The sequence below is a fragment of the Fructobacillus tropaeoli genome, assembly GCF_016860625.1.
In the GTDB taxonomy this organism is placed as follows: domain Bacteria; phylum Bacillota; class Bacilli; order Lactobacillales; family Lactobacillaceae; genus Fructobacillus; species Fructobacillus tropaeoli.
This window is the reverse complement of record NZ_BOJU01000006.1, coordinates 57,672-115,342: the sequence shown is the minus strand read 5'-3', so window position 1 is coordinate 115,342 and position 57,671 is coordinate 57,672. Positions and strand designations below refer to the sequence as shown.

Below are 57,671 nucleotides of genomic sequence, written 5' to 3'. Positions count from 1 at the left end.
GGTGCCGTTGCTTTGTTGGCAGCCTCCCAGCAAGCGCCACTGATGGCCATGTTTATGGTCTTTGAAATCAGTCATTTGGACTATTCAGCTTTGATTATCTTTGCCCTTGCGGTGGCCTTGTCATCGTCAACGGCTAAGATTTATTTGAACTGGTGTGACCGTCGTGCTGCAGCAAAATCTAAATTAAGTTAATTTCACTAGAAATGTCAGAATGTTTTTCAACATTCTGGCATTTTTTTATTACAGATAATACATAGGAAAAATGCGGGTTTCTGCCCATTGTTCGCCTTTAGTCTAGAAAACCCTTTTTATATGAGAAAATTATTATTAAAGAGCGAACACAAGTCGCGTCAGTTTTGTTATCATGTGTTTAAAGCGAACTGCACTTTTTGAAAGTGGCTCTATATCGATAAAACACGAACAATACAGGAGGCGTACCGCATGACAGCGCGCGTAGCAGTGGTGATGGGTTCTAAAAGTGATTGGCCAACAATGAAGCTGGCCTTTGATTTGTTGCAAGACTTAGGAATTGCAGCAGAGAAGCACGTAATTTCAGCTCACCGAATGCCAGTTCAACTACAGGAGTTTGGTTCACAAGCCAGAGAGAATGGCTTGGAGATTATTATTGCCGGAGCAGGTGGGGCAGCTCATTTGCCTGGCATGTTAGCCGCCAGCACAACAATCCCCGTTATCGGGGTGCCAGTTAAGTCCAGCAACTTAAACGGTCTTGATTCACTTTTGAGTATTGTTCAAATGCCCGGAGGGGTGCCAGTCGGCACGATGGCTATCGGTAATTCCGGCGCTAAGAATGCGGCCCTCTATGCCGCTTCGATTTTGTCATTACAAGATGAAAAGATTGCCGCTAATTTGGCTGATTTCCGCGCTAAGCAAACTGCTAGCTCAATTGAAAGCGAGGGGGAGTTGCAATGACAGAGGCTAATCGTTACCTTGAACCAGGGAAGACCATCGGGATTATCGGTGGTGGTCAGCTAGGGCAAATGATGGCCCTTTCGGCTAAGGAAATGGGTTATAAGGTGATTGTCTTAGATCCAACGCCAGCTTGCCCAACTGCTCAGGTTTGTGATGATCAAATCGTGGCCGAATATGACGACCAAAAGGCCCTCCAGGAGCTGGCGGACCGGTCAGATGTTTTGACTTATGAATTTGAAAACGTCAGCCAAGAGGCTCTAAAGGACTTGAAGGATGCCTATGTACCACAGGGTGTCCGTCTCTTAGAAATTACCAGTAACCGCTTGGCGGAAAAAGCCTTTATCCGCGATGAAGCGCAGGTGCCGGTTGCTAAGTTTGCCCGGGTTGAAAGCCCAGCGGACTTAGATCAGGCGGTCACTGAGGTTGGCTTGCCAGGCATTTTGAAAACGGTCAGTGGTGGTTACGATGGCCATGGCCAATTTGATTTAAACACTGCCGCTGATGTTGAAAAGCTCAAGGCCAACTGGCCGGGTGGCGTGCTGATTTTAGAGCAAAAGATTGCCTTTACCAAGGAAGTCAGCGTGATGGTAACCCGGACGAAGCAGGGACAACTGGTAACGTGGCCAATTTCTGAAAACGTTCACCAAAATCATATTTTGAAGACCTGCATGATTCCAGCAGCGATTACCAAAGACCTGGATAGCCAAGTCCACGAAATTGCCAAGACAATTGCCGACAAGCTTGATTTACGCGGTGTCTTGGGTATCGAACTTTTTGTCGACCAGGACAGCAACCAGGTCTGGGTCAACGAATTAGCACCACGGCCACATAATTCTGGTCATTACACGATTGAAGCCTGCAATATTTCTCAGTTTGAGGGACATATTCGCAGTATCGTCGGCCTACCAATTCCAGAAATTAAGCTCCATGACCGCGCGATGATGGTCAATTTGTTGGGGGATGAATTGTTAAAGGCGCGTCAGGCCTTCCCTGACCATGCCGACTGGCATTTCCATGATTATGGAAAGGCAGCCGTCAAGCCCGGTCGGAAGATGGGCCACCTTACGGTGGTTGGTCAACCGGCGATCGAAGATTTAAGCACATATTTCCAAACCATTTAATCAGGAGAGTAAGGAAAAATGACAGAAAATACAGTTGAATTTGGCGGACAGCAACTTACCCGTGGTGACTTGCTTTATGAAGGAAAGGCCAAGCAGGTTTTTGCAACCAACGACCCTTCCATTATCTGGATGCACTACATGGACCAGGTAACTGCTTTGAATGGGAAGGTGAAGGAAGAATACAGTGGTAAGGGTGAGTTGAATTCAAGCATCTCAAACCTCCTCTTTACTTACTTATCTAATCAAGGCTTGCAACATCACTGGTTGGGATCAATTTCTGCCACCGATGAGTTGGTGAAGAAGGTTGACATCATTCCTTTGGAAGTTGTTACTCGTAACTATACGGCGGGTCACTTTGTTTCTCGCTTTGGGGTAGAGCCAATGCAACAGTTGTCACCCCGTGTGCAAGAACTGTATTACAAGTCCGATGAGCTCGATGATCCCTTTATGAACGATTCACAGGCGGTGTCTTTGCACTTTGCCAGCGAAGCTGATTTAAAGACGGTCTACGGCTTGGCTGACCAAGTCAACGAGCTCTTGGTTGCTTTGTTTAACAAGATTGACATTACTTTGATTGATTACAAATTAGAATTTGGTCGGTTAGCTGATGGACAAATCATCTTAGCCGATGAACTTTCACCAGACAACATGCGTTTGGTTGATCAAAAGACGGGCAAGTCCCTCGATAAAGACGTTTTCCGCCAGAAGCAAGGTGACTTGCGTGTTGGCTACCAGGATGTATTGCAACGCCTGCAAGACGCGTTGAAGTAAAAGGAGTACAGAAAAAATGTATTTGGCAAAAATTTACGTAACCTACAAGCCCTCAATTTTGGACCCGCAGGGGGTCGTTATTAAGTCAGCCTTGAAGCGCTTGGAATACCAAGGCATCGAGGACGTTAGCCAAGGAAAGTACTTCCAAGTGAAGTTAACTGGTGCCGATAAGGCTGCCGTTGCCAAGGAAGTTGAATCCTTGGTTGAAGAATTATTAATTAACCACAATACCGAAACGTATACTTACGATTTGGAAGAAATTTAAAAAGGAGACCACCCATGAAAGCTGCTGTCATTACTTTTCCAGGTTCTAACTGTGATATGGATATGTATCACGCTTTGGAATCGTTCGATGTTGATGTCGATTTATTAGACGACCAGGTCAGTGACCTTTCAGCATACGATGCCATCTTTATTCCAGGCGGCTTTTCTTACGGTGATTACCTCCGCTCAGGTGCCGTTGCTAAGTTTTCACCAGCGATGGACGCCGTTAAGGTTGCTGCTGACAACGGTCAGTTGGTTGTTGGTATCTGCAATGGCTTCCAGATTTTGACGGAAGCCGGTTTGTTGCCCGGCCAACTTCTGGTCAACGAACAACCTGGTTTTATCTGCGATGAAGTCAACTTAGTTGTTGAAAATGCTGATAGTAACTTTACCAACACTATGAGCAAGGGTGATGTCTTGAAGGTCCCAATCGCTCACGGTGAAGGGAATTATGTTACTGATGAAGCCACTCTCAAGGAATTGGAAGACAACCATCAAGTTATTTTCCGCTACCAAGAAAATGTTAACGGATCGATGAATAAAATTGCCGGTATCACCAACAAGGCCGGTAACGTTTATGGGATGATGCCTCACCCCGAACGAGCAGTTGACGCCTTAACTGGTAACGACAGCGGTCGTGCTTTCTTCGAAAGCCTGTTACACGCAGTCGATCAAAAAGCCCGCGCCTAATCAACACATCCGTTTTAAAGGAGAATTTGGATGAGTACCCAACAAACTAACCCAATGGCAAATGAGCCAAGCCCAGATATGATCGCTGAAAAGCGGATTTATGCCGATTGGGGTCTAACAGACCATGAATACGATTTGATTGTTGACCACCTTGGTCGCCGCCCAAATTATACCGAAGCCGGAATTTTTTCCGGAATGTGGTCAGAACACTGTTCTTACAAGAAATCAAAGCCTGCTTTGCGCAAGTTTTGGTCGAAAAACGAACGTGTCTTACAAGGACCTGGTGAAGGTGCCGGTATCTTAGATATTGGTGATGGCCAGGCCGTGGTCTTTAAGGCCGAGAGTCACAACCACCCTTCTTTTGTTGAACCTTATGAAGGGGCTGCGACTGGTGTTGGTGGTATTTTGCGCGATATCTTCTCGATGGGTGCCCAACCAATCGCCGTTTTGGATTCTTTGCGCTTTGGTCAATTGGACAATGCCAAGACACGTCAAATCGTTGATGGTGTCATCGCCGGCATTGCCGGTTATGGCAATGCCATTGGGATTCCAAACTTGGGTGGGGAAATTGCCTTTGATGAATCTTACGCAGGAAACCCACTGGTAAACGTGATGTCCGTTGGTTTGGTTAACCAAAATGAAATGCAAGTTGGTCAGGCTAAGGGATCAGGAAACACGATTATCTATGTCGGTGCTAAGACTGGTCGAGACGGCATCAACGGTGCCAGCTTTGCCTCAGCAGAATTTTCATCAACAGAAGAATCCGACCGTTCAGCTGTTCAGGTTGGGGATCCCTTCTTGGAAAAGTTGGTCATGGATGCCACGATTGATGCCATTAAGAAGTATGGTAAGAGCATCATTGGTATCCAAGACATGGGTGCTGCTGGCTTATTGTCATCAAGTTCTGAAATGGCCTCAAAGGCTGGCACTGGAATCGAATTGAACCTTGATTTGGTCCCACAACGTGAAGCCGCGTTGACGCCATACGAATTGATGTTGTCCGAATCACAAGAACGGATGTTGCTTGTTGTCCAAAAGGGCGAGGAACAACCAGTAATCGACCTCTTTGAAAAGGCCGGTTTGGATGCCGTTGCAGTTGGTACGGTGACAGACGACGGTCGTTACCGTTTGAACTTCCACGGTGAAACAGTGGCTGACGTGGACATTGACTTTTTGACGAATGCACCTGAACCTAAGTTGGCCCAGGAAGAACCTGCTCGTTTGAAGGAAGCCAGTGCTAGTCAATACCAGCCAAACGTCGCAGATGCCAACCAGGTCTTGCTTGACCTTTTGGCACAGCCAACAATTGCTTCAAAGGCAAGCCTGTTCCGGCACTTTGATTCCCAAGTCCGCGCCGACACGGTTGTCAAGCCAGGTGGGGATGCCGGTGTGACACGAATTCGCGGCACGAAGAAGGCCTTGGCCATGACGACCGATGTGAACAGTCGCTACGCTTACTTGAACCCATTTGTTGGTGGTCAAATGGCCGTGACCGAAGCTGCCTCAAACTTGGTCGCAACCGGTGCCTTGCCAATCGGGATGACGGATTGCTTGAACTTTGGTTCACCCGATAATCCAGAAGTTTATTACGAATTACATCAATCAGTTGAAGGAATCACGGATATGGCCAAGCGCTTGAATACCCCCGTGATTTCTGGAAACGTTAGTCTTTATAACGAAACGGACAACAAGGCAATCTTGCCAACCGCCATGGTTGGAATGGTTGGTTTGATTGCTGACAACCAACACATTACCCGTGCCGAATTCCAAAACGATGGCGACCAGGTTTACCTAGTTGGTACTATCGGGGATACCTTTAACGGTAGCGAAATTCAAAAGATGCAGACTGGTGAAATCGCCGGTCAATTGGCTGATTTTGACGTTGACGCTGCTCAGGCAAATCAAGACTTTGTTTTGCAGGCAATCGAAGCCGGTCTAGTTACCAGTGCACACGACTTGAGCGAAGGTGGTTTGGGCGTTGCTTTGGCTGAAGCAACCTTCCCAAATGACTTTGGTTTGCAAGCTGATTTTGCAGGAACGACTGCACAATTGTTCGCAGAAGTGCCAGGACGCTTTGTTTTGTCCGTACCAAGCGAACAAGCAGCTGCATTTGAACAAAAGATGACCGAAACAAAGGCAGTAGTTGCCAAGTTGGGTCAAGTAACAAAGGACGCAGTCATTGCTATCCAAACAAAGGATGGCCAAGTAACGGTTGACCAAAAGGCCGCCAAGGCAAGTTATCAAAATGCGATTCCGCAATTGATGGCTGAATAAGGAGCACACCAATGAATCAATATGTGAATGAAGTGACCGAACAAGCGGCTTACTCATCATTAAATGAAGAATGTGGCATCTTTGGTGTCTGGGGTCGTGATGATGCGGCCAATTTGACTTACTATGGTCTGCATGCGTTGCAGCACCGTGGTCAAGAAGGAGCCGGGATTGTTGCGAACAATCAGGGTCACCTGTGGCAGGAACGTGGAATCGGTCTTGTTGCCGAAGTTTTTGGTGACCCACGTCGTTTGGAAGCCCTAAAGGGGCAGGCAGCGATTGGCCACTTGCGTTATGCAACGGCTGGAGCGCATGGGATTGAAAACATCCAACCCTTGATGGCTAATTTCCATGATATGCAATTGGCCTTGGCCCACAACGGGAACTTGACCAATGCGCAAACTTTGCGCAACCAGTTGGAAGAAGATGGGGCGATTTTCCAGTCCTCATCTGACTCTGAAATTATTTTGCACTTGATTCGTCGGTCACAGGCCGAAACCTTTGATGAAAAAATCAAGGATGCCTTGAATCAATTGCGTGGTGGCTTCGCTTTCTTGTTGCTGACACCACACGCCCTGTATGCCATGTTGGACCCACACGGCTTCCGACCTTTTGTTATCGGTCAAATGCCTGATAACGGTTCTTACGTGGTTACTTCCGAAACGGCTGCTCTCCATGTTGTTGGGGCTAAGTACGTGCGCGATGTGCAACCAGGTGAATTGATTCGAATCGACAAGGATGGCATGAACATCACCCACTACACAGACAAGACGACATTGAACGTCGATGTGATGGAATATGTTTACTTCGCTCGTCCCGATTCTGATATTCACGGAATCAATGTCCACCAAGCGCGGAAGCGAATGGGGGTTGCATTGGCTAAGGAACAACCAGTTCCTGGTGCCGATATCGTTGTTGGGGTACCAAATTCAAGTTTGTCTGCCGCTAGCGGTTATGCCGAAGGCGCCGGACTACCAAACGAAATGGGCTTGGTCAAAAATCAGTACATTGCTCGGACATTTATCGAGGCCACCCAAGATAAGCGTGAACGCGCCGTACGGATGAAGTTATCAGCAGTTGAAGCCGTCGTTCGGGACAAGAATGTTGTCCTCGTCGATGATTCCTTGGTTCGCGGCACAACTTGTCGTTATATTGTCCGCATGCTCAAAGAAGCTGGGGCAAAATCAGTCCACGTTCGAATTGCGAGCCCAATCTTTAAGTACCCAGCCTTTTACGGGATTGACGTTCAAACCCGGGCCGAATTGATGGGAAACAACCATACTTTGGCCGAAATGACCGAATTAATTGAAGCGGATTCACTGGAATTTTTGAGTAACGAGGCTTTGGTGGCATCAATTGGTTTGCAGATGCCAGATGGTGAAACCGGCTTAACGACTGCCTACTTTAGCGGTCACTACCCAAGTCCGATTTATGACTACAGCCCAGAAATGGCTGAAGCCAAGGCAAGTGGTGAGGTAACCTTTGATGAAGAGCCAACCAGCTTGTATGTTCCGCAAAATCCAGCAGAAGATCAGCGAGTAGAAGGAGCAAATTAAATGGCAAAAGAGCACAACGCTTACGAGGCAGCTGGGGTTGATATTGAAGCGGGGAACAAGGCCGTTGAATTAATGGCTGACGCCGTTTCGGCTACCTACACACCAAACGTTGTCTCCGGACTAGGTGGTTTTGGTTCTGTTTACGCCCTTGATGCGGGCATGAAGGAACCGGTCCTGATTTCCGGAACTGATGGCGTTGGGACCAAGCTTCTCTTAGCAATTGCCGCTAACCGGCATAACACGATTGGTCAGGACTTGGTGGGGATGGTCGTCAATGACATCCTAGCTCAGGGTGCCAAGCCAGCCTTTATGCTGGACTATCTGGCCGTCGACAAGATGCGACCAGCAGTTGCCGCCGAAATCGTGACGGGCATTGCCAAGGCAGCCAAGGAAGCACAGATTGCCCTTGTTGGGGGTGAAAGCGCCGAGTTGCCTGGCTTGTACCAACCACACCACTACGACCTCGCTGCCTTTGCGGTTGGTGTGGCCGAAAAAAGTCGGTTGCTACAAAACGAGAACGTCCAGGTTGGTGATGTTTTGATTGGTTTGCCATCTTCTGGTGTTCATTCCAACGGTTATTCTTTGGTTCGCCAGGTCTTGGGTATCCATGATGATGCCAATGCCTTCAACAACTTGTCAGATTACTTGCAAGAAGAAATTTTGGCACCAACAAAGCTGTATACCAACGCTTTGTGGCCATTGGTTGAACAGGGATTGGTGCACTCAGCCGCCCACATTACGGGTGGTGGCCTTGTTGAAAACTTGCCACGAGCCTTGCCAAAGAACGTCCAAGCAAAAATCAGTTGGGGCACATGGCCAATTTTGCCAATCTTTAAGAAGTTGCAAGAGGCTGGTAACCTATCCCTCGATGATATGTTGTTGACCTTTAACAACGGTTTGGGCATGGTCTTGACGGTCCCTGCTGACAAGGCGGACGCTATTTTAGACCAGTTAGCAGAACGCGATGAACCAGCCTATCGGATTGGTGAAATTGTGCCAGCTGAAGCAGATCGTGAAGCGGTCTTCTTTGAGGGGGATGCGCCATGGCCAGCCAAGTAAAGCAACGAAAGGCCCGGTTGGCCGTCTTTGCTTCTGGGACAGGAACGAACTTTTCTGCCCTGCAAGAGGCAATTGTTGACAAAGACTTACCGGCAGAAATCGTTTTGGTTGTTGTTGATCACCAAGACGCGCCAGTTATCGAGCGCGCGACAAAGTGGAATATTCCGGTTTTCAAAGTGCGGTACCCAAGCTATGAAAGTAAGGCGGCAGCCGAACAAGCCATTGTAGAAGAATTACAGGCACACCAAGTTGATGGGATTTTGCTTGCCGGCTATATGCGCATCTTGACGGAAACACTGCTTTCCGCCTTTCCACAAAAGATTGTTAACCTGCACCCGGCCTTGTTGCCCAAGTTCCCTGGTCGCCATAGTATCCTAGATGCTTATGAGGCCGGTGTCCGGCAAACGGGTGTGACTGTTCACTTCATCGACAACGGTATTGATACTGGACCAGCAATTGCCCAGCAGGCAGTGCCACGATTGCCAGAAGATTCACTGGAAGATTTGACTGAACGAATTCACGCAGTTGAACATGAACTTTATCCAGCAGTATTAGCTGATTTACTAGAAAAAGGGGTATTTTTACAATGAAACGGGCCTTGTTAAGCGTTTCCGATAAGACAGGTTTGGTAGACTTTGCCAAGCAATTAGTAGCATTAGACTTTGAATTGGTGTCAACGGGTGGTACACACAAGGCTTTGGCCGATGCCGGTTTGGATGTCATTGGCATTGAAGACGTCACGAACTTCCCAGAAATGTTGGATGGTCGTGTGAAGACTTTGCACCCCCGCGTGCACGGTGCTTTGTTGGCCCGTCGCGACTTGCCTGAACACATGGCAACTTTGAAGGAACATGACATTACACCAATCGACATGGTGGTTGTGAACTTGTACCCATTCAAGGAAACGATTTTGAAGCCTGACGTCACCGATGCGGATGCCATTGAAAACATTGATATTGGTGGCCCATCAATGTTGCGTTCAGCAGCCAAGAACTTTGCTGCTGTTTTGCCAGTCGTTGATCCAACGGATTACGAAGCAGTGATTGCCCACTTGAAGAGTGGCGAAGATGACCAAAAGTTCCGCCGTCAATTGGCAACGAAGGTCTTCCAACACACTGCCGCTTATGATGCCTTGATTGCCTCATATTTGACTGACAAGGAATTCCCAGAACAATTGACAATTTCTGGTGAAAAGTTTGATGACATGCGTTACGGTGAAAACCCAGACCAAAACGCTGCCGTTTATACAAGTGCATTGCCTGAAAAGTATTCAATCTTGAATGCTGATATCTTGCACGGTAAGCAATTGTCTTACAACAATATTCGCGATGCTGATGCAGCCTTGCGCATCATTGCTGAATACGATGAAACAACAGTCGTAACGGTTAAGCACATGAACCCAGCTGGTATTGGTCAGGGCGCAACGATTGAAGAAGCTTGGGACCAAGCCTTTGCTGCCGATGATATTTCAATCTTTGGTGGTATCGTGGCCTTGAATCGCGAAGTTGATTTGGCAACTGCTGAAAAGATGCACGCGATTTTCTTGGAAATCATTATTGCCCCAAGCTTTACCAAGGAAGCTTATGAAGTTTTGGCCAAGAAGAAGAACTTGCGTCTTTTGACTTTGCCATTCACAACGGATGTGCCAAATCACACTGAAGTAACTTCTGTCTTGGGTGGCTTTGTTGCCCAGGACCGTGACTTGTTGTCCGAAACGGAAGCTGATTTTAAGGTCGTATCAAAGGCACAACCAACTGCCGAACAGTTGAAGGCAATGGTCTTTGCACAAAAGGCTGTTAAGCACACGAAGTCCAACGCCATTGTGGTAGCCCGCGATGGTCAGACATTGGGTGTTGGAGCCGGTCAACCAAACCGAATTGACTCAGTAAAGATGTCAATCGAAAAGGCCAAGGCAAAGCCTGGCTTTGAAGATGCTGTTTTGGCATCTGATGCCTTCTTCCCAATGGATGATTCAGTGGCTTACGCCGCTGAAAACGGCATCAAGGCAGTGGTTGAACCTGGTGGATCCATCAAGGACCAAGATTCAATTGATAAGGCCGATGAATTGGGCTTGGTTTTGGTCTTCTCAGGTCGTCGTCACTTCAAGCATTAAGCAAGAGGAACAATCGTTATGGCAAAGGTATTAGTAATTGGTTCAGGTGCGCGTGAACATGCGCTTGCCCAAACATTTTTGAGAAGTCCCCAGGTTGATGAAGTCTTCGTGGCTCCTGGGAACGATGGCATGCAGGAAGAAAACTTGACTCGCTTACCCATTGGGGCAAACGACTTAGATGCCTTAGTTCAGGCTGCTCAAGATCAACAGGTCGATTTGACCTTTGTCGGCAACGAAGATCCTTTGATTTTAGGGATTGTCGACCGCTTTGAAGCCGCAGGCTTGAAGATTTTTGGTCCAAATGCCGTTGCCGCACAGTTGGAAGGGTCAAAGACCTTTGCCAAGGAAATTTTAACTGCTAACCAAATTCCAACGGCCAAGGCTGTGACGGTGACAAGCCAAGACGAAGCAAGGTCAGCGATTGCTAGCTTTGATTGGCCAATGGTCTTTAAGCTGGATGGTTTGGCGCTCGGTAAGGGTGTCACGATTATCGAAGACCAGTCGAGTGCCGATGAATACCTGCAGAGCCTGTACAAGAAGGACCCAACCGCTAAATTAGTGATTGAGGAATTCTTGAACGGGGTTGAATTTTCCATCTTCTCTTTGGTGGGTCAAGATGGCCAGGTTGTCCATGCGCCAATGGCACAAGACCATAAGCGCCGTTACGATCATGACCGCGGACCGAATACCGGTGGAATGGGGGCGTATAGCCCACTTTCTTGGTTGCGCCCAGCGGATGCCAAGCAGGCAGTTGATGAATTAGTAACACCAATGTTAGCTGCTATGGCTGACCGGGGGACACCCTTTACCGGTGTCTTATATACCGGGGTGATGTTAACTGCAGCAGGACCAAAGGTGATTGAGTTCAACGTGCGCTTTGGTGATCCAGAGGCCCAGGTGGTTTTGCCTCAGCTCCAATCTGATTTTTATCAATTAATTTTGGACTTGTTGGCAGGAAAAGAGCCAGAAGTACAGTGGCAAGAAGACGATGTCTACTTAGGGGTTGTATTGGCAGCGCCGGGCTATCCACAGGCACCCGAGAAGGGGGGCGTGGTGCCAACGGCAGCTGATTTGTCACCATTGACGGTTAATTACGCTGGTGCTAAACTTGCTGAAAATGGCTTGGTCGCTAGCGGTGGTCGCGTGGCAACGGTTGTTGGCCATGCCAAGGACACGGTGAGTGCGCAGGCCTTAGTATATGATGTTTTGGATAAGACCCATGGTGACTTAGTTTATCGTCATGACATCGGTCATTGGGCGGTTGACTTAGCGAAAGAATGAGGATGTGCCAGTGAAAACAGATATCGAAATTGCACAAGAAGCAGTTGTTCAACCAATCAGCGAGATTGCTGAAAAAGCAGGCTTGCAGGCGCATGAAATTGAGCCTTACGGCTATGATAAGGCCAAGATTAACCTGGATAAAAGTGTTGATCGTAAATCAGACTTAGGTAAGCTGATTTTGGTGACGTCGATTAATCCGACACCGGCTGGTGAAGGAAAGTCAACTGTAACGGTTGGCCTGGCGGATGCCTTGAGTTTGGCTGGACAAAAGACTATGATCGCCTTGCGGGAACCTTCCCTTGGCCCAGTGATGGGCCTCAAGGGTGGGGCGACCGGTGGTGGTTACTCGCAAGTGATTCCAATGGCTGATATTAACCTGCATTTCACTGGTGATTTCCACGCTTTGACGAGTGCTCACAACACACTGGCGGCAGCGCTGGATAACAGTATTTACCAAGGCAACCCATTAAAGATTGATCCTCGTCGCGTCTTGTGGAAGCGGGTTTTGGATATTAATGACCGTGCTTTGCGTCACACGACGATTGGTCTTGGTGGACCAACTTCAGGTGTGCCACGCGAGGATGGCTTTGATATTACGGTTGCTTCCGAGTTAATGGCCGTTTTGACCCTCTCAACTGATTTACAAGATTTGAAGCAGCGGATTAAAAAGATTGTCGTGGCTTACAACTATGATAAGGAGCCGGTGACGGTTGCTGACTTGGGTGTTGCTGGCGCCTTGACCGTTCTCTTGAAGGACGCGATTAAGCCCAACTTGGTTCAGACGTTGGCCCACACACCAGCTATTATTCACGGCGGTCCATTTGCCAATATCGCGCAGGGAACAAACTCCGTTTTGGCAACGAAGACGGCGTTGAAATTAGCGGACTACGTTGTCACGGAAGCTGGTTTCGGTGCGGACCTTGGTGGCGAGAAGTTTATGGACATCAAGGTGCCAAAGCTGGGCAAGGCACCCGATGCGGTTGTGGTTGTTGCGACCGTTCGTGCTTTGAAACACCACGGTGGTGCCGCGCTAGCTGATTTGAACCAAGAAGACCTGACAGCCTTAAAGGCTGGGGTGGAAAACCTTGGCCAAAACATCAAGGCCATGCAACGCTATGGTCGCCCAGTTTTGGTAGCGGTGAACCGGTTCACGGCTGATACCGACGCTGAAATTAAGATGATTGAAGACTTTGTGGCGACACTGGATGCCCAGGTCTTCTTGGCTGATGTTTGGGCCCAGGGTGGTGCTGGTGCCAAGGACCTTGCCCAGGCGGTGATTGAAACTATCGACCAGGCGAATGCTGATTTTACCCCACTGTACCAAGAAGATGCGCCTGCATTGGAGAAGTTGCAGACCATTGTTGAAAACATTTATGGCGGCGCAGCTGTCGAACTATCTGCTAAAGCGGAAAAGCAATTGAAGGACTTTGCGCAATACGGTTGGGACAAGTTGCCAATCGTGATGGCGAAGACGCAATACTCGCTTTCTGATGATCCGAAGAAATTAGGTGCACCGAAGGACTTTACGGTTCATATCCGTGAGTTCGTGCCCAAGTTAGGTGCAGGGTTCTTAGTTGCTCTGACCGGGTCAATTTTGACCATGCCCGGCTTGCCAAAGCATCCAGCCGCCTTGGACATCGATATTGATGAAAACGGGCAGATTACTGGTTTGTTCTAATAATATGAATAATTAAAGGTTCTTGTTTTTGGTTGTCATTGTCGTGCCTTGAAGAGGGCGACGGCTGAAAAAGCAGGGATGTTATCAATAAAAAAGATTTCTGAATTTATTCAGAAATCTTTTTTTATGTCTGGCGCTAGTGTTTATGCGGGAGATTGAATGAGAGGTTCGCAGCGTTTCCCATCAGATTAATAAAAAAATAAAATTAGTGTTGACTCATCAAATTCTCATGTTATAATAAAATCATCATTAAACAAGACGAAGAAAGAAAGGCGGTTTCACTTATGAAGAATACTATGAATCAAAGTCAAATCGCTCAATCTCAATTCGCGTTGTTGCTCAGCTTGCTAATGTACTCCTAGTAAGTTGATTTTTGAGTTTGTCAGCTACTGGGAGGAAACTTCCAGTAGCTGCTTGGGCAAAAGGCTCCGGCAGTGAAAACACTGCCGGAGCCTTTTTTATTTAGTAAAGGAGAGAAGCGATGGACATTAGTCGTCAAGCAAAAATTGAGGAAGACGTAGCTGATTTTGAGAAAGCCGAAGCAACAGTGGTTAATCAAAATGAAGGTAAGCAGGACAAAGAGTCCGTGAAGGAGATGGTTTATAACGTTAGTGCAGCAGTTTCCAACGCCATTTTGGTGACTTTGGGGATGGGCTTGTTGTTGCAAACAATTGCCGGCTTCATTCACTGGGCACCAATGATTCAGTTGGGATCCATCACAAAAATCATTTTGCCAGCCGCCTTTGGTGCTGCGATTGCTTCACAATTGAAGACGAATACGATGGTGATGTTTTCAGCCATGGCTGCCTCAACAGTTGGCGCAAACGCCGTTTTCTTCACCACTTCAAGCATGAAGTTGGCGACGGTCACAGGTTTCTCGAGTGCACAAGCAGTTGGCTCAACGGTGATCACGACTGGTCAACCAATCTCAGCCGTTTTGGCCGGTTTGATTGCTGTTCTCTTTGGCAAGTGGTTGTCTGGTAAAACGCCATTGGATATGGTAATTGTGCCAGCCTTGACGACGATTGTTGGAACGGTATCCGGTTACTACTTAGCCATTGTGACCACACCAATCCTGGTTAAGATGGGTGAAATGATTACAGCAAGTATTGCAGTTAACCCCGTTATTGGAACAGCCTGCGTGGCCATGGTCTTCGGGGCTTTGACGATGACGCCTGCTTCTGCCGCTGCTTTAGCGGTAGCGATTGGTGCGACCGGTGTTAGTTCACCTGAAGCTGCTGGTGCCATTTTGATTGGTACGACCGCTGTCTTCGTTTCTTATCCAGCAATGTCTTTCCATGAAAATAAGATTGGAGCAACGATTGCTCAAGGAATCGTTACGCCGAAGATTCAGTTCCCAAATATTATTAAGAACCCAATGTTGCTGATTCCCCCAATGGTAGGCGCAGCGATTGCGGCACCAATTGCAACAATCGGTTTCCATATTAGCGTACCATTTGCAATGGCAGGAATTGGCTTTAACTCCTTCATCGTTCCTTTGGCACTTTTCGGTAAGGGGATGACAGTCTTTGCTGCATACATGGCCTTCGGGGTGGCGGTACCAGTTGTGGTTTCCTTCATCTTGTATCGCATCATGCGTAAGATTGGTTGGATCAAGTCAGGTCAGACCCATCTGGAGATGGTTTAATGAAATGATAAAAATTAGTGTTGACTAATCAAATTCTAATGTTATAATTAATTTATCATATAAAGAAGAGCAGAAAGAAAAGAGGGTGATGATCATGTACAAGTTAATGCAAACAAATCAGGCCCAATCACAAGTCATTATTATTGTCAGCTTACTAAACAATTAAACTAGTAGGTTGGTTTTAAGTGCACCAGTTACTAGTTCTTAGTAACTGAGTGTTGAAGGTCCTAACGCTTAGCGTTAGGACCTTTTTTATTTGTGATTGGTCAAGAGAAGAAAAGGGGAGTGATGCATATGGATGCAAGAGTAACGGGAGACAAAGTTCAAGAAGACGTTTTGGACTTTGAGAAATCAGAAACAGCTGTTGAAACAGATCCAAAGGATCAAGAAACATTAAAAGAGAAGGTTTATAACGTCAGTGCGGCGATTTCAAATGCCATCCTGGTCACGCTGGGAATGGGATTCTTGATGCAGTCGATTGGTGGGTTGACTCATTGGCCAGTGTTAGTGCAATTGGGGTTGACTGCTAAGGTCATGTTGCCGGCAGCCTTTGGTGTGGCAATCGCCTCACAGTTAAAGACCAATACCATGGTCATGTTTTCGGCGATGGCCGCTTCAACAGTTGGGGCTAACGCAGCCTTTTTCACGACTTCAACGATGAAGTTGTCAACGGTCACTGGCTTTGCGAGTGTTCAAGCACCAGGTTCAATCGTTTTGACGACAGGACAACCAATTTCAGCTGTTATGGCCGGTGTGGTGGCCGTTCTCTTTGGAAAATGGCTGACCGGTAAGACACCGTTGGATATGATTATCGTGCCGGCATTAACAACATTAGTTGGAACTGTTTCAGGTTACTACCTGGCTCGTGTGACAACACCACTTTTGGTTGGCATGGGAAAGGGCATCGCTGCTACTGTTAGCTGGAGCCCAGTTGTTGGAACGGCCTTGGTTGCCATGTTGTTCGCGGTCTTCTTGATGACACCGGCTTCATCTGCTGCCTTAGCGGTGGCCATCGGTGCAACCGGTGTTAGTTCACCAATGGGTGCTGGTGCTATGCTAGTTGGAACGGCTGCTATGTTTGCGGCTTATCCTGCAATGTCTTTCCACGAAAACAAGCCAGGAACCTTTATCGCACAAGCCTTTGTGACGCCTAAAATCCAATTCCCAAACTTGGTCCGCAATCCATGGCTCTTTGTGCCACCAGTTGTTTCAGCAGCTGTCTGTGCACCAATCGCCGCGGTTGCCTTCCATTTGACAGTACCATTCTCTTTGGCAGGAATGGGCTTGACTTCATTGATCGTGCCACTTGATTTGGCAACGAAGAATCCCGAAATGTTGGGAACCTTCTTGGTCTTCGGAGTTGCTTTGCCTGCTTTGATGTCCTTCTTGATGTACCGCGTCTTCTTGAAGATGGGCTTTGTTAAGAGTGGTCAAACGCACTTGGATGTTATCTAATTTCATTATCAAAAAATCCCTTTGGGGATTTTTTTATTGTCTATATGTTGACATGGTGTCATAAATGAGTAAACTGGGGAGTGAAGAAATGACACAGTGTCATTACAAGGAGATACAAAAATGCCAAAAGCAACATTTTTAAACTTAAATGCAGCTAAAAAGGAAAAAATCAGTCAGGTTCTTTTAGAAGAATTTTCGACCTATTCGCTCTTGGATGCTAATGTGAACCATATTGTGAAAGCGGCCGGAATTGCTCGCGGGTCCTTTTATACTTACTTTACTGACTTGGACGATGCCTACCGATACACCCTGAGCCAGGTGATGGCAACGATTCACGAGGGCTTTGTTGGGGATAACCCGTTTCAAGCGACTAGGTCCTTTATTGACCAAGTCGAGCAAAATCCGTATTACGCCTTTTTGAGCAACTATTACGTTGTTGATGAAGCCATTTTGGCTGCTCATCATCAGGAAACCAGCAGCACAAACTGGGATAAGGCGACTGCTGATTTGCCACAGTGGCTGGCCGACGTTGCCGTCCATCACTTGATTCGGGAATACTTTTTAGCGCCGACCGATAAGGAACAGATTCTATCATTATTGGATGCCCTGGCCGGTTGGCACAAGCAGGAGGCTTAAGATGTTCTTAGCATGGCATGAAATTAAAAAAGAAAAGTTGCGTTATGGGTTGGTGGTAGCGGTTATCGCGATGATTGCCTACTTAATCTTTATTTTGAGTGCTTTGGCGCTCGGGTTGGCCAACGAAAATACGGCGGCGGTGAATAGTTGGCAGACGAAATCAGTGGTGCTGAGCAAAGATGCCAACGGCGACCTGAGTCAGTCCCTGCTAACCCAAGCCGATGCAAATCAGGTTGGGGAAAAGCAGGCTGATTTACTCGCCTTAACCCCAGGTATCTTAAAGCAGGGAAGCCAGCGTGAATCGGCAATGTTTGTTGGCCTTAGTAAAAATAGTCAGGTGGCCCAAACCATCTCACTGACAAAAGGCCGTTTGTGGCAATCGAAAAATGAAGTGGTCGTTTCTAGCAAATTGGCCGATCAGGGGATAAAGTTGGGGCAAAAAATAACCTTAGGCTTGCAAAGTCAGCCCCTAACGGTGGTCGGCTTTGCCAAAAATGCGGAATATAATATGGCGCCAATTGTTTATGGTGACCGGTCGCAGTGGGCAGCCATTAAGGGGACCACGAATCAATTTGTTGGATCCGGTTTCGTTAGCCGCCAAAAGCTGACCGTGAGTGGGGGCAATTTGCAGGTGGCAACGAAGGCAGCCTTGTTTGAGAAGATGCCGGGTTACAGTGCGCAAAATAAGACTTTTGTGCTGATGATTGCCTTTTTGATTCTGATTTCCGTTGTGATTGTGGCCATTTTCCTCTACATTTTGACGGTGCAGAAGATGGAAAACTTTGCCGTTTTGCGGGCGCAGGGAATTCCGGTTAGCTATTTAGTCCTGAATACTTTGTCGCAAACGGTTTTGATGATGGCCGTGGCGGTCGTTATCAGTATGGGCTTGGCTCTCGGTACGAGCGCCATTATGCCGGCAGCGGTGCCAATGTTCTTCAACTTCAATTTGATTGGTTTGACAGGCTTGGCCCTAGTCGTTATGGGCCTTTTGGGCGCCGTGATTCCGATGCGGCTGATTGCCAAAATTGACCCAGTAACAGTGATTGGAGGGTAAGCGCATGGAAAGTTTAGTATTAAAACAAGTGAATAAGACCTTCGGTCATGGGTTAAATCAGGTTCAGGCACTGCAGGACGTCGACTTTGTCGCCAACCGTGGTGAGCTCACATTAATTTTGGGACCATCAGGTTCTGGGAAAAGTACCCTGCTGACGATTTTGGGTGGCTTACAGCGTCCAACTAATGGGTCAGTTTTGATTAATGATCAAGATCTTAGTCGATTGACCGGTAAAGAAGCCGACCGTTTCCGTCTTGATCATATTGGATTTGTGCTCCAGTCCTATAATTTGGTACCTTACCTGACGGTGCAGGAGCAATTTAGTCTGGTGGATAAGGTTAAAAAGACACAGAATCTGACGCCAGCGGTCATGGATGATTATTTAAAGCGGCTTGGAATTACGCAGCTATTGGACAAGTATCCGGGTGAGCTGTCTGGTGGGCAAACCCAGCGGGTGGCGATTGCTCGGGCTTTGTACACGGATCCTGATTTTATCTTGGCTGATGAACCAACAGCCGCTTTGGATAGCGAGCGAGTGGCGGAAGTTGGGCAACTTTTTCAAGAAATTGCCCAGCGTGAAAATAAGGCCGTGGTCGTTGTGACACACGATTTACGGTTAAAAGAAGATGCTGATCGGATTTATGAATTAGTCGATGGTCATATAAAGACGTCAAATTAGAAAAATTCTCGTTAAAAATAGTGTGATTTAGACAATAAATTCTTTGTTCTAATTTGAGATGGAAACAAAAGGGAAAATAGAAAAAGTCGAACGGCTCTTAACGGCGTTCGACTTTTTTATTTCTATATAAGAGGAACAGTGCCATTTTTCGTTTTAATTTAGTAAAAAATAAGTCCGTTTTTTAAAGAAAACGGTTTTAATAATTTTTAAAGATTAGTTTACTTCAAAAAAATGTCATAAAAATAATTATTAGAAAGTAATTAGAATTATTTGATATAAAAGAAACGCTTGTGCTAATATAAGGGCACAAAAACAATATAAATACGCTGTACTGTTTGTTTTGTTTTCTGTGAATTTCAACACTTATCGTATATTGCAGGCGAAAGTTAAATTAGAAAGGAAGCGGAAAGTGACCAATCAAATTTCAATCCATTTTGAGGGCTGCCTTAGCTTAATTTAAGACGCTTTTAGAAGCTTTAAAATTTGTTTTAGCATGAATAGCCAACAATAAGAACGGTGCTGATACTTACTAATTTCTAAGTCCGGTGTTTTCCACCACATTAAGGGTAGGAAGAAAGGTCAGTGTTTATGTTATATAACAAGAGAACTCTTCGAAAAGTAGAAGATAAAAAATCATGCGAAAGGTGAAGAGCCAATGGGTTGTCGTCTCATTGGCTAGTTTTGGTTTGTTAGCAGGTGTCACGGCCGTCCAACGAGTTTCGGCTGATACCACGACACAACCTGCTGCTACAACAACCTCGCAAACCCCAAGCAGTTCGTCTAGTGGCAGTTCGGTGACTTCAACAAGCACATCTGTCAGTGCATCGACGAGTGCTTCAACAAGTGCATCGACGAGTGCTTCAACAAGTGCGTCTGTTAGCGCATCGACAAGTACATCTCTGAGTGCTTCAACAAGCGTGTCTGCAAGCGCATCAGCTACTGCAACGACCAGTAATTCTGGCTCAGTGGCAAGCAACTCTACCACAGCCACCAGTAATTCAGGCTCAGCGGCAAGTAATTCAGCTGCAACCACGGGCGACTCGGGTTCAACAACAAACAATTCTGGTTCAACGAACGTGGCAACTGCTAGTCTAGGAAGTACACCTGTAGTTAATCTTGGGGCAAGCGATGTGGTGGCATCGTCAACCTCAGAATCTGAGACACCTGCTGAACAAGCCGCAGCCCAACAGGGGATGGAAGACGCCTTTCAAGGGAAAGCTAATGCTTCTTCTTCTGAATTGGGTCAGGCGGTAAATTACTACAACGCCGCCTACAGTGGTGCTCAGGCTGCATTGGCAGCTTACAATGCTGCCACTCAAGGACAGGGAGCGAGAACACAAGATTATACCTACTATGGCAATACCGCCTCCAAGAAGAATGATGATGGAACCACGCACACCACAACAAATGATACCAGTGGAAAACCACAACAAGATGGTAGCACCGATGATGTCAACCAAGGTGGAGCGGATAACCCGAAAGAAGCCTCTGCTAGTGCTAGCACGTATGAAACTACTTTAAATAATAATCTGGCTTCTCAAACAAACGTTTCTGTTAAAACATCCTCTTCTATTAGTATTCCAACAAGCCAAACGACATCAATCGTCAATGCACGGACTAGTTACCAAAGTGATACTAATTTGGCTGCCAGTTTTGATGCTGGTGTGGCCTACGCCTTTGGTCAGTTAGGTCAGGAAGATGCCGAAAGTGGAAAATGGCAAGGAATTTATTCTGGATCTAATGGCGCAACCAAGGACCAGTACCTCGCTAGTGCAGCGAATGATACAAGTAATCCCTATGACCAGGCTTATCGTGGTGCTGTTGCTGCGATGAATGCATACTTTGATGGCAGCAATAACTACAAGGGCAATACTGCCGTTGCTGCCTCTTCGACTGGCAATACTTACTACGACCAAGGATACAACGATGTCGTCAACCAGGCTAAAAATGGGATTGCTTATGTTCAAAATGGGAATCAGTTCTCGGCTGTTTTGACAGGGAATGCTAGTATCGGTGGTTGCGGAAATGTTGCCAGTGGAATCAATACAATCCGCTTAGCAAATGATGTTGACTTCAAGAATGTCAGCAACGGTGAAAATGATCAATCAACGAATGCTAACGTCGGTACTTTCACGATTGATGGTCAAAACCACATGATGGATTACCACGGCATGGATTACACCATCAATAATGTGAAAGACCTTTGTGAAAGACCTTTATGTACAAAACTTCCAAACGCTGTACGGGGCTAACTATTATGGTCCATACCGCGCGGTTGGTGGAGCAGCTATTCACTACGGTAATTTGAATTATGTTGGTTCAGAGTTGTTAAGCTCTGGTGGTAATGATGCCTACTTCTTTGGTAATGTTAACGTTATTACGCCCAATAATAACTCGGCCATTTACAACTCGCCTTTCCAGTCAAATGTACCCCTTGAAGGTGGTGGAAATCAGGAAAACTTGGAAGTTAACAACTTCATCTTGCAAGCTGGTGCCCATTACTTTGGGACGACTTCACCTGTTGTCGGTGGTAACAGTATTATTGTTCAAGGTAACTTTACAGTTGATACTGGAGCCAAAATGACAATAGTGCCACGAGGTCAAGGCCCTGAAAATAGCCAAGATGGTTCTGCTTTCGGAATTATGTTGATGGGTAATAACGCTTCCTTGAACATCAAGAAGGATGCGACCGTTAACATTATTCCCGGTCATTACAATGGTAATTCAACCGTCCTTGCAGGTGGTGTTTTTGCTAATGGAAATACCACGATTAACATTGATGGTGGTTCTTTAAACTATGAAGGAGAAAATGGAGTCTCTGGTTCCTACAACGAACCAATTGACCTGTACCACTCAAACAACGTCATCAACGTCTTTAATGGCGGGTTGCTACAGGCCATTGTGGACAGTATTCCCTCTTCAAATAATTTAACTTCTTATTACGGTATTGTTGCCAACCCTAATAACGGTAGTTTTAACGTCGGTTCAAAGGGTAGTTTGAAGATTGGTATTACGAATTCCGATTCAAATGCCGGCGTTCCTTACTATGGCCCAATCAACATTAACTCTGTTGGTGGGACACACGTGATCATGATTAAGCCGACCGCGGCCAAGTCTTTCCAAACAACAGCTGGAACGAATGATACAGCGACCGGTGGTGCTATTACTGCCTATACAGTGGCCATTACACAAAGTGATGGAACTAAGCAGTATTTGTATTACTTTAACTTGCCATCAGGGTCTACGACCTATACCGGAACTGATTTGAATGGAAAATCAGTCACTGGACAAATATCTGGTAATACCTTGGATATTGCGGATGTGCCTGCTGTTCAGGTTGTTGGTCCGTTGACTAAGACATCAAATTCTGATGGCTCGACTACCGTTACAGGATTTGTTAAATTAACCAATTATGCAGAATTAAACAATAGTCCTCTTTATGTTGGCGTGGCCACTGGAACAAGTGGATCGAAATATGATGATTTGACTAATAAAGTTACTGGGGAAAATTTGACGGATGCTTATTCATCCGCTGACCCTTATACCTACACGACCTCGGTCTCAACGCAAGGCTATACTGGTGGCCTTTTGAAGGTTAGTTATAATATTCCAGCTGGGACATCGACCGATTATGTCGGTATGCGTTTCCATTATGGGATTAACTCTGTCAGCACGATTCTGACTCCTTCTGCTTACAGTACTACTGAGGAAGGATTTAAGGCAGATCCAAGCAATCCTGGCAAAGTGACACAGGATACAACTAATGGCGACATGGTGGTTGCTACTGGCTCAACAACTATGGGTCAGAGTGGTATCCAAGACGGTATTACGGATGCCGAAAACAATAACAGCGCCCAAAAGAGTAGTGAGCCATTTAATACGCAGACAAACGATGATTATGTGGCCGGCTATACTAGTGCTCAAGCTGGTTATAAGGCTTATTCAAATCAGACTGCTAATCAAGATTACACCCAGACGGATGCCTACAAAAATTCAAGTAACCCAACCGCCTTTACCCAAGGTTATAATGCTGCCGCGTATGACACAGGTTTGCACGATGCAAAGTTGAGCCAAAATAATTCAACGAACTCAGATTATACACGGGCTCAAACCGAATATAATACGGCTTACACCAACGCATTAAGCAACCCAACTGCTTCGTTATCTACTAGCGCAACCAAAGCACAGACTCAAGGATACGAAGATGCCCAAGGGGTGGCAGCCTTTATTAAAGATGAACAGGCTGGTAATATTTCTAGTACCACTTCTAGTCCGAACTACAAAGCCTTGAGTGCAGACCAGCAAGTTTCTTACAATGCTGCATTAACCGGCTATAACCAGGCTATGACGGTTAGTCCGACATCCGATGATCCGGATGGCAATGCTACCAAGGCTGAAGTTGCTGGTTTTGAATATGGCCAGTCATTAATTAATGGTGGTTTGTCACAGTCATTACCAAATGCTACTGCCAGCCACATGAATAACTTGACTGCAGCTCAGATTGGGTACAATACTGCTAAGCAGGCGGTTGCAGCGGCTACGGCTAACGGTTCGTCTAGCACTGAAGCACAGACTACAAATGCACAATCTTTGCCAGCCGATAGTGGAACAACAGATGCTACCTTCGATCGCTACGTTAAGTACGGTGCTTATGCTGCATTGAAGAGTGAATCGGACAGTGGCTTAAACCAATATGAAGAGGTTGGTTATTCAAAGGTCGTGAGCGTTTCGGCTTACCAAGATGGTTTGAACGCCTATAAGAATAACAAGGGTGCGACACCAACGGGGATTGATGCTGAATCAACTGCCGGCCAAACTTCCTTTGCACAGGGTTATAGCGATGGTCAGAAGGCCGCAGCAGCGGGTATTCAAAACTTTAAGAATGGTACTGCCCAACCTACTGGTACTGATACGATTTCTTACATCACAAGCCAAGCACAAGCTAGTGCCCAACAAGGATTTGCTGATGGGGATGCTGGTAAATCAGCTACATCACCTGATACATCTTATGATTCAGCCTATACGTCCGGCTATAATGCTGGTCAGTCAACTAAGTTAGCAACAGACGATGCTAAGAACGGTACAAATCAAGAGAGTTCTGCCAATGATTCAGCAGCTTACACCGATGCGAAGAATGCTTATGCAGACGGAGCATCGGCTGCAAAATCAAACAATACTCAATCATCAAAATCAGCTGACCCGGTATACCAAGCAGCCTATAATCAGGCGTTGGCAGATGCTGCTAGTGCGCGAACTCAAGCTATCCAGGATGCGGAAAATGACCATGGTCAAACCAAGGGTTCGAGTCATAGTTATTCAGCGAATAGCAATGTACAGGCATTAGCTGAACAGGCTTATACGGATGCACAAAGTGCTTATGCTGCCGAAATTTCTGGTAGTGGTGCACCAACGAGTCCAAATGATGCTCAGCAAGGTGGTATTACAACAGCTGACAATGATAAAAAGTATGTTGACGAAACAGTAGCTAACCAGACACCGAATGTGACGGTTACATCTGATAAACCAACGGTGGTTTCAAGTGAAATCACAGCAGCACAAGCCGCCTTTAAGCAAAACCCAGATGCCAGTGACAGCTTGAATGGCACTGATCCACTGGCCAACTACGCTTATAAGGCCGAAATGGATGCCTTGCAGAAGCAATACCAAGCCGGAATTGCCGATGGTAAGGCTGGAACGAGCCCAGCAACCACTGCCAGCGATGCTGAAAAGAAGGGGGCTAGTGACTACACGGCTGGATTGAATGCGGCGGTCAATGGTCAGACCATTACCAATCCAACCAGTGGTAATACAGCTGGAGAAGATGCCCTTGATTCATTCAAGAAGGGTTATGCAGATGCCCAAAGTGGTACGGATGATAGTAATTCGAGTGATCCAGTGCAAAAGGCCGCTCAAGCGGCTGCCAGTGCAGGTTTTGCTGACGTAATAAACAAGTCAGTTAAAACCACTGATGAAATTAATGCGATGAATCCAGTGGCCCAAGTTGCCTACCAGAAGGCAGTTAAAGAAGCACAGGCGGATGCCGTGCAAGGTGCTCAAGACTTTGTCAATGGTAAGGATAGTCCGGATACAAGTACAGTAACCGGCAAGGCACAGGCAGCCGGCTATAATGATGCTAAGACAGGATATAGTGACGGTGAGAGTGGCAAGACTGCAGCATCGACTGATAATCCAAACTATATGGCGGGTTATAACGCCGGTAAGAGTGAGACGAGCGGTTATAATGACCAGACTGCGCCCACAACGAATGCATCGCAAGCAGAACAGGATGCTTATAACGGTGCAAAAGCCGGAGCAGCTGATGGTATTGCAGGCAAGAAGCCAGCCGATAATTCAGCTCAGTCAAAAGCTTATCAAGATGCTTATACCAAGGCCTATCAGGATGCCCAAACTGGCTATCCAGCTGGTTATGCGGCCGGTCAAGGCGGCGGCACGCCAAGTGAACCTAATAACCCATCTTATATGAAGGGTTACAATGCCGGTACAGCAGCAAAGCAAGCTTTGACCGATGCTCAAAATGGTGTAAGCAATCCAAGTGGTGTGACGGATCAAACAACCTATAATGATGTCCAAAGTGGCTATCACGATGGGGTTATGGCCGTGGAAAAGAATGGTGCAAGCACTTCAACTACTGCACCAAGTGGAGATGCGCCATACCAGGTAAGCTATGGCCAAGGGGTCAAAGATGCGCTTGCAGCTCGAGTAAAGGCCATCCAGGATGCTGACGATAATCATGGCCAAGCTAAGAGTTCAAGTACAACTTACTCTGCAAATAAGGATGTGGAATCAGTCGCTGAACAGGCTTATACTGATGCCCAAACTGCTTATGCTGAAGCCGTTTCAGGTGCTACAACACCAACGAGCCCAAATGATGCTCAGGCAAGTGGTGTAGCAGCAGGTACCAATGATAAAAATTACGTTTATGCCACAGTGGCGAACCAAACGCCAAGCGCAACCGTTTCATCTGCTAAGTCAACGGTTGTTTCAACGCAAATCACAGCAGCGCAAGCCGCCTTTAAGCAAAACCCAGATGCCAGTGACAGCTTGAATGGTACCGACCCACTGGCCAACTATGCTTACAAGACTGAAATGGATGCCTTGCAGGCTCAGTACAAGAACGGAATCGCCGATGCCAAGGCAGGTACAAGCCCAGCAACTACTGCCAGCGATGCCGAAAAGCAAGGTGCTAGCGACTATACAGCCGGATTGAACGCTGCGGTCAATGGTCAAACGATTGCTAACCCAACAAGTGGTCAGAAGGCTGGAGAAGCCGCTATTGATTCCTTCAATAAGGGTTATCAAGATGCCAAGAATGGTACGGATGACAGTACTTCAACTGATCCAGTTCAAAAAGCAGCCCAAGCAGCCGCAACGGCAGCCTTCAACGATGTGAAGAACAACAGCGTCCAGACATCTGATGAAATCAAGACGATGAACCCAGTGGCTCAGGTTGCTTACCAAAAGGCCTTGACTGAGGCCCAAGCAGATGCTGCCAAGGGAGCTCAAGCTTATGTCAACGGTGGTGCTCGTCCAGATGACAGCACGGTAGATGGCAAGGCCGCCGCCGCCGGATATGATGCTGCTAAGGCAGGTTACACGGATGGCAAGAGCGGCACTGCTGCAACATCAACTGACCCAAGTTACACGACTGGTTATAACGCTGGTAAGAGTGAGGCAAGCGGTTATGATGACCAGAAGGCCCCAGCAGCAGATGCGTCACAAGCTGAAAAGGATGCCTACAATGCAGCTAAAGCTGGAGCAGCTGATGGTATTGCCGGTAAGCAGCCAGCAGATAACTCAACCCAGTCGCAAGCCTATAAGGATGCCTATACCAAGGCTTATCAGGATGCAACAAATGGTTACAATACTGGTTACGCCGCGGGCCAAAATGGTACGAAACCAAGTGCTAGCCAAGCAGCCGACCCATCTTATATGAAGGGTTACAACGCTGGTCAAGCAGCAAAGCAAGCCATTACTGATGACCAAAATGGTCAAAATAATGCAAGCAGTTCAGCTGATTCGACAACCTATAGTGATGCTCAGCAAGGCTACCATGATGGCGTTATCGCCACAGGCAAGACCGGTGTGAATACGCCAAACGCTACGGCAGCCAACGGTGATGCTCCATACCAGGTAGCTTATGACCAAGCTATTAAGGACACGAACGCAGCCCGTGAAGTCGCTTACCAGGATGCTGATAATGACCATGGTCAAACCAATGGTTCAAGTTATAAGTATTCTGCTAATAGTGATGTACAAACGGTAGCGCAACAAGCTTATACCGATGCTCAAACTGCTTATGCTGAAGCCATCTCTGGTGTTACAACACCAACGAGTCCAAATGATGCTCAGGCAAGTGGTATTACGACCGCCAAAAATGATCAGACCTATGTTGATGATACAGTTGCCAACCAATCACCAAGCGCAACGGTTTCATCTGCTAAGTCAACAGTGGTTTCAGCTCAAATCACAGCAGCTCAAAAAGCCTTTACGGCTAACCCAGATGCTTCTGACAGTTTGAACAGCACTGATCCACTCGCTAACTACGCTTATAAGACTGAAATGGATGCTTTGCAGAAGCAGTATCAGTCCGGAATTACAGATGCCAAGGCAGGAACAAGCCCAGCAACTACGGCCAGTGATGCCGAAAAGCAAGGTGCTAGCGACTATACAGCCGGATTGAACGCTGCGGTCAATGGTCAGACTATTGACAACCCAACCAGTGGTAATAAAGCTGGAGAAGATGCTATCAACTCCTTCAATAAGGGTTATCAAGATGCCGTGGATGGCAAAGATGATAGTAGCTCCGCTGACCCAGTTCAAAAGGCCGCCCAAGCAGCTGCCACTGAAGCCTTCAACGATGTGAAGAACAACACCGTCAAGACTTCTGATGAAATCAAGACGATGAACCCAGTGGCTCAGGTCGCCTATCAAAAGGCAGAACAAGAGGCCCAGGCTGATGCTGCCAAGGGAGCTCAAGCTTATGTCAATGGTGGTAGTCGTCCAGATGATAGTACCGTAGATGGTAAGGCAGCTGCCGCCGGATACGATGCTGCTAAATCAGGCTACACTGATGGCCAGAGCGGTAAGGCTGCAACATCAACTGACCCAAGTTACACGACTGGTTATAACGCTGGTAAGAGTGAGGCAAGCGGTTATGATGACCAGAAGGCTCCAGCAGCAGATGCGTCACAAGCTGAAAAGGATGCTTACAATGCGGCCAAGGCCGGCGCAGCCGATGGCATTGCCGGCAAGCAGCCAGCTGATAACTCAACTCAGTCGCAAGCCTATAAGGATGCCTATACTAAGGCTTATCAGGATGCAACAAATGGTTACAATGCCGGCTATGCTGCAGGTCAAAATGGTACGAAACCAAGTGCTAGCCAAGCAGCGGACCCATCTTATATGAAGGGTTACAACGCTGGTCAAGCAGCAAAGCAAGCCATTGCTGATGACCAAAATGGTCAAAATAATGCAAGCAGCTCAGCTGATTCGACAACCTATAGTGATGCTCAGCAAGGTTACCATGATGGTGTTATCGCCACCGGCAAGACGTTCAACAACACGCCAAATGCTACGGCAGCCAACGGCGATGCACCATATCAAGTAGCCTATGACCAAGCAATCAAGGATACGAACGCAGCTCGTGCAGTTGCTTGCCAGGATGCCGATAATGATCATGGTCAAGCTAATGGTTCAGGTTACAAGTATTCAGCTAACAGCGATGTGCAAACAGTTGCTCAACAGGCTTATACTGATGCTCAAACCGCTTATGCTACAGCTATCTCCGGTGCTACGACACCAACGAGTCCAAATGATGCGCAAGCAAGTGGTATTGCCACGGCTAAAAATGATCAAAGTTACGTTGACGCAACGGTGGCTAACCAGGCACCAAGTGCAACAGTTTCAACTGCTAAGTCAACCGTTGTTTCAACTCAAATCGCGGCAGCACAAAAGGCCTTCACGGCTAACCCAGATGCTTCTGACAGTTTGAATGGTGCTGACCCATTAGCCAACTACGCTTACAAGGCAGAAATGGATTCTTTGCAGGCCAAGTACAAGGCAGGAATCCAAGATGCAGCTGCGGGCACAAGCCCAGCGGCAACTGCCAGTGATGCCGAAAAGCAAGGTGCTAGTGACTACACGAACGGATTGAACGCAGCCGTCAATGGCAAGACCATTACCAATCCAACGAGTGGTAATAAGGCTGGTGAAGCGGCAGCTGATTCCTTCAACAAGGGTTATCAAGATGCCGTGGATGGCAAAGATGACAGTACTTCTACGGATCCAGTCCAAAAAGCAGCCCAGGCAGCAGCTAGTCAAGCTTTCAAGGATGTCACAAATGGTACGATTAAGACTCCTGATGAAATCAATACGATGAATCCGGTAGCCAAGGTTGCGTACCAGAAGGCAGAGCAAGAGGCTGAAGCCGACGCTGCGAAGGGAGCTCAAGCTTATGTCAACGGTGGTAATCGCCCAGATGACAGTACAGTTGCCGGTAAGGCAGCCGCTGCCGGATACGATGCCGCCAAGGCCGGTTACGAAGATGGACAAAACGGTAAGGCCACTGCATCAACGGACCCAAGCTACACGACTGGTTATAATGCCGGTAAGAGTGAGGCAAGTGGTTATAGTGACCAAACCGCACCAGCAGCCAATGCACCACAAGCCGAGCAAGATGCTTATAACGGTGCGAAGGCCGGAGCAGCCGATGGTACCACAAGTGCAACGAAGCCAAGTGACCTTGCAACGAAGTCACAGGCTTACCAGGATGCCTATAACAAGGCCTACGCCGATGCGCAAGCGGGTGCAAAGGCCGGTTATCAAGATGGTTCACAGAGTGGTACACCAACGGATTTCTCTGGCAAAGATGACATTTACAAGAATGCCTACAACACCGGTAAGGCAACAGCTACCGACGAAGCCGAATCTGGTGCCAGGGATTATGTAGCTGGTAAGAGTGCACCAACAGCGGATACGCCAGCTGGTCACTATGGCTACAACCAGGCAAAGACAGCGTTTGCCGATGCGAATGCCGGTAAGGCATCGCAGTCAACGGATCCTTCATACAACATTGGTTACAATGCTTCAAAATCAGAACAACAAGCTGCAAGCGGTTCTGAGAAGGGCAACACCAACCAAGGTCAAACAGCAAGCGATCCAGCTGCTTACACTGATGCTGCCAAAGCCTATGCCGATGCCGTTACAGCGGCTCAGGCAGGGAACACGGCAACAACGACAGTGACGGACCCTGTTTACAAGCAAGCCTATGACCAAGGTTTGAACGATGCAGAGGCAGCACGACAAGCAGCAATCCGGGATGCCAATGCTAACCACGGTTTGAATGTTGATCCAGCAAAGGTTTATTCAGGAAATTCAGCTATCCAGCTCTTTGCCCGTAAGGTTTATGCAGAGGTTCAAAGGGCTTATGCGGACACACTGACTGGTAAAACGCCAAGCAGTCCAGATAGCACCCAGCAACAAGGTGTGGCCACTGCTAATAACGACAAGGTCTACGTCGATGCGACTGTTGCTGGTACGACGCCAAGTGCCACAGTTTCAGATACTAAGGCTACGGATGTCTCAGATGCCGTTACAGCAGCACAAAAAGCCTTTGCGGCTGACCCAGATGCTAGTGACGATTTGAATGGTACTGATCCATTGGCTAACTACGCTTATAAGGCAGCCATGGATGACTTGCAGGCAAAGTATAAGGCCGGTGTTGCAGCTGCAGGTAATGTCAACGAACCAGGCAGTTCAGCTGATGCAGCTACGCAACGTGGTGCAAACGACTTTAACACTGGTTTGAATGCTGCACTGAGTGGTCAAACCATCACGAACCCAACGTCTGGTGAAAAAGCTGGAGAAGCGGAAGCCAATGCCTTTAACCAAGGTTATGCCGATGCGCAAAACGGAGTCGACGACAGCAATGCCAAAGACCCTGTCCAAAAGGCCGCCCAAAAGGCTGCAACTCAAGCCTTTAGCGACAGTCCTGATTTCAAGACGGATGCCGAAGTGAACCAAATGGACCCAGTTTCAAAGGCCGCTTACCTCAAGGCAGAAGCCGAGGCGAAGAACGAGGCTGCCAATGGTGCCAAGAACTTCGTCAATGGCCAAACGACGCCGAATAATGGAACGGTTGCTGGTAAGGCGGCTGCAGCCGGCTATGCTGATGCCCAAAAGGGTTATAACGACGCGAAGGCAAACGTTCAGCCAACTGCTGCCGAGCAGGCCGATGCCAACTATATGAAGGGTTACCAGGCCTATAAGGACAGTCAGACTGGCTATAACAATGCCGGAACGCAAACGAAGCCTGCCGACGATGCGCCACAGCCAGAAAAGGATGCCTATAACGGTGCCATTGCTGGTGTAGCCGATGCGGTTGCTGGCAAGGCCAAGGAAAGCGACTTGGCTACTAAGTCACAGGCCTACCAGGATGCCTATAACAAGGCCTATGCAGCTGCTCAAGCCGGTTTGAATGATGCCGATAGTGAGAAATCAGCTCAGTCAACCGACCCTGATTACATGACGGGTTATAATGCAGGTAAGAAGCACATCACAACTGTGGATAACACAGCTCAAAGTGATGCGTTATCCGGACTTGCTCCTCAGGATGCTAACTTGAATGCACAGGACAAGGCAGCCTATGATCAGGCTTACAGTCGCACAATTGCTGGTTTGAATGACGGTGCCAATGGCGTTCCAGAAGCCATGCCAGATGATTCAAACTATCAGAAGGGCTATGCTGCCGGTGAAGCCGCCCGCGCATTGTTGGCTGATAAGCAGAACAATACGCACACGACCGTGGCTGATCAGGCAAGTTATGACTTGGCTGCCCAAGCATATGAGCAAGCTGAGGACGATGTTGCCAATGGCCGTCCAAAGAGTCCTAAGAATCAAAGCCCTGTTTATGTTTTGGTTTATGACCGTGCCTACGACTTCTTGTTGAATGAAAAGAACCAGAAGAAGACACCACAGCCAGAACCAGTAGCACCTGTTGAGAGTGCACCAACTCCAGCACCTGTACTACCACAAACAGGCGAACAGCAAAATGTTACAGAAAATAGTGGCCTCGTTGCTTTGTTGCTTTCATCAATCCTTGGATTGGTTGCAACGGCAAAGCGCAAGCGCAACGATAAGTAAGTTTCATTGGTAAATTAGTTTAGGGACTATTGCTTAGGCATTAGTGTTTAAACTCAAAAGGAAGTCCAAGAAATAATTTTCTTGGGCTTTTTTTGATGTCCGACGTTTCAATTTAAAATTTATCATGATAAATGACTAAAACGATAATGGCGTTTAGAGTGATAGTGCTTTGTTAATTTAGAAAGAGATAAAAATCAGTGCTGATATAGTCTGTTTATCTTTTCTAATGTTTTTTAAATTTTTTTATAAAAATGCTTCGTCACCTTGATGAAGATTGAAAATAAAGTTGAAATATTTTGAAATATTTTCTAATGGATGAAAGCTCTTTTTTAGGCTGTTGATTTTACGATACTTTTGTTATGGATTCGGATAGCAAAATTAGGGGTGAAAATGCATGTTATCAGTCAGTTATGCTCAATAAAAAACATAAACATTAGCAAATAATCATGAAAATTTTCTAAAAAAGAATGAATATAAATATTTGATATTTTTATATATATTGTGTTACGATAATGGCACAATACTATTGATAGTGTGTTGTGAATGTCGATTGTGTTTTTTGTGAACATGAGTGCTTGTTAGGTTTAGGGAGAAAAGCCTAATTTAGAACTGAGTTGGTCAATAGATTCGATAACAAGAGAGTATTTTCTAAAGTGTTAAAACGATAATTTGACATTTTTTAAAAATAATTGATTGTTTGAATTGCTTAAACCAAAGCTTCGGTTACCAAAACAGTGCTAATGCTTGCTAGTGTCGAGTCCGTCAATTTAGGCTATCAACTATGGCTGAAGGAAAGGTGAGTATTTATGATATACAAGTAAGAGGAATCTTCGGAAAGTTGAAGATAAGAAAGTATTACGGAAGGTAAAAAGCCAATGGGTTGTTGTTTCATTGGCTAGTTTCGGTTTAATTGCTGGAATTGGCGCTGTTCAACAAACTACTTCAGATAATCAAAGTGGTAGCCAGGCCCCATCAGGTGATAGTGCATCGACTAGTGCTTCACTTAGTACATCGGTGAGCGCATCTGCTAGTGCATCAGCAAGCACTTCAACTAGTGCTTCGAACGCATCTAATGGTTCATCTACTAGCAGCACAACGCCGACAGTGGCTGATACCCCTGCAAACTACCAAGCACAGATTACCCAAGGGCAGCAGGATGCCTATGCCGGTAAAGCAAGTGCAGCTTCTTCATTGTCTGGCCGTGCAGCCGATTATTATACTGCTGCTTATAACGGTGCTAAGGCAGCCATGGCAGCCTATGCAACGGCTACTCAAAGCAAGGGTGCTGGAACACAGGATTATACTTATTATGGTAATACTGCCTCAAAGTTGAACGATGATGGATCAACGCACACATCAACTAATACAACGGATGGAACGCCACAACAAGCTGGAAGTACAGATGATGTCAACCAGGGTGGTGCGAATAATCCAACTGATGCATCAAATAGTTCAAGTAAATATGAAAGTACTTTAAATGGTAATTTGAATACTGCTTCGAACACCTCTGTTAAGGGAAATTCAACCAGCAATCAAATTAGCATTCCAACAAGCAAAACAGACACAATTGTCGCTGCTCGCTCTTCATATCAAAATGATACGAACTTGGGAACGACCTTTGATAACGCTGTTAACTACGTCTTGGGCCAGTACGGTCAACAAGATGCTGAAACTGGTAAGTGGCAGGGTGTCTACAATGCTTCAAACAAGTCAGCAACTCAAGACTGGTATTTAACGACAAATCCAAATTCTGATACGACTAATGCCTATGACCAAGCATATCGTGGTGCTCGTGCTGCCATGGGCCAGTATTTTGATAAGAACAACAACTATCTTGGAAATGGCTCTGTCAAGACATCTTCAACTAATAACACTTACTACGATCAAGGATTCAACGACGTTGTGAGTCAAGCTGCTCAGGGTATTGCCTATGTTCAAAATGGTTACCAATATGTTTCTGTTTTGACAGGCAATACGAATACCACTACTGGTGGTAACGTTGCTTCAAATATTAACACCATTCGCTTGGCAAATGATATTGATTTGACGGGTGCTGGCAACGGTGAAAACAACCTGAATGTTAGCTCAAATACGGCTACCTTCACGGTTGACGGTCAAAACCACTTGATGGATGCCCACGGAAACGGTTATATCATTGGTGGCTCATTAAGCAATTTGTTTGTGCAAAACTTCCAGACCATCTATGGCGCTAACTACTTTGGTCCCTTCCGAGGACAAAATGGTTCCTCTGTTCACTTCGGTAATTTGAACTATGTCGGTCCTCAGTTGCTGAGTTCGTATAACAACGATGCCTATTTCTTCGGTAACGTGAACGTTATTGTGCCTAATAATAGTACGGCTACCTATACTTCCCCATTCCAGTCAAATGTTGGAATTGAAGGTGGTGGAAATCAGGAAAACCTCGAAGTTAAAAACTTCGTTTTGCAATCCGGTGCTCACTACTATGGAACAACTTCACCTGTTAAGGGTGGAACAAACATGGTTGTTCAAGGTAACTTTACGATGCAATCCGGATCAAAGATGACGCTGGTTTCACGTGGTGGAGACGGTAATGCGGCTTCCGACCCCGATGGTTCAACTTTTGGAATTTGGTTGCAGGGTTCTGGTTCTGCTTTGAACATCCAAAAAGATGCAACATTGAACATTATTCCATCAAAATTTAACGGTAACAGTTACATGATTGGTGGTGGTATCTATGCCGATGGTGGTGCCCAAGTTACCGTTGATGGTGGAACCATTAACTATGAAGGTAAAGGTGGTCAATCTGGTTCGTATAACGAGCCAATCGATTTGAAGGGGTCTAATACTACTATTAAAGTTATTAATGGTGGTTTGTTACAGGTTTTGATGGATTCAGTTCCAACATATCCAAACCCGACAAGTGCACGAAGCGATTCATATTATGGCTTTGTCACTAATTATGGTGGTGGTAGCTTTAACATTGGTTCTAAGGGTAGTTTGAACATTGGAATCACTAATTCGGACACTAACAAGGGTACCCCTTATTATGGCCCATTGAATATTAACTCGGTTGGTGAAAACCACGTTATTATTACTAAGCCAGCCGGAGCTACTCAATTCTCACAAAGTCCTATTACTGCCTATACTGTAGCCGTTGTTCAAGGCGGTCAAAAGACATACCTTTATCAGTATAACTTGCAACCAGGGGCCTCAACTTATTCTGGTATTGATTTGAATGGCAATACAGTTTCTGGACCAGTTACTGGTAATACAATTGATATCGCCAACGTTCCCGCCGTTCAGTTTGTGGGCCCATTGACAACGTCAAAGAATGCTGATGGCACCTTGACGGTTACGGGTTATGCAAAGCTGTCGAATTACAAGGATTTGAATGGCCAACCACTGTATGTTGGCGTTGCAAGTGGAAATGGTGGCTCAAGCTATACTGATTTGACTCAAATCGCAGGTGATAACTTGACAGACGGCTTCTCATCAGCCGATCCATATACTTATACGACTAAGATTGATACCAGTACTTACGATGGTGGTATCATTCCGGTCAGCTATAAGTTACCAGCCGGGGTGACAGCTGCTAATTCACTTGGAATGCGCTTGCGCTACGGTATTAACTCTGTCACTTCCTTCTTGTCAGCTACGGGTAACTATAGTACGACGGTTGAAGGTTTCAAGGCTGGTGCAAACGGTAAGGTTGCACCTGATACCAATGGAAACATGGTCGTTACTACTGGAAAGACGTCAACCGGACAGAGTGGTATCAGTGATGGTGTCACTGATTCTATCAATGGTAATAGTGCTGCTAAATCTGCTGAACCATATGCCACTCAAACCGACAATGATTATACGAATGGTTATAACAGTGCTCAAGATGGTTACAAGGCTTATAGCAACCAGACGGCTAACGAAGACTACACTAAGACGGATGCTTACCGTAATTCATCAAACCCATCCGCTTATACGCAAGGTTATAACGCCGCTGCCTATCAAGCCGGTTTGCATGATGCACAATTGAACCAAAATAATGTGCCAAATAATACTAATTACCAACAGGCGCAAAGTGAATATAAGGCTGCTTATGCCAATGCCTTGGCAAACCCTACAGCAACTGCACCTGCTGGTTCAACTGCTGCAACGGTTCAAGGATATGCAGATGCTAAAGGTGTTTCTCAGTTCTTCGCTGATGAACAAGCAGGTACAATTCAAGGTTCAAATTACAAGAGCTTGAATGCATCGCAGCAAACTTCTTATAACAATGCTTATACCGGTTATCAACAAGCAATGACTGTCAAGCCAACAGCTGATAACCCTGATACGAATGCTACTCTGGCTGAGACAGCTGGATTTGATTATGGACAATCATTGATTAACGGTGGTTTGTCAACATCACGTCCAACGGCTACTGGTAGCCACATGAACAACTTAAATGCTGCTCAAATTGGTTACGACACAGCTCAAGCAGCGATTAAGACTGCCAAGGCAAACTATCAGGCTGATCCAAAGAGTGCTGAAGTTACGGCAACAGATCCTAGTCAATTGTCAGCCGATAAGACATCTGATACAACCTTTAACCGCTACGTTAAGTTTGGTGCTTACAGCGGTTTGAAGGGACAATCAGATGGTCAATTGAATCAATATGAAGAAGTTGGTTATTCACCGATTGTTAGTGGCGACGCTTACAAGGCCGGAATGGCCGCTTACCAAAACAATGGTAGCGCAACACCAACTAGCCCATATTCAAACTCAAACGCCGGAACTGCAGCATATAACCAAGGTTATAACGATGCCAAGAATGCCGAGAACGCTGGTGTTCAAAACTTCAAGAATGGTACTGGCCATGTCAGTGGCACGGATACTGCATCACAAATTACCAATACTGCTTATGATAATGCTCAAAAGGGCTTCACTGACGGTGCCGCTGGTACAACAGCTACATCAAGCGATCCAGCCTATGTAGCCGGTCATAATGCTGGTGATGCAACGAAGCAAGCTATCGCAGATTCAAAGAGTGGTACTACCACACCGGCTACACCTGCTGATTCAGCAGCCTATGCTGATGCAAAGCAAGCCTATGCAGATGGTGCAAAGGCCGCTGCTGCCGCTGCAAAATCAGGAACCACGCCAGCACAATCAACATCAAGCGACCCTGTTTACAAGCAAGCTTATAACCAGGCCTTGACAGACGCTGCTGCTGCTCAAAAGCAAGCTATCCAGGATGCAGAAGATAATCATGGTAAGGATATCGATCCAACCAAGTCATATTCTGCAAACTCAGATGTTCAGGCTTTGGCAAAGCAAGCCTATGCCGATGCTCAAACTGGCTACAAGAATGCTTTGAGTGGTTCAACAACTACTCCAACAAACGCCGCTCAACAATCTGGTAGCGATACTGCTAATACAGATAAGGCTTATGCGGATGCTGAAGTTAATAACACGACTCCAAGTTCAACACCTTCAACAGAAAAGCAACAATCAGTTTCTGATGCTATCACTGCTGCTAAGAAGGCTCTTGCTGCTGATCCAGGAGCGAGCGATACTTTGCCAGCAGACAGCGCATTAGCAAATGATCCACTGGCTGCTTATACTTATAAGAAGTACATTGACAATGCTACTGCTGATTATAAGAAGGGTATTGACGAGGCCAAGGCCGGAACGACGCCATCTGATAATGCAAGTGCTGCTGAAAAGCAAGGTGCTTCAGACTTTAATACCGGCTTCAACAATGGTAATGGTGCAACAAACATTACTAACCCAAATAGTGGTCAACAAGCTGGAATTGATGCCGCAAAATCAGTAGCACAGGGTGTTGAAGATGCTCAAAAGGGAACAGATGACAGCAATGTGACTGATCCTATTCAAAAGGAAGCGGCCACTTATGCAAACCAAGCCTTTACGGACTATGCAAGTGGTGGAACCCCTAAGACTGACGCACAGATTAACGCCTTAGATCCGATTGCAAAGGCCGCTTATTTGCAGGCCAAGAGTGCTATTCAAAACGCTGCTTCAAACGGGGCTCAGGAATTCTTGGATGGTAAGACTCGTCCGGACACTACGACAAAGACCGGTGCTACTGAGGCTGCTGGTTATGATGATGCCCAAAGTGGTTATAATGCTGCCAAGGCAGGCACGACGGAAGATCAGCTAACACCTGCTCAAAAGGCTGATACTAACTTCATGAAGGGTTACCAGGCCTACAAGGATTCGCAGACGGGATACAATGCAACAACTGCACCTGATTCCAGCGCATCTCAAGCCCAACAAGATGGTTACAATGGTGCCGCTGCTGGTACCAAGGACGCTATCGCAGGTCAACCAAAGGCTGACGTGTCAGGCAAGTCAAAGGCCTACCAAGACGCTTATAATACTGCTTATAACCAAGCAACCGATGGTTATAACGACGGTTATGCTGCTGGTAAGAGTGGTGCTGCACCAGATCCTACTAAGAAAAACGACCCTAACTATATGAAGGGTTACAATGCTGGTAAATCAGCTCAGCAGGCTATCACTGATGGTGAAAATGGTGTTACTACGCCATCAACAACACCTACTGACCAAGCAGCTTATACAAATGCCGCCAAGGCTTATGCCGATGGTGCCGCAGCTGGTAAGACTGACCCATCAACGTCAACTGATCCTATTTACAAGGCTGCTTATAACCAAGCAATCAACGATACAGCCGCTGCTCGTCAAGCTGCTATCAAGGATGCCAGTGACCGTCATGGTCAAGATGTTGATCCAACGAAGTCTTACTCAGCTAACCCAACGGTTCAAGCTGCTGCAAAGCAAGCTTATGCCGATGCACAAAAGGCATTGACGGATACCTTAGCTGGTAATGCACCAACTAATCCAAATGATGCCCAGACTGCCGGAACAGCTGCCGCTAACAATGACAAGTCATATGTTGCCGATACGATTGCTGGTAAGACACCAAGCGCAACGGTTTCAGATGACTCTGCTCAGACCATCAAGGCTCAAGTAGCTGCTGCCCAAGCTGCAGTTGCCGCTAACCCAGATGCTAGTGATGAATTGAATTCAAAGGACCCACTAGCAAACTACGCTTACAAGCAAGCATTTGATGCTGCTAAGGCAAAGTATGACAACGGTGTTGCCAATGCAGCGAAGGCTCAGGCAACTGATCCTTCAGCTGATGCCGCAACGAAGCAAGGTGCTGATGACTTTAGCAAGGGCTTGACAGCCGCTGTTAATGGTCAAACGATTGCCAACCCAACTTCAGGTGAAAAGGCTGGAATGGATGCTGCTAAGTCCTTCAACCAAGGTTATACCGATGGTGAAAAGGGAACCGATGACAGTAATGTGACCGACCCAGTTCAAAAGGCCGCCGCAGCCGCCGCAAAGGAAGCCCTCACTGACTATGCAAATGGTAGCCCTAAGGGAACGGATGACATCAACAAGATGGACCCAGTTTCAAAGGCTGCTTACCAAAAGGCATTGGATGATGCTAAGGGACTTGCAACGCAAGGACAAAATGCATTTACTAACGGTACTGGTCGTCCAGACGATAGTACTCCAGCTGGTAAGGTAGCAGCTGCCGCTTACGACAAGGCAAAGCAAGGTTATGAGGATGCCGCAGCCGGTAAGACAACGGATGCTGATAAGAATGATCCAGCATATCAGGCTGGTCAAAAGGCTTATACAGATAGTCAAACTGGTTATAACGGTACAACTACACCAGCTGATAACGCTTCACAGCCAACGAAGGATGCCTACAATGGTGCAACCTCTGGTGCTGCCGATGCTGTTGCCGGCAAGGCAAAGCCAGCTGATTTGGCAACGAAGTCACAAGCTTACCAGGATGCTTACAACAAGGCTTATGACCAAGCTCAGAAGGGAATGGCTGATGCAACTGCTGGTACTCAACCAACGGATGCACAGAAGGCTGATCCAAACTACATGACTGGTTATAATGCTGCACAGAAGGCTGCTCAAAGTGGTTCTCAAGCATACCTTAACGGCCAAGCTCGCCCAGATGACTCAACGCCAACTGGTAAGGCCGCAGCCGCTGCTTACGATGCGGCTAAGAAGGGTTACACCGATGCGGCAGCTGATGCACAATCAGGTAAGGAACCAACGGATGCCCAAAAGGCTGACCCATCTTACATGAAGGGTTACCAGGCATACAAGGATAGCCAAACTGGTTATACCGGTGCCGGAACTGACACGAAGCCAGCTGCGGATGCACCTCAAGCAGCACAAGATGCCTACAATGGTGCCATTGCTGGTGCCAAGGATGGCGCTGCTGGTGCACCAAAGGAAAGTGATTTGGCAACCAAGTCACAAGCATATCAAGATGCCTACAACAAGGCATATGATGATGCTGCCGCTGGTGCCAAGGCTGGTTACCAAGACGGTTCTCAAAGCGGTACACCAACTGATTTGACGAACAAGAGTGCCATCTACAAGCAAGCTTACGCTGCAGCCAAGGCCAAGGCCGACGCTGAAGCTACAGCTGGTGCTGCCGACTTTGCCCAAGGCAAGAGCGCACCAACAACAGCAACTGCTGCTAGTCAGTACGGTTACGACCGTGCCAAGGCAGGATTCGACGATGCGAATGCCGGTAAGCCAGCTCAGTCAACTGATGCAGCTTACATGGCTGGATACAACGCCGGTTTGAAGCACTACACGACGGTAAACAACACAGCACAAGATGATGCTTTGTCAGGTAAGGGTCGTCAAGACGCCAACCTTGATGACGCAGATAAAGCCGCTTATGACCAAGCTTATGCACGGACAATTGCTGGTTTGAATGACGGTGCTAATGGTGCTGCTAAGGCTTACCCTGATGATGCTAACTATTTGAAGGGTTACGCTGCTGGTCAAGCTGTGAAGGCATTGCTTGCTGATAAGCAAAACAATACTAAGACGGCTGTTGATGATCAAGCAAGCTACGACTTAGCTAACCAAGCATACTTGCAAGCACAAGATGACGTGAAGAATGGTCGGGCAAAGGCTCCTAACAACCAAAACCCTGTATATGTTTTGGCTTATGACCTTGCTTATGATCAACTCTTGAAGGAGAAGGAAGCACAAGGAACAGCAACTTCAGCTGAACCAACTGCAACAACCACAACAGATAATGTCACTCCTGCAACGAAGTCAAGTGTCTTGCCAGCAACTGGTGAAGAAAAGACTGCTGCTAACAACAGTGGACTTATTCTTGGACTTGCTGCTTCATTCCTCGGATTGTTTGCAGCTGCAAAGCGCAACAAGCGTGATGAAAAGTAATCTCTTTCCAAGCGAACTCGTTTCGTAATTGGTAAGGGTGCAAACAATAACTGTGGCGAAAGCCATGGTGGTATGAACCTCAGAATTTGGATTTTCCAAGTTCTGGGGTTTTTACTTTGCATAAAAAATCAGGAAGTGGACAAATAAGAGTAGAGAATGGTCGGACAAATAAGTGCTTTTTGGATGCTATATTCTAATAAATCGCTTTTAAATTAAAATAATCAAATATTTTTACATGATCATTTCCCTTAAAATTGGGGTTTTTAGGCAAAAAGACCGAATAAAACGAAAAAAATTTGCAAAACCCCTTGCAAGATTAGATGTCAGTGCTATAATTATTAAAAACTAATAATAAAACGTTAATTAGGAAGTAGTAATCCCCGTTTTGTAGCTCAGTGAAGTGTTGGTTGGTGTGAAACACGTACAAACGAAGATGAACGTCACCTATAGTTGTATGCGATGAAAACCATACTGGGCGCTCCCATTACAGAGCTGACGATTTGAATTTTAGATCGAATAATGAGAGATACCCTATTTGGGTATAAGTAAGGTGGTACCGCGTGCAGAACGTCCTTTAGTCGAAAGACTAAAGGGCGTTTTTTTATTGGTTAGGAAAAAAGGGAAGAGGACGAGAAGATGAAGAAGATAACAAAGTGGTTGCAACAAGCATTCATCACGATCACTGTTTTGGTCGTCGCCGGATTAGGCATGACCCAAGTGGCTCACGCTGATGATGGCTTGCAAAAGATTAAAAAAGCGGGTGTGATGAAGGTGGCGATTTCGCCGGATTATCCACCATATGAATTCCAGATGAATAAAAACGGCACTTCAACGGATGTTGGAATGGACGTTGACATCATTAAGCAGATTGCCAAGGACTTGGGCGTGAAATTAGAAATCAAGAACATGGACTTTAGTTCCGTCTTGGTTGCCGTTCAAACTGGTAAGGTTGACATGGCTATTGGGGGAATCAACCCAACTGACGAACGTCGTCAAAGTGTTGATTTTTCAAAGATTTACTACAACGGTGGTCAAAGCTTCCTGATTAGCAAGACAAACGCTTCAAAGTATAAGAATGCTAGTGATTTGCAGGGAACCAAGATTGGTGCTCAAACCGGAACTTTGCAATACGACTTGGCTCAACAAAAGATTTCAGGAGCTACAGTTGTTGGAATGGACAAGACGCCAAACCTGATTTTCGCCTTGAAGACGAACAAGGTTGCAGCCGTTGGAGTTGAAAAGCCAGTTGCCCAAGCTTACGTTGCCAACGACAAAGATTTGAAGATGATTGATTCCGGCTACAAGTTGGACATCAACCAAACAGGTGCAGCGATTGCCTTTGCTAAGGGTAACCCTGAATTGGTAGCAGCAGTCAACAAGTCAATCGATAAGATTGAGAACCATGGCTGGATTAAGACTTACTTGAAGAACGCCGGTAAGAACATGTCCGAAAACACGGTGGACACGTCAATGCTTCGCTACTGGCACTACTTCTACAGTGGTTTCTTAAACACCACTTTAATTGCTTTCGTTTCAGTTGCCTTTGGAATTATCTTAGGAATTATCTTGGCCTTGATGAAGATGTCAAAGTTTAAGATCTTGAGTTGGCCAGCAATTTCTTACATCGAAATTGTCCGGGGAACACCAATGATGGTTCAAATTCTCTTGGTTTACTTTGGTCTTGGTGCTTTGATCAACATCCCAGCCTTGACGGCCGGTATCATTGCCGTTTCCTTGAACTCAGGTGCCTATGTTGCTGAAATTATCCGTGGTGGTATTACCTCATTGGATAAGGGACAAAAGGAAGCAGCCAAGAGTCTTGGCTTGAACCAAAAAGACACGATGCGCTTTGTTATTTTGCCACAGGCCTTTAAGAACATCTGGCCAGCATTGGGTAACGAATTTATCTCAGTTATCAAGGAAAGTTCCATTGTTTCGATTATCGGTGTGACTGATTTGGTCTACGAATTGAACATCGTCCGTGCTGACACTTATCGTGGTATCGCACCAATCGTGGTTGTCATGGTGATTTACTTCTTGATGACCTTTATCTTGACACGGGGATTGAACTACTTAGAAGGGAAGATGAACCATGACTAATCCATTAATTTCTGTAAAACATCTCAAAAAAGACTTCGGTGGCAATGAAGTTCTTAAAGACATTAACGGCGACATTGATGCCGGCCAGGTGGTCTGCATCATTGGCCCTTCCGGATCTGGTAAGAGTACTTTGCTCCGCTGCATTAACCAGATGGAACGTCCAACCAGCGGTGTTGTTGATTTCAACGGTGTCGATTTAGCTCAACAGTCTGACCAGGAATTGGCCAAGTTGGGTGAACAAATTGGCATGGTTTTCCAAAGCTTTAACCTCTTCCCTAATATGTCGGTTGTGGCCAATTTAAAATTAGCTCCAATGCGAGTAAAGGGCATGTCCGACGAAGAAGCGACTGCTGTGGCCATGAAATATCTGACAAGCGTTGGTCTGGCTGATAAGGCCGATGCCTTCCCAAACAGCTTGTCTGGTGGTCAGAAGCAACGTGTGGCCATCGCTCGTGCTTTGGCAATGCAGCCTAAGGTTTTGTTCTTTGATGAACCAACTTCAGCTTTGGATCCCGAAAATGTTGGCGAAGTTCTGAAGGTCATGCAGTCATTGGCCGACGGTAATATGACCATGGTGGTTGTGACCCACGAAATGCACTTTGCTAAGCAGGTCGCCGATGAAATCTGGTTTATGGCTGATGGCGTGATTCAGGAAAAGAATACACCGGCTGAACTGTTTGACCACCCACAAAACCCAAAGACCCAGGACTTTATTAGTAAGGTTTTGGTGGATTAAAGCGGTTGGTTGGAACCATTGAAAAAGTGGGATGAGCAGTTTAGCGGTTCATACGCAGCTCAAGCTGTTATCCCACATAAAACAATTGAAATTGATTGAACAATAGAGGAGAAACAACATGACAAAGAAAATTGTATTGGCATATTCAGGTGGACTCGATACTTCTGTGGCCATTCCGTGGTTGATTGATAAGGGTTACGAAGTGATCGCCGTTGTCTTGGACGTTGGCCAGGGTGGTAAGGATTTGGATGAAATCCAAAAGAAGGGCCTCCAAGTTGGTGCAGCCCAGTCAATCGTGGTTGATGGTAAGGAAGAATTCGCCAACGAATACGTGGCACCAGTGATCAAGGCCAATGCCTTGTATGAAGGCGCTTATCCTTTGGTTTCAGCTCTTTCACGTCCATTGATTATTAAGAAATTAGTTGAGATTGCTCATGAAAACGGGGCAGATGCCATTGCCCACGGTTCAACTGGTAAGGGAAATGATCAGGTTCGTTTCGAAGCTGCCATCCACGCCTTGGATCCTGATTTGGCCATCGAAGCCCCAATCCGTGACTTCCACTGGTCACGTGAAGAAGAAATCGATTACGCCAAGGACCACAACGTCCCAGTGCCAATCGGTAAGCAATCACCATACTCAATCGATGCCAACTTGTGGGGCCGCGCTAACGAAGCCGGTATCCTCGAAGATCCTTGGAACATCGCACCCGATGATGCCTGGGGCATGACGGTTGCACCAGAAGACGCACCGGAAGAAGCAACATTCTTGGACTTGACCTTTGAAGAAGGTTTGCCGGTTGCCCTCGATGGTGAAAAGATGACCTTGGCTCAGTTGATTGTCAAGCTAAATCAGATTGCCGGTGCTAATGGTATTGGCCGGATTGACAAGATTGAAAACCGTTTGGTTGGCATTAAGTCTCGTGAAGTTTATGAAGCACCAGCCGCAGCCGTGATTATGGCTGCTCACAAGGACTTGGAAGACTTGACGTTGGAGCGTGACGTTGCGCACTACAAGCCTTTGTTGGAACAGAAGGTGACGGACCTGATTTACAATGCTTTGTGGATTACGCCACTCTTTGATGCCTTGCAGGCCTTCATGGACCAGACACAACAGGTTGTGAACGGTACGGTCAAGATGAAGTTGTACAAGGGACAAGCCGTTGCCGTTGCGCGGAAGTCTGAGGAAAACTCACTGTATAACAAGAACTTAGCCACATATACGGCAGCTGATAGCTTTGATCAAGTTGCTGCCGGTGGATTTATTAAGTTGTGGTCATTGCCAAGCATGGTCTTTGAGCAAGTGAACCACGTCCATTCAGAACAAAAGAAATAGGAGAGAATCAAATGTCCGATAAATTATGGGGTGGCCGGTTTACCGGCAAAGCAGCAGAATGGGTCGATGAATTTGGCGCCTCAATCGGCTTTGATTACCGGTTGGCAGAAGAAGACCTGGAGGGCTCATTGGCCCACGTGAAAATGTTAGGTCAGCAGGGGATTATTTCGGTTGAGGAAGCTGAGCAAATCAGCGCCGGCCTGCACGACATTCAGGCTGATTTGGCCGCTGGCAAGGTGGAATTTTCCGTTGCCAACGAGGATATCCACTTGAATATCGAGTCCTTGCTGACGAAAAAGATTGGGCCGGTGGCGGGCAAGTTGCACACTGGCCGGTCACGGAATGACCAAGTGGCAACTGATTTCCATTTGTGGGTGAAGCACCGCCTGCCAGCAGTTAAGGAAGCTATCACTGAATTGCAGCAGACCCTCCTTGACTTAGCCGAGAAGCATGCGGATGTGATTATGCCGGGCTATACGCACATGCAACACGCCCAGCCCATTAGCTATGGTCACTACCTGCTGGCCTACTTCGAAATGTTCCAACGTGACTTTGAACGCTTTGAATTCAACGAAAAGCATACGAACATGCTCCCATTGGGCGCTGCTGCCTTGGCGGGCACGACCTTCCCAATTGACCGCCGACTGGTCGCTGACGAATTGGGCTTCGATGCCATCTACCACAATAGTTTGGATGCTGTTTCGGACCGGGATTTCGCCCTCGAATTCCTCTCGAATGCCTCAATTTTGATGGTGCATTTGTCCCGGATGGCGGAAGAACTGATTTTGTGGGGGACCTACGAGTTCAATTACATTGAACTTTCAGACAACTTCTCAACTGGATCATCGATTATGCCCCAAAAGAAGAATGCGGACTTTGCCGAACTTGTTCGGGGAAAGACAGGGCACGTCTTTGGGAGCTTGATGGGCTTGTTGACGGTTATGAAGGGCTTGCCACTGGCCTACAACAAGGATATGCAGGAAGATAAGGCAGCCACATTCGAGGTGATGGACACTATTTTGGCCTCCGTGAAGGTCTTTACGGGGATGTTATCAACGATGACGGTCCACGCTGACCGGATGGAAGCAGCTACGAAAGACGACTTCTCGAACGCCACTGAACTGGCTGACTACTTGGCCACAAAGGGTGTGCCATTCCGTCAGGCGCATGCGGTTGTTGGTGAATTGGTGTTGAAGGGCATTCAAACGGGACAGACCTTAAATGAAATGTCGTTGGCTGACCTTCAGGCAGCCGATAACCATATCGAAGAAGATGTCTATGAAGAGTTAACCTCTAAGGCGGCCGTTAACCGTCGGACTTCTCTTGGTGGCACGGCCGTTGCCAATGTCCTCAAGGAAATCAGTCGGGGACAAGAGCTACTGGCAACACGGTAAGCGTCGCCAATGATTTCAGAATAACCGCTAGCCACAGTGGCTGCGTTCATTCAGGCAAATAAAAAAACACCGAACAGGATTGTTCGGTGTTCATCAGAGTGAAGGATTTCGTCCTTCGCTCTTTTTATTTGCTGATTGTTACTTAGCAACAATCTCTTGGACCTGCTTCAATTCACTGAGCTTCCAGTCAACGTAAGAAGTCTTTTCTGGCGAAGTTTCTGTCACCTTAACGATTGGGATGTTGTTATCCTTGGCCAACTTGACAATCTTATCAACCGTGCCGCCTGTGGTTTGCGTGTTGTAAACCAAGAAGGCGAGTTCGTGGTTCTTAATCTTATTTTGGATATCCGTCAAGACGGCTGGTGAAGGGTCGTTTCCTTCTTCAATGGCTTCGGCGAAATCAGTGCCGACCACGTTGGCGCCCAAGGCGTCCAACATGTATTCGTAAACTGGCTCGGTTTCCATGACTTCCTTACCGGCAACTTCTGACTTCAATTCGGCAATCTTGTCGGTCACTGGCTTAAGCTTTGTGGCGTAGGCCTTGGCGTTGGCTTCGTAATCGGCCTTGTGCTTTGGATCCTTCTTGCTGAGTGTGTCAGCTAATCCTTGAGCGGCCTTAATCATGTTTTCTGGATCATTCCACAAGTGGGGGTTTGAACCAGACTTCTTGTTCAAAATATCGTTACCAACATAGAGCACTTGCGTTGACTTCGATGTCTTGGCTAATTTTTGCAACCAAGCATCGTAGCCCAAGCCGTTTCCAAAGGCAATGTCCGCCTTGGCAACCTTTTTAGCCACTGCGTTGGTTGGTTCATAATCTTCCGGTGAAACGGATTGCTTGGTAATAATGGCTGAAACATCAGCGTGGTCGCCGGCAACCGTCTTGGCCAATTCGGCATAGACGTTCGTTGAAGCGACAATGGTTAATTTGTCAGATTTTTTGTCATCTTTTTGACTGTTGCTTTGCCAAGCAACTAATCCACCAACGACGGCCAAAATCAGTACTAAGATTGTGACCACGATGGTTGTTTTCTTCTTTTGCATCATCATTCCTCCAGTGGGGGTGTTCTGTGATCCGGCCGTCCAATTTTGGTGGCGGCCAAGAGCTCATCAAAAATCCGCTGTTGCGCATCCGTTAAGACAATGTCTTTTCGGTAAGCAAAGCCGACCTTAAACATGGGCTGGTCGTCATCTGTGATGGGCAATGCGGTCACACCCGGGAAAGTTAACGCTGGGTGGTGGACCATAAAGCCAATCCCACGATTTTGTCGAATCAGGCTTAGAATTCCATAGGGTTCCGAGGAATTAAACAAAACGTTGGCATGAAAATGGGCGGCTCGGGCCAACTGGTCGAAAGCCTGGGTATGAACGAAGTTACCTTTCAGTAAGATGAATCTTTCGTCTTTGATTTCTTCAAATGACACGGACCCTTTTTGAACCAAGGGGTAGTCGTCGGCAGCCAAAATAGCAAAGGGCTGCTCGTCAAAGGCGATTAAATTGAATTCGCTTTGATCGATGTCATCGAGATAGCCGACAAAGGAAGCGTCGAGCTCACCATTCTTTAATTGATCGATGGCCTCTTGGGCCCCAACTTCAACTGTTTTCAAATGGGCGAGTGAATCGTCAGATAAGACCGTTGCAATGGCTGGAAAGTAAGCAACTTGAATAATGGGTGGCAAACCAATCAAAAGTGATTCCTCACTGTCGCGTTTGATCTCCGTTTGGGCAACTTGGTACTGTTCCACAATCAAGGTAGCATGTTGTCGCAAAACTTCGCCGGCGTGGGTCAGAGTCACGTTTTTATGCGCTGCCTGTCGCAAAATGAGCTTGGCGCCAAGCTCTTTTTCCAACCGTTGCATCGCAAGCGACACCGTTGGCTGGGAAATTCCGAATTTCTCAGAAACCTGAGAAAAGTTTCGGTAAGTTGCGAGGGCTAAATAGTATTGTAAATCAGTTATGCGCAAGGTTTTCTCCAAATTCAATTCTTAACATTCAAGCCTACTTCCATTATAGCAAAATCTGTCAACCCCCCTTCATGAACTATAGGGAAAAGTGAGGGTATGCCACCTGTTTGACTATAAATTTTTATGGGTTGTAGAATAACAGCGTTAAGTAATTCGAACTTTGATTCGAGTTAAAAAACAAAGAAAAAAGGAGCCTATCTCATGACACCAATTGAGATTTTAAATAATCCCTTCTTGAATAAGGGAACAGGGTTCACGATGGAAGAACGTAAGGAACTCGGCGTTGCCGGTCTTTTGCCTCCCCGCGTGCAAACTTTGGAAGAACAATCAGCACAAGCATACGCACAATACCAATCAAAGCCTTCTGATTTGGAAAAGCGTTTGTTCTTGATGGAAATCTTCAACACAAACCACACATTGTTCTACTACTTGTTCGGACAACACGTGGTTGAGTTTATGCCAATCGTTTATGATCCAGTGATCGCTGACACGATTGAAAACTACTCAGAATTGTTTGTTGACCCACAAAACGCTGTTTACTTGTCAATCGACGAACCAGACGTTATGGAATCAGCCTTGAAGGCTGGTGCCAATGGTCGTGACATCAAGTTGATTGTTGTCACAGATGCCGAAGGAATCTTGGGTATCGGTGATTGGGGAACGAACGGTGTTGATATCGCTGTTGGTAAGTTGATGGTTTATACGGCTGCTGCCGGTGTTAACCCTGAAAACGTTTTGCCTGTTGTCTTGGATAACGGAACAAACAACCAATCATTGTTGGACAACGACATGTACTTGGGTAACCGTCACGAACGTGTTCGCGGCGAAAAGTATACGGAATTTGTTGACAGCTTCGTTGAAGCTGCTGAAAACTTGTTCCCTAACTTGTACTTGCACTGGGAAGACTTCGGTCGTTCAAACGCCGCTGTTATCTTGGACAAGTATAAGGACAAGATTACAACATTTAACGATGACATCCAGGGGACTGGAATCATCACTTTGGCAGCCGCTTTGGGTGCCATGACCATCACTGGTGAAAAGTTGTCTGACCAGACTTACTTGACATTCGGTGCAGGTTCAGCCGGTGCAGGTATCGCCAACCGGATGTTCGAAGAAATGTTGCAAGAAGGTTTGTCTGAAGAAGAAGCTCGCAAGCACATCTACATGGTGGACAAGCAAGGTTTGCTCTTCGACGACATGGATGATTTGACTCCTGAACAAAAGCCATTCGCCCGCTCACGTTCAGAATTTGCAAACGCTGCTGATTTGACAAACTTGGCAGCCGTTGTGAAGGAAATTCATCCAACAATCATGGTTGGAACTTCAACTCAACCAGGTGCCTTCACGAAGGAAATCGTGCAAGAAATGGCTGCTCACACTGAGCGCCCAGTGATCTTCCCATTGTCAAACCCAACGAAGTTGGCCGAAGCAAAGGCAGAAGACTTGCTTGAATGGACTGATGGTAAGGCCTTGATTGCCACTGGAATCCCAGTTGACCCAATCGAATACAAGGGTGTTACTTACGAAATCGGTCAGGCTAACAACGCCTTGGTTTACCCAGGACTTGGTCTTGGAACAATCGCCTCAACTGCAAAGGTTTTGAATGATGAAATGATTTCAGCCGCTGCTCACTCATTGGGTGGTATCGTTGATGCAACAAAGCCAGGGGCAGCCGTTTTGCCACCAGTTTCAAAGTTGACTGTCTTCTCAGAGACAGTTGCTATCGCCACTGCTCAGTCAGCCGTTGACCAGAAGATCACGAAGGAAGAGATCGCCGACGTGAAGAAGGCCATCGAAGACTTGAAGTGGGAACCTAAGTACTAAGATTTAACTTACAAAAAACAAAGCAAAGCAACAACACATGGAAAAGGGCGTAAAGTCCTTTTTTATGTACAATTTTTTAAAAATAGTGAAGTTCATGGAAAATCAGCGCTCTTAGCAGCGCTGAGAAGTGGATGGGGCTGTAATGATCAGGCACCACCCGTAGAAGGGAGTTTTTTATGGCATTTTTGAATTCAATTGAAAGTGTTGTGACAATCATCTTGATGATTGCCCTTGGTTTTATTTTGCGCCAGCGGGGCTGGTTTGCTGATAGTTTTGCCGGGAATATTTCCCGCTTGATTACCAATATTGCCTTACCGGCATCGATTTTTGTGTCGGTCTTAAAGTTTTTGACACGTGATAAATTAGTGTCCTTGTCTGGAGGATTGGTTTACGCCTTCCTCTCATTTGCCATCAGCTATCTAGTTGCCTACATTTTGGCTTATGTTTTCAAGGTCCGTCCTGGCCGCAAAGGGACGTTTACTAACGTTGTCGTCAATGCCAATACTATCTTTATTGGTTTGCCCTTAAATGTGGCGCTCTTTGGAAATCAGGCGTTGTCTTATTTCCTGGTTTATTATGTCATGAACACGATTTCAACCTGGGCCATTGGTGCTTTGATTATTGCCAATGATAGCCCGGATAAGGGACAAAAGGCCTTTAATTGGAAGAAACTTTTGCCCGCTCCATTGATTGGGTTCTTGGTGGCCTTGGTCTTCTTACTTTTGGCCATTCCAGTTCCTGATTTTGCAACGTCAACACTGACTTACGTTGGTAACTTGGTCACGCCATTGTCCCTGATTTACATTGGGATTGTCCTTTCGGATGCTGGCTTAAAAAGCATTCACTTTGACAAGGACACGGTTGTTGCCTTAGTTGGGCGCTTTATCTTTGCACCGGCCGTTATGTTGACACTGTTGGTCTTTGCCGGCGGCTTTTTGGGTCACTTACCACACCTTGAAGCTCAGACTTTGGCAGTGCAAGCTGCCACGCCGGCTTTGGCTGTTTTGCCAATCTTGGCCAATGAGGCCAATGGCGACGTGAAGTACGCCACGAACGTCGTCACCACATCAACCATTCTCTTTGTGGTGATTGTGCCTGTCGTGAATACCATTGCGACAATGCTCTTTAAATAAGATATCTTTCGGTAAGAAAACCCGCCTTTCTCAGTTTTGAGAGGGGCGTTTTTTTGATTGGTTAAATTTTAAAATTAATAAAAAAGGCGTCAAAAAGGTGAACGGTAGCGAAATATTCTAAATTAATGTAGAATGTTTATAATGCTTTTTTAGAAGTAGACCAGTTAAAAGTCGAGAGGAGATGTAAATGTTTAAAAATAAAAAGAGGTTCGTGTCCATATTTGGTTTTGCTATTGTGGCGGTAACTACTTTTGCTATTGTCATAAGTACAACATCTAGTAAGAATAAGGACACGGCTGATTCTCGTTCTGAAGCAAAGTCGTCCAGTAAAAGTTCGTCTAGTGATGACTCAAAGTTTGATGGGTACACTAATACAGACTCATCAAACGGTTGGTGGTTAAACGATTCAACTTTTAAAGCGGGTAATTTGAGGTTTGATTTTGGAAAATCAGAGGTTGTTACTGGTACAGATAAAAGTAAAATTCTTGTGATTCATGCTAAGATGTCCAATGTTTCACAGAAAAATATTGATTCTGTTGAAATTTATCCAGACGCTATTTGGGCAAAACAAAAGTCAGATAATCAAGAAGTAGATCTTACGAACGTCGATAACAAGTTGCCAGAGAATAGTGCTGCTTTCCAGGAAGCACAGAATTTCCATAAGCAGCTTTTACCTGGTCAGTCGACAGAAGTTGTAATTAACTTTGAGCTGGTAAACGATAGCCCGGTTACGGTTCACTTTGTCGGTGCAGATGTTGGCCAGGAATTAGGACAAAAGACATTTACCATCAAAAAGTAACTATTTTTGACTGATGGATAAAAATACTTGCTTGTATCAAACTGTTGCTATTCGTATAGATAGTTACAGTTTTTTATTTTAAAATGGTAGAAAATATTTTATGAGTGTTTAAGTAAGGAGAAGCTGTGCTAGAAAAATTTCGTCAATATCATCATTTTATTTTATTAGTGATTTCATTGGGCATTTTCGCAAATGCTGTTATTAGTGTCTTTACTAATAAATATGAATTTGCAAGAATGATTTTCGCTATTATTTTGGCTATCATAGCGACAATCAATTTAATTGCCCAACGTTCGCATCAAGATCATCGTAAAAAATAATCGTATAAAAAGTCCTTGGACCTGATAGCATCAGGATTAAGGGCTTTAATTTTTTAAAAATACAATTTGTTTAGTAATAAAAATCACGGTTCACATACCTGCCGTGAATCACATGATTAGCTAAAAAACATTGCATAATAGATATGCCCATGTATCTGAATATCCACAAGAAAGGGAATGATGATGTTAATAAAAAATCAGCAATTTAGTTTTCATACAAATGATAAGCTACTCGCCAAGGCTCAAAAGATTGCAGCTGTCGAACACCTTGATATGGCCACCATTTTAAATTCAGTTTTGGAAAAGATGGTTGCTCAAGGTGATGTACCTACTGATTTTGTGGACGAAAAATATAATCGTCGGGATAAAATCATCCAATCTTTGTATGATGAAATCGAGCAAGCGTATCAGGACTACAAAAATGGCCGTGTAACAGGAATTGGTCAGACATTTTCTAAGTATGGTTTATAAGGCGGTACTGCACTAAACATTCAAACGAAGTAAAAGGACTGGCCCTGATATTTTATCAGTGTCAGTCCTTTGTGCTCTTCAATGGCGATAGTAAAAGTGTTAATCCACCATCCGCCATCTCTTATCCAGGATAAACCGGGCTACGAAAAGGCCGAAAGGCAGAAAGAGCATGATTAGGAGGGCCTTGGTCAACCATTCAGCACCTGTCCCCACGTTGTTGAGTCCGAGGTTATAAACGCCGCGGTAGATGTAGAGCCCTGGGACCATAATTACGATGGATGGTACGGTCAGGGTAATCCGAGGGTACCGCAATTTCTGATTTACCACGGAGGCCAATAGGCCAGCTAGCAAGGCGCCAATAAAGGCAGCCGCTGCTGGTGGACAGTGGACGAGTTCCACTAACTCTAATCGGGTGGTGTTGGCAACGGCGCCAATCAGGCCAGCGGTGATAGCCATCTTCTGCTTGGAATTAAACATCATCGAGAATCCGTAAACACCAGCAATTGAGGCCAACAGGCGCAACGCAATCAATGGGTAAAGAGACAGTCCCTGTGGCAAGAAGTTTTGTGGTTTGAAGCCAAAGCCGAGGGCTAGGAGCCAACCAATAAAGGTTGCCGTGATAATCGTCGTGAGGGCAAAGGTTAAGCGCTCCAACCCAGACCGCATATCGTTTTTCGTGATATCGAGGATACTGGTGATATAGGGGAAGCCGGGGATGACAAAGAGCATGGCGCCAATATAACCGGCTTCATGGGCTGAGGTATTGGGCAAAAAGAGACCTAAAAATTGCAAGGACAGGAAATAAGCCAGGCAAGCAACGGCCACACCCAGTGTCGTGGTAGCGACGGAGGTCCAGTGACGTTTTCCCAAAAGCTTACGGGTGAACTGTCCTAAGCCGGCGCCAACAAAGCAGCAGATCATCTCAATCAAACCACCACCGAGCAGAAAAATAAAGCCGGCACAGGCCAGTCCGGCTGCTAAACCAGATTGGTAAGGCTGGTAGTTGCCGGGTTCTTTTTTAATTGCATCAAGTTGCTGGTGGATAAGGGCCGGCTTTTGGTCGGCATAGTCACTGGCAAAGCGTTGGACAAAGTCCTGGAGCTGAGTCAACTTGTCGGTATTAACCCCCGAGCTGGCAAGCGAGAGGCTTTCGGTAAACGATTCCACCCCGTCAAAGCAGGTGACTGTGAGGGAGGTAAAACCAATGTCGGCGGAGCAAGTCATTTGGAGCGCTCTGGCCACGATGTTCATGGCATCGCGAACCCGCCAGGCACCTGTTCCAGAAGAAAGAAGTAAAAGGCCGACCCGGCCAACAATTGAGGCCCGTACCCGCAGGGATGCCTGACGGGCGGGCACTTGATCATTTTCAATCACCTTTTCCCAGCGAATCGCCATGTGGTGGTGGAGGCGTTCGGGGTGGACGGTGTCTTCGATGGCAGCTTGTGTGGTGGGAGTCGTCATGGTTCTTTATCCTTCTCATGAACTTTTTAAAACAGAGTCAATATAAGTTATATGATAGGCCTTTTAAATCAGCATTTCAAGGCGGTTTGAAGCGGTTTTAGAAGCTGATTTCACACCGAAAAAGCGACAAAAAAAGTCCGACAAATCTGCCGGACTTTCTGTTTGAAATTATGAGTGAGTTAATTGATCTTTGTAAATGGATTGGCCAGTATTACCAACCAACAAGACATCACAAATATCGATAAAAAGACCGTGTTCCACGACACCGGTCAAGGCCTTAAGGTCCCGGGCCAACTGGGGCAAATCCTCTTGACCAGTGATATCAACGTCGATGATGTAATTACCAGAATCAGTCGTCAGGTAATTACCATCCTCTTGTTGCCGATAAACGGGCTTTAAATCACGGGTTTTAAGGTAGTTAAATACATGGTGGACACCGAACTTCACCACTTCCACAGGAAGGCGGTAAGATCCCAAGCGTTGGTGCTGCTTGGAAGAGTCCACGACCCAGATATTCTTGGTTGAGTTCGTGGCCACAATCTTCTCGAAAAGAAGAGCGGCACCACCACCCTTAATTCCGTTCAAGTTGCCATCGACTTCATCAGCCCCATCAACGGTCACATCGATGCGGTCTACGGCATCGATATCAACAACCTTTAAACCGAAACCAAGGGCGAGTTGAGAAGTTTGGACGGATGTGGCTACGCAGGTAATGTCCATTTGTTCTTCATGGGCTTTTTTGGCCAATAAATCAATAAAGATTGAGGCCGTTGATCCCGATCCCAGGCCAACAATCGCCTGGTTGGGAATCAACTCGACGGCCATTTGGGCCGCTTTTACTTTGTCATCATTCACGTTCGATCCTCCAACAACCGGCAAGGAATAGTCATTACTTTTATTATAGCAGAAATGGCCCTTAAACCAATTGTTACTTTCACGCATTTTGCCCTTTTTGCTTGAAAAATCAGCGGGGTGCAGTACTTGGTGGTTTTTGGAGCGGCCATGGCCTTGCTTAGGCCACCATGTTAGTATGGTAGAAGAATCTAGATAAAGGTTAGCCAAGTTGATTTTGGCTAATTTGAGGAGCAATCAGTGAGTAAAAAAGCAAAAATAATTTACCTAATCTTAGCTATCCTAGCGGTGGTTGAGATTATCGCCTTGGCAGTCTTGCCCCATGTCTTTGGTAACAGCCAAGACAAGCAACCAAGCGTCAAACTGAGCCAAAGCCAGGCAAAAACGGCCGGAACAAATGCGGATGACTTGATGAAAAATCTTTACCAGTGGTCCAACGATGAGGAATACGCGAATAACAAGCAAAATATTATTAAAAATGATGTGACGAATGCCAAAGTGATTAATAAGGTGATGCCGGACGACGACAGTCAAAGCCAGATTAATTCAACCAAGCTCCAGTCAACTTACGAGGGCTCGCAGGCCTTTCAGAAGGGAAATACGGCCGGCGATATGACGATTGAGGTCAAAAGTACCGTGACGAAGTCCGGTGAAAGTACGAAGAGTACGATTGTCGATGCTTATCAGGCCCACTATGATCCAAAATCAGAACGATTTACAAAGCTGATTTATCAAGGGCAACAAAAGACGACTTAATGGGCGTACCCTTTTATCGGGAAAAGTCTGCAATGCAGGCAGAAAAACGGGTTCTTTTCTTGTAAAATAGTAGAAGGAAAGTGAAGTAACTGACGGCTGCGAAAGGATTTCGTCATGGTCAAGAAGACAACAATTATCGGTTCAACTAATTTGGATAAGGTTACCCGGGTGCCCCGGCTAGCCAATAGTGGAGAAACGCTCTCAACGCCCCAGCACCAAGAAGAAGTCATGGGTGGCAAGGGACTTAACCAGGCGGTGGCAGTTGCCCGCGCTGGTGGTAAAGCCAACTTTATTACCAAGGTTGGTGCCGGCTTTGATTTAGCAAGCCGGGTCCAAGAGGATGGTTTGAACCTTGACTATGTTTTGGAATCCCAGGATGCCGAGACAGGCCAGGCCTATATCACGGTTTCTAAGGCCACTGGTGATAATATTATTTATGTTTATGAGGGAGCCAACGGTCAGCTCTTAGCTAAGGATGTTTGGGACCAACGGGCCGCCTTTGAGGATGCAGCCTTTTGCTTGGCCCAGTTGGAAATTCCATTGGAAACGGTGCTCTCAGCCTTTAAGGATGCGCACACAGCCGGGGCTGTAACGGTTTTGAACCCAGCACCGGTGCCCGACCAAGAAAATTTCCCCAAGGAATTGTTGGCGGAAAGTGATTTGGTAATTCCCAACGAGCATGAGGCGGAATTGCTGACCAATATTCCGGTCACGGACCGCGAGTCTTTGATTCAAAATGCTGATTTCTTCTTCAAGGCGGGCGTTAAGCACGTGTTGATTACCCTGGGTGATAAGGGTGCCTTTTACAAATCAGCCGACGGCAAGGAAGTCATGGTCAACGCCATTAAGACCACCGCTATCGATACCACGGCAGCCGGTGACACCTTTATTGGAGCCCTCTTGTCACGCTTGGTGCCATCC

The 57,671-nt window shown here is 46.4% G+C and carries 36 protein-coding genes and 1 other annotated feature (2 of these 37 cut by a window edge); of the genes, 32 read left to right on the top strand and 4 right to left on the bottom strand.

The genetic code is table 11. The features are described from left to right. The 25 genes from FT12353_RS08325 to argH form a co-directional block, all read left to right on the top strand. A protein-coding gene (locus FT12353_RS08325) for a chloride channel protein (protein WP_083994459.1) crosses the window boundary here: on the top strand, positions 1–192 show its 3' end. Its footprint begins 1,128 nt before the window's first position; only the last 192 of its 1,320 coding nucleotides appear in the window; the start codon falls outside the window, past its left edge; its stop codon occupies positions 190–192. 249 nt (positions 193–441) lie between these two features. Then, entirely contained in the window at positions 442–930 is a 489-nt protein-coding gene (gene purE / locus FT12353_RS08320; RefSeq protein ID WP_059394187.1) for a 5-(carboxyamino)imidazole ribonucleotide mutase, read from the top strand. Continuing rightward, on the top strand, positions 927–2,051 hold the full coding sequence (purK, locus tag FT12353_RS08315) for a 5-(carboxyamino)imidazole ribonucleotide synthase (protein ID WP_059394188.1): 1,125 nt from the start codon (positions 927–929) through the stop codon (positions 2,049–2,051). The genes purE and purK overlap by 4 nt, the downstream gene beginning before the upstream one ends. 18 nt (positions 2,052–2,069) lie before the next feature. Beyond that, entirely contained in the window at positions 2,070–2,822 is a 753-nt protein-coding gene (locus tag FT12353_RS08310) for a phosphoribosylaminoimidazolesuccinocarboxamide synthase (RefSeq protein WP_059394189.1), read from the top strand. 16 nt (positions 2,823–2,838) lie between these two features. Continuing rightward, positions 2,839–3,087 (top strand): phosphoribosylformylglycinamidine synthase subunit PurS, encoded by a 249-nt coding sequence (gene purS / locus FT12353_RS08305; protein ID WP_059394190.1) that lies wholly within the window; start codon positions 2,839–2,841, stop codon positions 3,085–3,087. A 14-nt stretch (positions 3,088–3,101) separates the two neighbouring features. Continuing rightward, a complete protein-coding gene (purQ, locus tag FT12353_RS08300; RefSeq protein WP_059394191.1) occupies positions 3,102–3,776 on the top strand; it encodes a phosphoribosylformylglycinamidine synthase subunit PurQ in 675 nt (224 codons plus the stop codon). Between the two features lie 30 nt (positions 3,777–3,806). Beyond that, complete coding sequence (gene purL, locus FT12353_RS08295; RefSeq protein ID WP_083994460.1) at positions 3,807–6,050, top strand: phosphoribosylformylglycinamidine synthase subunit PurL; 2,244 nt, start codon at positions 3,807–3,809, stop codon at positions 6,048–6,050. An 11-nt stretch (positions 6,051–6,061) separates the two neighbouring features. Beyond that, positions 6,062–7,603: an amidophosphoribosyltransferase gene (gene purF, locus FT12353_RS08290; RefSeq protein WP_203619386.1), complete on the top strand. Its 1,542-nt coding sequence runs from the start codon at positions 6,062–6,064 to the stop codon at positions 7,601–7,603. Next, on the top strand, positions 7,604–8,662 hold the full coding sequence (gene purM / locus FT12353_RS08285) for a phosphoribosylformylglycinamidine cyclo-ligase (RefSeq protein ID WP_203619385.1): 1,059 nt from the start codon (positions 7,604–7,606) through the stop codon (positions 8,660–8,662). It begins immediately after the preceding gene. Further along, positions 8,647–9,252: a phosphoribosylglycinamide formyltransferase gene (purN, locus tag FT12353_RS08280; protein ID WP_059394194.1), complete on the top strand. Its 606-nt coding sequence runs from the start codon at positions 8,647–8,649 to the stop codon at positions 9,250–9,252. The genes purM and purN overlap by 16 nt, the downstream gene beginning before the upstream one ends. Continuing rightward, the gene (purH, locus tag FT12353_RS08275) at positions 9,249–10,775 is read left to right on the top strand and encodes a bifunctional phosphoribosylaminoimidazolecarboxamide formyltransferase/IMP cyclohydrolase (protein ID WP_059394195.1); all 1,527 of its coding nucleotides are present in this window, start codon (positions 9,249–9,251) and stop codon (positions 10,773–10,775) included. The genes purN and purH overlap by 4 nt, the downstream gene beginning before the upstream one ends. Before the next feature lie 18 nt (positions 10,776–10,793). After that, positions 10,794–12,056: a phosphoribosylamine--glycine ligase gene (gene purD, locus FT12353_RS08270; RefSeq protein WP_203619384.1), complete on the top strand. Its 1,263-nt coding sequence runs from the start codon at positions 10,794–10,796 to the stop codon at positions 12,054–12,056. 10 nt (positions 12,057–12,066) lie between these two features. After that, complete coding sequence (locus FT12353_RS08265) at positions 12,067–13,734, top strand: formate--tetrahydrofolate ligase (RefSeq protein WP_203619383.1); 1,668 nt, start codon at positions 12,067–12,069, stop codon at positions 13,732–13,734. A 595-nt stretch (positions 13,735–14,329) separates the two neighbouring features. Further along, the gene (locus tag FT12353_RS08260) at positions 14,330–15,382 is read left to right on the top strand and encodes a PTS sugar transporter subunit IIC (RefSeq protein WP_083994462.1); all 1,053 of its coding nucleotides are present in this window, start codon (positions 14,330–14,332) and stop codon (positions 15,380–15,382) included. Between the two features lie 294 nt (positions 15,383–15,676). Next, complete coding sequence (locus tag FT12353_RS08255) at positions 15,677–16,837, top strand: PTS sugar transporter subunit IIC (protein WP_203619382.1); 1,161 nt, start codon at positions 15,677–15,679, stop codon at positions 16,835–16,837. A 120-nt stretch (positions 16,838–16,957) separates the two neighbouring features. Further along, positions 16,958–17,473 (top strand): TetR/AcrR family transcriptional regulator, encoded by a 516-nt coding sequence (locus tag FT12353_RS08250; protein WP_059394201.1) that lies wholly within the window; start codon positions 16,958–16,960, stop codon positions 17,471–17,473. 1 nt (position 17,474) lies between these two features. Next, positions 17,475–18,527, top strand: coding sequence for an ABC transporter permease (locus FT12353_RS08245; protein ID WP_059394202.1), 1,053 nt, complete (start codon positions 17,475–17,477; stop codon positions 18,525–18,527). A gap of 4 nt (positions 18,528–18,531) precedes the next feature. Then, positions 18,532–19,206: an ABC transporter ATP-binding protein gene (locus tag FT12353_RS08240; RefSeq protein WP_203619381.1), complete on the top strand. Its 675-nt coding sequence runs from the start codon at positions 18,532–18,534 to the stop codon at positions 19,204–19,206. 635 nt (positions 19,207–19,841) lie between these two features. Continuing rightward, positions 19,842–21,458: a hypothetical protein gene (locus tag FT12353_RS08235; RefSeq protein WP_203619380.1), complete on the top strand. Its 1,617-nt coding sequence runs from the start codon at positions 19,842–19,844 to the stop codon at positions 21,456–21,458. Beyond that, positions 21,412–32,367: an LPXTG cell wall anchor domain-containing protein gene (locus FT12353_RS08230; protein ID WP_203619379.1), complete on the top strand. Its 10,956-nt coding sequence runs from the start codon at positions 21,412–21,414 to the stop codon at positions 32,365–32,367. The genes FT12353_RS08235 and FT12353_RS08230 overlap by 47 nt, the downstream gene beginning before the upstream one ends. Positions 32,368–33,258: 891 nt before the next feature. Further along, positions 33,259–41,607, top strand: a complete 8,349-nt coding sequence (locus FT12353_RS08225) for a hypothetical protein (protein WP_203619378.1) — start codon at positions 33,259–33,261, stop codon at positions 41,605–41,607. A 350-nt stretch (positions 41,608–41,957) separates the two neighbouring features. Next, positions 41,958–42,185 (top strand) — a binding site (T-box leader). A gap of 58 nt (positions 42,186–42,243) precedes the next feature. Next, complete coding sequence (locus FT12353_RS08220; RefSeq protein ID WP_059394142.1) at positions 42,244–43,707, top strand: ABC transporter substrate-binding protein/permease; 1,464 nt, start codon at positions 42,244–42,246, stop codon at positions 43,705–43,707. Further along, a complete protein-coding gene (locus tag FT12353_RS08215; protein ID WP_203619377.1) occupies positions 43,700–44,443 on the top strand; it encodes an amino acid ABC transporter ATP-binding protein in 744 nt (247 codons plus the stop codon). The genes FT12353_RS08220 and FT12353_RS08215 overlap by 8 nt, the downstream gene beginning before the upstream one ends. Positions 44,444–44,561: 118 nt before the next feature. Then, the gene (locus FT12353_RS08210) at positions 44,562–45,776 is read left to right on the top strand and encodes an argininosuccinate synthase (RefSeq protein ID WP_059394140.1); all 1,215 of its coding nucleotides are present in this window, start codon (positions 44,562–44,564) and stop codon (positions 45,774–45,776) included. Positions 45,777–45,787: 11 nt separating this feature from the next. After that, complete coding sequence (gene argH / locus FT12353_RS08205) at positions 45,788–47,170, top strand: argininosuccinate lyase (protein ID WP_203619376.1); 1,383 nt, start codon at positions 45,788–45,790, stop codon at positions 47,168–47,170. Positions 47,171–47,308: 138 nt separating this feature from the next. Here the strand turns inward: argH and FT12353_RS08200 are convergent, their stop codons facing one another. Together FT12353_RS08200 and FT12353_RS08195 are read right to left on the bottom strand one after the other, a co-directional pair. After that, a complete protein-coding gene (locus FT12353_RS08200) occupies positions 47,309–48,214 on the bottom strand; it encodes a metal ABC transporter solute-binding protein, Zn/Mn family (protein ID WP_059394138.1) in 906 nt (301 codons plus the stop codon). Between the two features lie 2 nt (positions 48,215–48,216). Next, entirely contained in the window at positions 48,217–49,134 is a 918-nt protein-coding gene (locus tag FT12353_RS08195; protein WP_158531876.1) for a LysR family transcriptional regulator, read from the bottom strand. Positions 49,135–49,335: 201 nt separating this feature from the next. Here FT12353_RS08195 and FT12353_RS08190 point away from each other — a divergent pair, with 201 nt between their 5' ends. From FT12353_RS08190 to relB, 5 genes are all read left to right on the top strand, one after another. After that, a complete protein-coding gene (locus FT12353_RS08190; protein WP_059394136.1) occupies positions 49,336–50,958 on the top strand; it encodes a malolactic enzyme in 1,623 nt (540 codons plus the stop codon). A gap of 176 nt (positions 50,959–51,134) precedes the next feature. Then, a complete protein-coding gene (locus FT12353_RS08185) occupies positions 51,135–52,091 on the top strand; it encodes an AEC family transporter (RefSeq protein WP_203619375.1) in 957 nt (318 codons plus the stop codon). 187 nt (positions 52,092–52,278) lie between these two features. Then, on the top strand, positions 52,279–52,890 hold the full coding sequence (locus FT12353_RS08180) for a DUF5067 domain-containing protein (protein ID WP_059394134.1): 612 nt from the start codon (positions 52,279–52,281) through the stop codon (positions 52,888–52,890). Positions 52,891–53,015: 125 nt separating this feature from the next. After that, a complete protein-coding gene (locus FT12353_RS08175; RefSeq protein ID WP_059394133.1) occupies positions 53,016–53,210 on the top strand; it encodes a hypothetical protein in 195 nt (64 codons plus the stop codon). Positions 53,211–53,387: 177 nt separating this feature from the next. Beyond that, complete coding sequence (gene relB, locus FT12353_RS08170; RefSeq protein ID WP_203619374.1) at positions 53,388–53,681, top strand: type II toxin-antitoxin system RelB/ParD family antitoxin; 294 nt, start codon at positions 53,388–53,390, stop codon at positions 53,679–53,681. A 99-nt stretch (positions 53,682–53,780) separates the two neighbouring features. Here relB and FT12353_RS08165 read toward each other — a convergent pair whose 3' ends face one another. Both FT12353_RS08165 and rpiA read right to left on the bottom strand, forming a co-directional pair. Then, a complete protein-coding gene (locus tag FT12353_RS08165) occupies positions 53,781–55,142 on the bottom strand; it encodes a threonine/serine exporter family protein (RefSeq protein ID WP_059394131.1) in 1,362 nt (453 codons plus the stop codon). A gap of 168 nt (positions 55,143–55,310) precedes the next feature. After that, positions 55,311–56,084, bottom strand: a complete 774-nt coding sequence (rpiA, locus tag FT12353_RS08160; RefSeq protein ID WP_308438135.1) for a ribose-5-phosphate isomerase RpiA — start codon at positions 56,082–56,084, stop codon at positions 55,311–55,313. Positions 56,085–56,234: 150 nt separating this feature from the next. Here rpiA and FT12353_RS08155 point away from each other — a divergent pair, with 150 nt between their 5' ends. Both FT12353_RS08155 and FT12353_RS08150 read left to right on the top strand, forming a co-directional pair. Next, entirely contained in the window at positions 56,235–56,750 is a 516-nt protein-coding gene (locus FT12353_RS08155) for a hypothetical protein (RefSeq protein WP_059394130.1), read from the top strand. 114 nt (positions 56,751–56,864) lie between these two features. Continuing rightward, positions 56,865–57,671, top strand: the 5' portion of a protein-coding gene (locus tag FT12353_RS08150) for a ribokinase (RefSeq protein WP_059394129.1). 129 nt of this gene lie beyond the right edge of the window; 807 of the gene's 936 nt are visible here — the first part of the coding sequence; it begins with the start codon at positions 56,865–56,867; its stop codon lies beyond the right edge, outside the window.

Excerpts from the sequence above, each read along its gene's own strand:
- FT12353_RS08165 (WP_059394131.1), bottom strand. The coding sequence starts at position 55,142 with ATGACGACTCCCACCACACAAGCTGCCATCGAAGACACCGTCCACCCC.
- FT12353_RS08250 (WP_059394201.1), top strand. The coding sequence starts at position 16,958 with ATGCCAAAAGCAACATTTTTAAACTTAAATGCAGCTAAAAAGGAAAAA.
- FT12353_RS08255 (WP_203619382.1), top strand. The coding sequence starts at position 15,677 with ATGGATGCAAGAGTAACGGGAGACAAAGTTCAAGAAGACGTTTTGGAC.
- FT12353_RS08260 (WP_083994462.1), top strand. The coding sequence starts at position 14,330 with ATGGTTTATAACGTTAGTGCAGCAGTTTCCAACGCCATTTTGGTGACT.
- FT12353_RS08200 (WP_059394138.1), bottom strand. The coding sequence starts at position 48,214 with ATGCAAAAGAAGAAAACAACCATCGTGGTCACAATCTTAGTACTGATT.
- argH (WP_203619376.1), top strand. The coding sequence starts at position 45,788 with ATGTCCGATAAATTATGGGGTGGCCGGTTTACCGGCAAAGCAGCAGAA.
- purH (WP_059394195.1), top strand. The coding sequence starts at position 9,249 with ATGAAACGGGCCTTGTTAAGCGTTTCCGATAAGACAGGTTTGGTAGAC.
- purE (WP_059394187.1), top strand. The coding sequence starts at position 442 with ATGACAGCGCGCGTAGCAGTGGTGATGGGTTCTAAAAGTGATTGGCCA.
- FT12353_RS08210 (WP_059394140.1), top strand. The coding sequence starts at position 44,562 with ATGACAAAGAAAATTGTATTGGCATATTCAGGTGGACTCGATACTTCT.
- FT12353_RS08240 (WP_203619381.1), top strand. The coding sequence starts at position 18,532 with ATGGAAAGTTTAGTATTAAAACAAGTGAATAAGACCTTCGGTCATGGG.
- purS (WP_059394190.1), top strand. The coding sequence starts at position 2,839 with ATGTATTTGGCAAAAATTTACGTAACCTACAAGCCCTCAATTTTGGAC.
- FT12353_RS08310 (WP_059394189.1), top strand. The coding sequence starts at position 2,070 with ATGACAGAAAATACAGTTGAATTTGGCGGACAGCAACTTACCCGTGGT.
- purQ (WP_059394191.1), top strand. The coding sequence starts at position 3,102 with ATGAAAGCTGCTGTCATTACTTTTCCAGGTTCTAACTGTGATATGGAT.
- FT12353_RS08180 (WP_059394134.1), top strand. The coding sequence starts at position 52,279 with ATGTTTAAAAATAAAAAGAGGTTCGTGTCCATATTTGGTTTTGCTATT.
- FT12353_RS08235 (WP_203619380.1), top strand. The coding sequence starts at position 19,842 with ATGCGAAAGGTGAAGAGCCAATGGGTTGTCGTCTCATTGGCTAGTTTT.
- FT12353_RS08220 (WP_059394142.1), top strand. The coding sequence starts at position 42,244 with ATGAAGAAGATAACAAAGTGGTTGCAACAAGCATTCATCACGATCACT.
- FT12353_RS08215 (WP_203619377.1), top strand. The coding sequence starts at position 43,700 with ATGACTAATCCATTAATTTCTGTAAAACATCTCAAAAAAGACTTCGGT.
- purL (WP_083994460.1), top strand. The coding sequence starts at position 3,807 with ATGAGTACCCAACAAACTAACCCAATGGCAAATGAGCCAAGCCCAGAT.
- FT12353_RS08190 (WP_059394136.1), top strand. The coding sequence starts at position 49,336 with ATGACACCAATTGAGATTTTAAATAATCCCTTCTTGAATAAGGGAACA.
- purM (WP_203619385.1), top strand. The coding sequence starts at position 7,604 with ATGGCAAAAGAGCACAACGCTTACGAGGCAGCTGGGGTTGATATTGAA.
- purN (WP_059394194.1), top strand. The coding sequence starts at position 8,647 with ATGGCCAGCCAAGTAAAGCAACGAAAGGCCCGGTTGGCCGTCTTTGCT.
- relB (WP_203619374.1), top strand. The coding sequence starts at position 53,388 with ATGATGATGTTAATAAAAAATCAGCAATTTAGTTTTCATACAAATGAT.
- FT12353_RS08185 (WP_203619375.1), top strand. The coding sequence starts at position 51,135 with ATGGCATTTTTGAATTCAATTGAAAGTGTTGTGACAATCATCTTGATG.
- purD (WP_203619384.1), top strand. The coding sequence starts at position 10,794 with ATGGCAAAGGTATTAGTAATTGGTTCAGGTGCGCGTGAACATGCGCTT.
- purF (WP_203619386.1), top strand. The coding sequence starts at position 6,062 with ATGAATCAATATGTGAATGAAGTGACCGAACAAGCGGCTTACTCATCA.
- FT12353_RS08245 (WP_059394202.1), top strand. The coding sequence starts at position 17,475 with ATGTTCTTAGCATGGCATGAAATTAAAAAAGAAAAGTTGCGTTATGGG.
- rpiA (WP_308438135.1), bottom strand. The coding sequence starts at position 56,084 with ATGCGTGAAAGTAACAATTGGTTTAAGGGCCATTTCTGCTATAATAAA.
- purK (WP_059394188.1), top strand. The coding sequence starts at position 927 with ATGACAGAGGCTAATCGTTACCTTGAACCAGGGAAGACCATCGGGATT.